At 69.0% G+C, this 56858-nt stretch carries 47 protein-coding genes and 6 pseudogenes (1 of these 53 running past the window's edge); 25 read left to right on the forward strand and 28 right to left on the reverse strand.

Going from position 1 to position 56858, the window contains the following annotated elements:
- Positions 1–331: 331 nt before the first annotated feature.
- Both IE97_RS0102595 and IE97_RS0102600 read left to right on the forward strand, forming a co-directional pair.
- Positions 332–2536: a Helicase associated domain protein gene (locus tag IE97_RS0102595; RefSeq protein ID WP_420706038.1), complete on the forward strand. Its 2205-nt coding sequence runs from the start codon at positions 332–334 to the stop codon at positions 2534–2536.
- 322 nt (positions 2537–2858) lie between these two features.
- A complete protein-coding gene (locus IE97_RS0102600) occupies positions 2859–3698 on the forward strand; it encodes a hypothetical protein (protein WP_030230107.1) in 840 nt (279 codons plus the stop codon).
- Positions 3699–3844: 146 nt separating this feature from the next.
- On the opposite strand, the gene IE97_RS0102605 is transcribed toward IE97_RS0102600, so the two are convergent.
- From IE97_RS0102605 to IE97_RS0102615, 3 genes are all read right to left on the reverse strand, one after another.
- Positions 3845–4159, reverse strand: a complete 315-nt coding sequence (locus tag IE97_RS0102605) for a hypothetical protein (RefSeq protein WP_234310524.1) — start codon at positions 4157–4159, stop codon at positions 3845–3847.
- A gap of 216 nt (positions 4160–4375) precedes the next feature.
- A complete protein-coding gene (locus tag IE97_RS0102610) occupies positions 4376–6097 on the reverse strand; it encodes a hypothetical protein (RefSeq protein ID WP_158708215.1) in 1722 nt (573 codons plus the stop codon).
- 169 nt (positions 6098–6266) lie between these two features.
- A complete protein-coding gene (locus IE97_RS0102615; RefSeq protein ID WP_051704812.1) occupies positions 6267–7544 on the reverse strand; it encodes a Zn-dependent hydrolase in 1278 nt (425 codons plus the stop codon).
- 261 nt (positions 7545–7805) lie between these two features.
- On the opposite strand from IE97_RS0102615, the gene IE97_RS0102620 reads away from it, so the two are divergent.
- Positions 7806–8072 (forward strand): hypothetical protein, encoded by a 267-nt coding sequence (locus IE97_RS0102620; RefSeq protein ID WP_158708216.1) that lies wholly within the window; start codon positions 7806–7808, stop codon positions 8070–8072.
- Between the two features lie 142 nt (positions 8073–8214).
- Positions 8215–9561: pseudogene (locus tag IE97_RS0102625) on the forward strand (Helicase associated domain protein); the annotation flags it as partial.
- Positions 9562–9788: 227 nt separating this feature from the next.
- Here the strand turns inward: IE97_RS0102625 and IE97_RS0102630 are convergent.
- The 3 genes from IE97_RS0102630 to IE97_RS0102640 form a co-directional block, all read right to left on the reverse strand.
- Positions 9789–10334 carry a hypothetical protein gene (locus IE97_RS0102630; RefSeq protein WP_030230125.1) on the reverse strand — a complete coding sequence of 182 codons (546 nt, stop codon included), beginning with the start codon at positions 10332–10334 and terminating at the stop codon, positions 9789–9791.
- Between the two features lie 36 nt (positions 10335–10370).
- Positions 10371–11636, reverse strand: coding sequence for a helix-turn-helix domain-containing protein (locus tag IE97_RS0102635; protein ID WP_030230129.1), 1266 nt, complete (start codon positions 11634–11636; stop codon positions 10371–10373).
- Between the two features lie 440 nt (positions 11637–12076).
- Entirely contained in the window at positions 12077–12967 is an 891-nt protein-coding gene (locus IE97_RS0102640; RefSeq protein ID WP_030230133.1) for a helix-turn-helix transcriptional regulator, read from the reverse strand.
- Between the two features lie 243 nt (positions 12968–13210).
- Between IE97_RS0102640 and IE97_RS0102645 the strand changes: the two genes are divergently transcribed.
- Together IE97_RS0102645 and IE97_RS0102650 are read left to right on the forward strand one after the other, a co-directional pair.
- Positions 13211–13975: an SDR family NAD(P)-dependent oxidoreductase gene (locus tag IE97_RS0102645; RefSeq protein WP_030230138.1), complete on the forward strand. Its 765-nt coding sequence runs from the start codon at positions 13211–13213 to the stop codon at positions 13973–13975.
- Between the two features lie 97 nt (positions 13976–14072).
- Entirely contained in the window at positions 14073–14918 is an 846-nt protein-coding gene (locus IE97_RS0102650; protein ID WP_030230142.1) for an SDR family oxidoreductase, read from the forward strand.
- Positions 14919–17164: 2246 nt separating this feature from the next.
- On the opposite strand, the gene IE97_RS0102660 is transcribed toward IE97_RS0102650, so the two are convergent.
- On the reverse strand, positions 17165–17401 hold the full coding sequence (locus IE97_RS0102660; protein ID WP_030230149.1) for a hypothetical protein: 237 nt from the start codon (positions 17399–17401) through the stop codon (positions 17165–17167).
- A gap of 1 nt (position 17402) precedes the next feature.
- Positions 17403–17990: a TetR/AcrR family transcriptional regulator gene (locus tag IE97_RS0102665; RefSeq protein ID WP_030230153.1), complete on the reverse strand. Its 588-nt coding sequence runs from the start codon at positions 17988–17990 to the stop codon at positions 17403–17405.
- A 248-nt stretch (positions 17991–18238) separates the two neighbouring features.
- Between IE97_RS0102665 and IE97_RS0102670 the strand changes: the two genes are divergently transcribed.
- Both IE97_RS0102670 and IE97_RS0102675 read left to right on the forward strand, forming a co-directional pair.
- On the forward strand, positions 18239–21460 hold the full coding sequence (locus IE97_RS0102670) for a bifunctional cytochrome P450/NADPH--P450 reductase (RefSeq protein ID WP_030230157.1): 3222 nt from the start codon (positions 18239–18241) through the stop codon (positions 21458–21460).
- 199 nt (positions 21461–21659) lie between these two features.
- On the forward strand, positions 21660–22856 hold the full coding sequence (locus IE97_RS0102675) for an MFS transporter (RefSeq protein WP_030230160.1): 1197 nt from the start codon (positions 21660–21662) through the stop codon (positions 22854–22856).
- Between the two features lie 345 nt (positions 22857–23201).
- Here IE97_RS0102675 and IE97_RS43545 read toward each other — a convergent pair.
- Positions 23202–24248 (reverse strand): annotated as a pseudogene (locus IE97_RS43545) (WD40 repeat domain-containing protein); the annotation flags it as partial.
- A gap of 553 nt (positions 24249–24801) precedes the next feature.
- Between IE97_RS43545 and IE97_RS41875 the strand changes: the two are divergent.
- Entirely contained in the window at positions 24802–25035 is a 234-nt protein-coding gene (locus IE97_RS41875; protein ID WP_030230170.1) for a hypothetical protein, read from the forward strand.
- An 81-nt stretch (positions 25036–25116) separates the two neighbouring features.
- Here IE97_RS41875 and IE97_RS42700 read toward each other — a convergent pair whose 3' ends face one another.
- The 3 genes from IE97_RS42700 to IE97_RS0102700 form a co-directional block, all read right to left on the reverse strand.
- Complete coding sequence (locus tag IE97_RS42700) at positions 25117–25542, reverse strand: type I-E CRISPR-associated protein Cas6/Cse3/CasE (RefSeq protein ID WP_420706040.1); 426 nt, start codon at positions 25540–25542, stop codon at positions 25117–25119.
- Positions 25542–25997, reverse strand: a complete 456-nt coding sequence (locus IE97_RS0102695) for a MarR family winged helix-turn-helix transcriptional regulator (RefSeq protein WP_030230177.1) — start codon at positions 25995–25997, stop codon at positions 25542–25544. Before IE97_RS0102695 ends, IE97_RS42700 begins: the two co-directional genes overlap by 1 nt.
- An 86-nt stretch (positions 25998–26083) precedes the next feature.
- Positions 26084–26449: a maleylpyruvate isomerase family mycothiol-dependent enzyme gene (locus IE97_RS0102700; protein WP_078603067.1), complete on the reverse strand. Its 366-nt coding sequence runs from the start codon at positions 26447–26449 to the stop codon at positions 26084–26086.
- A gap of 71 nt (positions 26450–26520) precedes the next feature.
- Between IE97_RS0102700 and IE97_RS0102705 the strand changes: the two genes are divergently transcribed.
- Together IE97_RS0102705 and IE97_RS38105 are read left to right on the forward strand one after the other, a co-directional pair.
- Positions 26521–27444, forward strand: coding sequence for a LysR family transcriptional regulator (locus tag IE97_RS0102705; protein ID WP_030230187.1), 924 nt, complete (start codon positions 26521–26523; stop codon positions 27442–27444).
- A 267-nt stretch (positions 27445–27711) separates the two neighbouring features.
- On the forward strand, positions 27712–28266 hold the full coding sequence (locus IE97_RS38105; RefSeq protein WP_234331773.1) for an IS5 family transposase: 555 nt from the start codon (positions 27712–27714) through the stop codon (positions 28264–28266).
- 52 nt (positions 28267–28318) lie between these two features.
- Here the strand turns inward: IE97_RS38105 and IE97_RS0102715 are convergent, their stop codons facing one another.
- Entirely contained in the window at positions 28319–28516 is a 198-nt protein-coding gene (locus IE97_RS0102715) for a hypothetical protein (protein WP_030230192.1), read from the reverse strand.
- A gap of 160 nt (positions 28517–28676) precedes the next feature.
- Positions 28677–29180, reverse strand: a complete 504-nt coding sequence (locus IE97_RS0102720) for a hypothetical protein (protein ID WP_030230194.1) — start codon at positions 29178–29180, stop codon at positions 28677–28679.
- A gap of 229 nt (positions 29181–29409) precedes the next feature.
- Here IE97_RS0102720 and IE97_RS0102725 point away from each other — a divergent pair, with 229 nt between their 5' ends.
- Entirely contained in the window at positions 29410–29946 is a 537-nt protein-coding gene (locus IE97_RS0102725) for a GNAT family N-acetyltransferase (protein ID WP_030230199.1), read from the forward strand.
- 211 nt (positions 29947–30157) lie between these two features.
- Here IE97_RS0102725 and IE97_RS0102730 read toward each other — a convergent pair whose 3' ends face one another.
- Positions 30158–30673, reverse strand: a complete 516-nt coding sequence (locus IE97_RS0102730) for a hypothetical protein (RefSeq protein WP_037834374.1) — start codon at positions 30671–30673, stop codon at positions 30158–30160.
- Positions 30674–31379: 706 nt separating this feature from the next.
- On the opposite strand from IE97_RS0102730, the pseudogene IE97_RS39740 reads away from it, so the two are divergent.
- The 5 genes and pseudogenes from IE97_RS39740 to IE97_RS0102745 form a co-directional block, all read left to right on the forward strand.
- A pseudogene (locus IE97_RS39740) lies at positions 31380–31571 on the forward strand (helicase associated domain-containing protein); the annotation flags it as partial.
- A 187-nt stretch (positions 31572–31758) separates the two neighbouring features.
- Positions 31759–31974 (forward strand): annotated as a pseudogene (locus IE97_RS43680) (GNAT family N-acetyltransferase); the annotation flags it as partial.
- A gap of 173 nt (positions 31975–32147) precedes the next feature.
- Positions 32148–32288, forward strand: coding sequence for a hypothetical protein (locus tag IE97_RS42705; protein ID WP_199920559.1), 141 nt, complete (start codon positions 32148–32150; stop codon positions 32286–32288).
- 270 nt (positions 32289–32558) lie between these two features.
- Positions 32559–33437 carry a hypothetical protein gene (locus tag IE97_RS42710; RefSeq protein WP_051704814.1) on the forward strand — a complete coding sequence of 293 codons (879 nt, stop codon included), beginning with the start codon at positions 32559–32561 and terminating at the stop codon, positions 33435–33437.
- Entirely contained in the window at positions 33434–34597 is a 1164-nt protein-coding gene (locus IE97_RS0102745; RefSeq protein WP_030230210.1) for a S8 family peptidase, read from the forward strand. The genes IE97_RS42710 and IE97_RS0102745 overlap by 4 nt, the downstream gene beginning before the upstream one ends.
- A gap of 438 nt (positions 34598–35035) precedes the next feature.
- On the opposite strand, the gene IE97_RS0102750 is transcribed toward IE97_RS0102745, so the two are convergent.
- From IE97_RS0102750 to IE97_RS41890, 6 genes are all read right to left on the reverse strand, one after another.
- Positions 35036–35458 carry a hypothetical protein gene (locus IE97_RS0102750; protein ID WP_051835422.1) on the reverse strand — a complete coding sequence of 141 codons (423 nt, stop codon included), beginning with the start codon at positions 35456–35458 and terminating at the stop codon, positions 35036–35038.
- Between the two features lie 606 nt (positions 35459–36064).
- Positions 36065–37342: a hypothetical protein gene (locus IE97_RS0102760; RefSeq protein WP_158708217.1), complete on the reverse strand. Its 1278-nt coding sequence runs from the start codon at positions 37340–37342 to the stop codon at positions 36065–36067.
- Positions 37339–38286, reverse strand: coding sequence for a hypothetical protein (locus tag IE97_RS0102765; RefSeq protein WP_030230219.1), 948 nt, complete (start codon positions 38284–38286; stop codon positions 37339–37341). Before IE97_RS0102765 ends, IE97_RS0102760 begins: the two co-directional genes overlap by 4 nt.
- A 3-nt stretch (positions 38287–38289) precedes the next feature.
- A complete protein-coding gene (locus tag IE97_RS0102770) occupies positions 38290–41196 on the reverse strand; it encodes a tetratricopeptide repeat protein (RefSeq protein WP_158708218.1) in 2907 nt (968 codons plus the stop codon).
- 847 nt (positions 41197–42043) lie between these two features.
- On the reverse strand, positions 42044–42355 hold the full coding sequence (locus IE97_RS41885; RefSeq protein WP_158708219.1) for a hypothetical protein: 312 nt from the start codon (positions 42353–42355) through the stop codon (positions 42044–42046).
- Positions 42356–42490: 135 nt separating this feature from the next.
- A complete protein-coding gene (locus tag IE97_RS41890) occupies positions 42491–42721 on the reverse strand; it encodes a hypothetical protein (RefSeq protein WP_158708220.1) in 231 nt (76 codons plus the stop codon).
- On the opposite strand from IE97_RS41890, the pseudogene IE97_RS42715 reads away from it, so the two are divergent.
- A pseudogene (locus tag IE97_RS42715) lies at positions 42650–42859 on the forward strand (hypothetical protein); the annotation flags it as partial. The gene IE97_RS41890 and the pseudogene IE97_RS42715 sit on opposite strands and share 72 nt — an antisense overlap.
- 308 nt (positions 42860–43167) lie before the next feature.
- On the opposite strand, the gene IE97_RS0102790 reads toward IE97_RS42715, so the two are convergent.
- Positions 43168–43767, reverse strand: coding sequence for a TetR family transcriptional regulator (locus IE97_RS0102790; RefSeq protein WP_030230229.1), 600 nt, complete (start codon positions 43765–43767; stop codon positions 43168–43170).
- Between the two features lie 169 nt (positions 43768–43936).
- Here IE97_RS0102790 and IE97_RS0102795 point away from each other — a divergent pair, with 169 nt between their 5' ends.
- The gene (locus IE97_RS0102795) at positions 43937–45382 is read left to right on the forward strand and encodes an FAD-dependent monooxygenase (RefSeq protein ID WP_037843915.1); all 1446 of its coding nucleotides are present in this window, start codon (positions 43937–43939) and stop codon (positions 45380–45382) included.
- Positions 45383–45442: 60 nt separating this feature from the next.
- Here IE97_RS0102795 and IE97_RS41895 read toward each other — a convergent pair whose 3' ends face one another.
- A complete protein-coding gene (locus IE97_RS41895) occupies positions 45443–45595 on the reverse strand; it encodes a hypothetical protein (RefSeq protein WP_158708221.1) in 153 nt (50 codons plus the stop codon).
- Positions 45596–45758: 163 nt separating this feature from the next.
- Here IE97_RS41895 and IE97_RS42720 point away from each other — a divergent pair.
- Positions 45759–45970: pseudogene (locus tag IE97_RS42720) on the forward strand (transposase); the annotation flags it as partial.
- Between the two features lie 92 nt (positions 45971–46062).
- Here the strand turns inward: IE97_RS42720 and IE97_RS42725 are convergent.
- The 3 genes from IE97_RS42725 to IE97_RS39160 all read right to left on the reverse strand — a co-directional run bounded on the left by IE97_RS42725 (position 46063) and on the right by IE97_RS39160 (position 48954).
- Complete coding sequence (locus IE97_RS42725; protein WP_030230234.1) at positions 46063–47505, reverse strand: hypothetical protein; 1443 nt, start codon at positions 47503–47505, stop codon at positions 46063–46065.
- The gene (locus tag IE97_RS43550) at positions 47502–47639 is read right to left on the reverse strand and encodes a hypothetical protein (RefSeq protein WP_324608003.1); all 138 of its coding nucleotides are present in this window, start codon (positions 47637–47639) and stop codon (positions 47502–47504) included. The genes IE97_RS42725 and IE97_RS43550 overlap by 4 nt, the downstream gene beginning before the upstream one ends.
- A gap of 337 nt (positions 47640–47976) precedes the next feature.
- A complete protein-coding gene (locus tag IE97_RS39160) occupies positions 47977–48954 on the reverse strand; it encodes a hypothetical protein (RefSeq protein ID WP_324608004.1) in 978 nt (325 codons plus the stop codon).
- A gap of 789 nt (positions 48955–49743) precedes the next feature.
- Between IE97_RS39160 and IE97_RS0102810 the strand changes: the two genes are divergently transcribed.
- From IE97_RS0102810 to IE97_RS39760, 4 genes are all read left to right on the forward strand, one after another.
- Positions 49744–50007: a hypothetical protein gene (locus IE97_RS0102810; RefSeq protein WP_420706042.1), complete on the forward strand. Its 264-nt coding sequence runs from the start codon at positions 49744–49746 to the stop codon at positions 50005–50007.
- A gap of 62 nt (positions 50008–50069) precedes the next feature.
- Entirely contained in the window at positions 50070–50624 is a 555-nt protein-coding gene (locus IE97_RS0102815; RefSeq protein WP_420706043.1) for an OmpA family protein, read from the forward strand.
- A 79-nt stretch (positions 50625–50703) separates the two neighbouring features.
- Positions 50704–51060, forward strand: a complete 357-nt coding sequence (locus IE97_RS0102820; RefSeq protein ID WP_030230249.1) for a hypothetical protein — start codon at positions 50704–50706, stop codon at positions 51058–51060.
- 149 nt (positions 51061–51209) lie between these two features.
- Positions 51210–53840, forward strand: a complete 2631-nt coding sequence (locus IE97_RS39760; RefSeq protein WP_051704816.1) for a cytochrome P450 — start codon at positions 51210–51212, stop codon at positions 53838–53840.
- Between the two features lie 218 nt (positions 53841–54058).
- Here IE97_RS39760 and IE97_RS0102830 read toward each other — a convergent pair whose 3' ends face one another.
- Together IE97_RS0102830 and IE97_RS38120 are read right to left on the reverse strand one after the other, a co-directional pair.
- Positions 54059–55438 carry a cytochrome P450 gene (locus tag IE97_RS0102830; RefSeq protein ID WP_051704817.1) on the reverse strand — a complete coding sequence of 460 codons (1380 nt, stop codon included), beginning with the start codon at positions 55436–55438 and terminating at the stop codon, positions 54059–54061.
- 204 nt (positions 55439–55642) lie between these two features.
- On the reverse strand, positions 55643–56083 hold the full coding sequence (locus IE97_RS38120) for a hypothetical protein (protein WP_234331774.1): 441 nt from the start codon (positions 56081–56083) through the stop codon (positions 55643–55645).
- 638 nt (positions 56084–56721) lie between these two features.
- On the opposite strand from IE97_RS38120, the gene IE97_RS0102840 reads away from it, so the two are divergent.
- Positions 56722–56858, forward strand: the start of a protein-coding gene (locus IE97_RS0102840; protein WP_030230259.1) for a hypothetical protein. It continues 556 nt past the right edge of the window; only the first 137 of its 693 coding nucleotides appear in the window; the start codon lies at positions 56722–56724; its stop codon lies beyond the right edge, outside the window.

Genomic DNA, 56858 nt, shown 5'->3' on the forward strand with positions numbered 1-56858 from the left:
TCCGGCTGCCCGGCCCGAGGGTAGAGCTGGGTGACCTCGCGCGCCATACCGATCAGGCCCCGGAAAGACTGCCTCGACATCGACGGGAAGGGGAGCCAGCGGCCGGGGCGGCTGGTGGCCTGAGCGGTGTCCTGCTGCGTGCGCCTGACAGCATGGCGTCTCCTGCTGCCGGTGGTCGTAGCGCCGCCGACCCCAGCCCCCGCCCCGACTCCCGTTGCACCCCGTTCAGCCCGTCGGCGATGGCCCGCCACATGCCGACGCTATCCGGGAGTTCGTATGCCCAGAGCCCGTCCTATGACGGCACTCCGAACATGACGAACACGTACGGCACGTGGACTACCAGATCGGCAACATGTCATACACGACGGCATTCGGTAAAACGGACGAGGCACACGGCACCGCCGGTGATCTTGGTCGACCGTGGGCGGCGATCCACGACAACGCCCGCATCCCTGCCGACTTCCGGCTGTACCTCACCGCGACCCCGCGCATCCTCGCCTCGCCCCGGCCTCAGAAGGGCGCTGACGGCCAGGAGCTGGTGCTCGCGTCGATGGGCCAGGGCTCCGCCACCTACGGCCCCTGGCTGGCCGAGCTCGGGCTGAGCGAGGCGATCGAGCGGGGCATCCTCGCCGGTTTCGAGATCGACGTGGTAGAGATCCGCGACCCCTCACCCGTCCTCGGGGAATCGGAAGAGGCGCAGCGGGGCCGGCGCCTGGCCCTGCTGCAGACCGCACTTTTGGAGCACGCGGCGGCGTACAACTTGCGTACGGTCATGACCTTCCACCAGAAGGTGGACGAAGCGATGGCGTTCGCGGAGAAGATCCCGGAGACAGCCGCGCACCTGTACGTCAACGACGCCTCCGACGAGGACCTGGCGGCTGCGGACAAGCTGCCGAAGTCCTCCATCGACGCGGAGTTCTACGGGCTGGAGGCCGGCCGCCACGTACCCCCGGACCGCGTCTGGTCAGCGTGGCTGTGCGGCGACCACCTCGTCTCCGAGCGACGCGAAGTACTGCGCCAGTTCGCCAACGGCATCGACGCCTCGGGCCGGCGGGTGAACCGGGCGTTCCTTGCGAGCTGTCGCGTGCTCGGGGAAGGCGTGGACATCACCGGCGAGCGGGGGGTGGAGGCCGTCTGCTTCGCCGACACCCGCGGCTCTCAGGTAGAGATCGTCCAGAACATCGGCCGGGCGCTCCGTCTCAACCGCGACGGCTCCACCAAGGTTGCCCGCATCATCGTGCCCGTCTTCCTCCAACCCGGCGAGAACCCGACCGACATGGTCGCCAGCGCCTCGTACCGCCCCCTCGTAGCCGTTTTGCAGGGCCTGCGCTCGCATGATGAACGACTCGTTGAACAGCTCGCCTCACGCGCCCTCACCCACGGGAAGCGCAAGGTACACATCCGGCGCGACGAGGAAGGCCGGATCGTCGGGGCCAGCGGCGAGGAAGGCGAGGACCAGGAGCACGACGACGGCGCCGATGCCGCTGCCGAGTCGGCCCTGCTCCACTTCTCCAGCCCGCGCGACGCCACCACGATCGCCGCGTTCCTGCGCACCCGGGTCTACCGGCCAGAGTCCCTGGTGTGGCTGGAGGGCTACCAGGCCCTGCTGCGGTGGCGGAAGGACAACGAGATCACCGGCCTCTACGCCGTTCCCTACGACACCGAGGTCGAAGTCGGCGTCACGAAGTCGTTTCCCCTTGGGAGGTGGGTGCACCAGCAGCGGAAGGCGCTGCGGGCGGGTGAGCTGGAGCCGCGCCGCAAGGAGCTGCTGGACGCCCCGGAGGCCGGGATGGTCTGGGAGCCCGGTGAGGAGGCGTGGGAGTCCAAGCTCGCCGCGCTCCGGTCCTACCGGCGGGCCACGGGGCACCTCGCGCCGCGTCAGGACGCGGTGTGGGACGACCCGGCCGGCGGCGGCCCCGTGCCCGTCGGGCAGCACATGGCCAACCTCCGCCGCAAAGGCGCGAAGAACGGCCTGGGCAAAGACCCGAAGCGCGCCAAGCAGCGTGCGGCGCAGCTCACCGCGATCGACCCCGACTGGAACTGCCCCTGGCCACTGGACTGGCAACGCCACTACCGCATCCTCGCCGACCTCGTCGACGCCGACGGCCACCTACCCGACATCGCACCCGGCGTGCTCAAGGACGGCGACGACATCGGACGCTGGCTCCAACAGCAGCGCAAGCCGGTCACCTGGACGCAACTGTCCACCGACCAGCAGGAACGGCTGTCCACGCTGGGCATCAAGCCGCTTGAGGCGCCGTCTCCCGCCCCGGCCGCCAAGGGTGCGACAAAGGGCCCCAGCAAGGCACAGCAGGCCTTCCAGCGCGGCCTGGCGGCCCTCACACAGTGGGTGGAACGGGAAGGCTCCCACCGGCCTGTACCGCGCGGCCACGCCGAGGAGATCACGGTCGACGGCGAGACAGAGCCGGTCGTCGTGAAGCTGGGTGTATGGGTCTCGAACACCAAGAGCCGCCGCGACAAGCTCACCCAGGACCAGCTCGACGCGCTGCGAGAACTCGGCATCGACTGGGCATGACACGCCATCTGGCCAGTCGTTGGGCTGCAAGGTCAGCGGAGGGTGAGGCCCCGGGACGTGGTGTCCTGGGGCCTCCTGCCGTCGATCGGGGAAGGTAGCGAACTTGCTGTTCAGATCTGTCCATTCGGGCCATACGCGTTGGGAGGGTCTCCCCATGAACATCGTTGAGAACGTCGCGTCCGGCCTTGTCGTCGCACTGGCTGCCTGGGGCGCCCGGTGGGCCCGGCTCGAATGGCGCCGACGTCGAATCGCCCGCGCTGGACGACGTAACCCCGCTGCCCGCTGATAGGACGAGTCCACACGAGAGAAGAGCAAGAGCCGCATGGGAGTAATCGAACGGCCGGACCTGCCACCCGGTGCTCGCCGAGACCTCAACCAGGAGCTGCACACCCTGCATCGCCGGGCCGGCCTGCCCAGTGTCCGGGAACTGGCCAAGGCGGTCGCCATGAGCCCCACTGGCGTCCACAACGCGTTCCGCCTGGCCAAGGTGCCCGAACAGCGTCTGACGATGGCCATCGTCGACCGTCTGACGGTATGGGTCCGCGACTGGGGCGTGGGCATCAGCCAAGAGACCGGCATCGAGAAGACCCTCCGTCGGTTCGAACGGCTATGGCACCAGGCCAAGTACGAAGAGGAAGCACTCGTCGACCAGGGTGAGCCACCTTGCATGTCCGACACCACCCGAAGGCTCCTGTTCGCGCTCAGCCCGGAGTGCTCGATGTCCCACCCAACACGGCAGCTCCCACAGCTCCACGACATCGTCGCCCTGGAAGACCCCGCCGTGACGAAGACCCCGGCGTTCCTCCGTAAGACCGGCTTGCAGCCGGACTTCCCCAACCCTTGGCATCTGATCCATCTGTGCCGCGGCTGCCAGCGCCGCCGCGAAGCCGGTGAGCTCACCGAACCCGAACTGCGTGCGGCCCGCTTCGCTCTGGACCGGCGCCCAGGCGCTGCCCGGCACTACGCCGCGTACCTGGACCAGATGCTTCTGGGCGCCGAGGGCGTCGTCGACATGAACGTCGCCGGGCGGGCCCTCGCAATCATCAAGGCCGATCCGGAGATGGCAGCCAACCCGTACGCCCTCAACCACGGGGAAATTGTGGTCGACCGCACCTACGGTTCCCTGCAGTGGGGACACCACCCGTGCGAAGACGATCACTAGCACAGGCACCCTTCCGGGAGGCTCGTCCCGGAAGGCCGCTGCTCTGCGCCGGCACCGCACTGGTGCTCAGGAGGATGCGCTGATCATCCTATAGAGAGTCTCGAACCGGTCCGACGTCTCATCGTCGACCTGCCCGACTAGCACTATTAGAGGCGTGCCAGGACTCGCTGCAAATCGTCTCGGTCGAATGCGTGGCCGGAGGCGACCAGAGTTCGGGTGTAGGAGTCCAGAGCAGAGATGAGATCTTCCGAGAATCCCGCTACTGCGGGTAGATCCCAGGCACCGGTGAGCAGGTCATCGAGGCGGCTAGGGTCAGCCGGCAGGTGGATGTAGATTTCCCACGGCGGGACGCCTTTAAGTCTGGCCCGCTCGGAGCGTGGGAACATCCGGTTTCCCGCTCGCTCCAAGGCCCGCAGCACTGCCAGTTCCGGTGCCGCCATCATGTCCAGTGATGTCGCCATCGCAGTCGGGTCCATTCGTTCGAGTAATACCTGAGCAGTGCTCACCTCAGAGCACTGCCGACCTGCTTGATCCCGAGTTGACGCTAGGCATTGAGCCGGGGCGGACGAGCGAGTTGTGCCGGATTTTGACTCGATTGAGTCCAGACAAGTTGGACAACCGCCCTGCGACTGAGGTCGGACTGCGGGAGCTGGAGGCAGGAACCACATCTCCAGCCCTCAGCGGCGCGCGGCCGCCGGACGGATATGGCCGGAGGAGGACAGAAACGCTTCGTACAGCATGACGGTTTCCAGCGCCTTCGCAGGCGAGGGGGCGGACGCGGCCAGCATGCCCCAGCGACCGGGCACGGCGCTGATGACCTCGCTATAGCACCCCGGTGCCAGGGGAGGTTTCGGCAGGGTGCGCAGCAGTGCCAGGTCGCTGGAGGGTTCGGGGCGTACCACCTTGGTCGCTGCGTGCTGGCCATGTCCTTGTGCGTGGGCGGTGTCGAGAAAGAGTCGCAGGTATTCGGCGCCGTGGGAGGAGAGGTTCGGATCCTGCAGCGCGATGATCTCGCGGTCACCGAAAGCGCCGCCCAGGCGGCCGATGGCGAAGTCGATCCCGGCCGTCACCATTTTCAGTCCTTGCTGAGAGAAGGCGGCCCGCAGTTCCTCCACCATGGTGAGCATGGCGGGGTACGCGCGAACCGACAGTCCCGCCTCGGCCCAGCTATCCGCGCTCATGAGCAAGTTGCCCTGCCAGGATGTGCCGCCGGTCAGCTGGAGGGTCACGCCCGGAGCGACGTGTCCGTTGCGTACGTGTGCGGATGGGGCCAGGGGGAGCGTCCAGCGCCCGATGGGGGCCTGGTCGTAGTGCATGAACGCTTCGAGTACCCAGGGTTCTTGCGTGTGCCGCAACTGCTCGGCGATGCGGGCTACCTCTTCGGGGCGGCCGATGTTGATGGCCGGGGAGATCCTGGCCCCCGCGCCGCCTTCGGACGGCTTCAGGCAGCCCTGGGCGAAGCCGTAGCGTGTGTTCAGCAGCCGTGCCGCTTCAATGAACCGCTGGATCACTACCGTCTCGTCCGCTGTGTCGGGATACACGGAGTAGCCCGGCACCACGGGGAACTGGACTCCCAGACGTGCGGCCATCGGGGACAGCGCTGTTTCTTCGGCGAGAAGATCAGCCGGGTCCTGGAAGGTGGCGGACACCGTCAACGCGTCGTTGACCGAGGGGTGCAGGGGGGCCTTGGTGTTCCAGAAGTCGGCCACCTCGGGGCTGTTGGCGTCGACGAGCAGTCTCTCGACACCCGCCTGCCGCTTGAGGTAGAGCAGGAGTGTCTGCACGTCGCGGTCGAGCGCGTAGAGCCGGATGAGAACATCAGGGTTGCGCCGCACGACGTCGGTCAGCTGCTGCCAGGCGGGAGCCCGGCCACCAGTCTGGTGGGCCAGGACCAGGAGCGCCTGCGAGAGGTAGTAGTACTCGATGCCGGGGACTGTGATGGTCTCGGCCCCCGCCAGCGTCGCCGCTACCTGCCAGGGGCGGGAACGGCCGACCACCACGTCTGCGGGCGAGGCAAGGCTGACCGACCGGGTCTCCACATACGTCGTCACGTCGTCTGCCGGCTGCCCCGACCGCGCGTCGGCGAGGTCGGCCTGAAGGCTGCGCAGGACCGGGGTGGCGGAGTGCAGAATCAGCGCCCGCACGGCCGTCCCGTCGCCGACATACGGCTCCAGCTCCCTGGCGGCGGCCGCTGCGATGTCATCCGGCTCCAGCCCGAGCAGGTCCCGCGCGATAGCGGCAGACTGCTGGTGCGTCAGTTCGAGCGGTCCGGTGTAAAAGCCCTGCCACCGAAACCCGGCCTCGTCCGGCGTTTTGACCACCCATTCCCCCAGAGCGCCGCTGGAACTTCTGTCAGCCGGGGGCACGTGTTCATACGTCAGTTGCTGCATGTCGGTCACTCGATTCACCTTAAGTGCGGGTCGTTGCAATGACGCCAAAAGCGCGACCGCGTACACCAAATGAGTAACTGCGCTGCCGGAGGCATTTCTTGCGGCCGGGCGTGGGCTGGTTCTGCGGGGCAGGACGCGGTGCGGGCAACGCGGACAGACCCGGCCGCGGGTAGCGCGATCACACCCGCAGTACGGTCCGCAGCAGCACTTCCGCACCGGCGACAAGGTCCTCGGGAGCGGTTCGCTCCGAGGGGACATGGCTGACACCGTCGATGCTCGGTACGAAGATCATGCCTACAGGCGTGATCGCCGCCATGATCTGCGCGTCATGTCCCGCTCCGCTCGCCAGCGTCTCGTGGGCGAGCCCGAGCTCGGCCGCGGATGCCTCGATGGCGTGGCGCAGCCTCGGGTCCGTCGGCACAGGATCAGTGCGCACGGCCGCCTCGACCGAGATCTGGACGTCCCCCCGACGTGCCAGAAGAGCCAGCTTTCTTCGCAGAGCTTCCTCGGCTTCGGCGAGCCGGCCGTAGTCGCTGTCCCGCAGATCGACGTCGAGGCGCACCACATCCGGCACGGTATTGGGCGAGTTCGGCCGGACGTCCATCCACCCCACCGTGGCCACGCGGCATAACTGCTCCGCCCCGGCCAGGGCCTTAACGGCAAGAACCGCCTGAGCCGCGACAACGAGCGGGTCTTGTCGTCCCCCCATGGGGGTGGTGCCGGCGTGTCCGGCTCTGCCCTGCATCTGCACGCGCAGCAGGGTCCGTCCCGTGATCGAGTCGACGACGCCGATGCGCCTGCCCCGCCGCTCCAATACCGGCCCCTGTTCCACATGCAGTTCCAGATAAGCGGTGCAAGAGCCGGGGGGCCACACCGCCGTAGCAAGCCGCGCCATGTCTCCGCCCGCCAGTTCCAAGGCTTGCCGCAGCGGCTTTCCGCTGCTGTCCTGCGGCTCACTCGGCAGAGCGTCCAGTTGTCCGGTGAGCACCATCGATCCCCAGAAAGGCTGAGGGAAGAGGGCGCCTTCCTCGTTGGCGAAAGCGATGGCGATGATCTCGCAGCCGGTTGCGACTCCTCCTTCGTGCAGGGTCTGCAGCACCTCTAACGCGGCGATCACGCCGTACGCGCCGTCCAGCCGGCCGCCCTGGGCAACGGTGTCGAGATGCGATCCGACAAGGACCGCAGGACGCTCGACACCGCGGTGGCCGCTCGGGCGCCGGATCAGCAGGTTGCCGCCCGCGTCGATGCGCGTCCTCAGCCCGGCGGCCGTGGCTTCCTGAACCACATAGGCCCTCGCCTGCCGATCCTCCGGGCTGAAGCCCATACGCGTCACGCCACCATCCCGGCTGCCGCCGATCGCGGCCAGGTCGTCGAGTCGGCCGAGCAGACGAGAGCCGTTGACCCGAAGATCACCAGCAGCGCCCGGGGCGAGGGCCAGACCGGGATGGTCACTCATCTCACACCTCCAGTAACTGCGGGCGACGCTTCGCAGCGTACCCACCCCTGCCTGCCGGTCAACGCCATTGCGCCACCAAGCGCAGAGCCTGCCAAGCCGGGGCGAAGACCTCATGTGACCTGCGGCTTCACCCTGTGTACTTCTCCTTTCGTCCCCTGGTGGCGAACGGCATCTGGCGCCTGATCGCCCGGCCAGACAGCACCCACAGCGCAGCCTGGACATGTCAAGGCTCCGACGCCGCCACGAGGTGTGGTGGACCACGTGAGCTGGATCCTGGAAGCCAAGCGCTCGCTCGACCAGGTACTCATCCTGCGCGGCTGGACCGCCGAGTACTGCCTGCGGCGCGTCGCCGACCGGCACAAGGCCCTCGGCTACGGCTCCCTGGGCGCCCGCAAGGACAAGGTCAGCCGCTGGACCAGCCCCGCAACCCACAGACTCCGATCGTCCGCCAGATTGGCTTGGACGTTGTTCAGCGGTCCCACCGAGACGTTCTCGACTGACCCCGCGAGACGGCACTGTCAACTTTGACGCGGCGTCAGATGACCACAAAGGCGATTTGCAATCTTCACCTCTGATTCCGCGAATGAAGCGCCGGATCGGCCTGCCGGAGGCAGGATCTGGATGGGGCTTCCCTTCTTGATCATCTGACGTTCAGTCAAAGTTGACAGTGCCCGTGCAGAACATCGGTCGCGCGCTGAGGCTCAACAAGGACGGCTCCACCAAGGTGGCCAGGATCATCGTGCCGGTGTTCCTCGAGCCCGGCGAGGACCCGCAGGACATGGTCGCCTCCGCCTCGTTCCGCCCCCTTGTAGCGGTCCTCCAAGGACTCCGCAGTCATGATGAACGACTCGTCGAGCAGCTCGCCTCCCGTGCTCTCTCCAGCGGGAAGCGCAAGGTCCACGTCCGGCGTGACGAGGACGGGCGGATCGTCGGGGTTGGCGGCGAGGGTGACGGCGAGGACCAGGAGGACGACACGCAGGCCGCTGCCGAGGCGGCGCTACTGCACTTCTCCAGCCCGCGCGACGCCGCGACCATCGCGGCGTTCCTGCGTACCCGGGTCTACCGGCCGGAGTCGCTGGTGTGGCTGGAGGGCTATCAAGCCCTGCTGCGCTGGCGGAAGGAGAACGAGATCACCGGCCTCTACGCCGTGCCCTACGACGTCGAGGTGGAAGTGGGGGTCACGAAGGATTTTCCGCTTGGGCGCTGGGTCCACCAGCAGCGGAAGGCGCTGCGGGCAGGTGAACTGGAGGAGCGGCGCAAGACCCTGTTGGACGCGCCGGAGGCCGGGATGGTGTGGGAGCCGGGCGAGGAGGCGTGGGAGAACAAGCTCGCCGCGCTCCGGTCCTACCGGCGGGCCATGGGGCACCTCGCTCCGCGTCAGGACGCGGTGTGGGGCGAGGGCGAGGCGATGGTGCCGGTCGGGCAGCATCTCGCGAATCTGCGCCGGAAGGGCGGCCTGGGCAAGGACCCGGAGCGGGCGGCGGAGCGCGCGAAGCAGCTGGCCGCGATCGACCCGGACTGGGACTGCCCGTGGCCGCTGGACTGGCAACGCCACTACCGCGTCCTCGCGGACCTGGTCGACGCCGACGGCAGCCTGCCCGACATCGCACCCGGCGTGCTGATGGACGGCGACGACATCGGCAAGTGGCTCCAGCGGCACAAGAATCCGGGCACCTGGGCGCAGCTGTCGAGCGAGCAGCAGGAGCGGCTGTCCACGCTGGGCGTCAAGCCGCTTGAGGCGCCGTCTCCCGCCCCGGCCGCCAAGGGTGCGACGAAGGGCCCGAGCAAGGCGCAGCAGGCCTTCCAGCGGGGCCTGGCGGCCCTCACGCAGTGGGTGGAGCGGGAGGGCCAGCGGCCGGTGCCGAGGGGTCACAGCGAAGAGATCGCGGTCGACGGCGAGGCGGAGCCGGTGGCTGTGAAACTGGGTGTGTGGGTCTCGAACACCAAATCGAGGCGCGACAAGCTCGCCCAGGACCAGCTGGCCGCGCTGCGGGAACTGGGCGTGGAGTGGGCGTGACGCTCCCGTCGGCGGGTCGTTGAACCGCTCGGACATCCCAGAGCACAGAGAGACCCCGGGCCGCAGATGCCCGGGGTCTCGTACTGTCCCGCCGCAAAGGCGAGGGCCGCTCTCGCGGCACGGGTCAGCGCCGTTCGACGGGCTGTCCCGGGGTGGCCGCCCTGTTGCGTGCGGGCTTGCCTTCGTTCCTCTTCTCCGTGCCCACAAGAGCCGGGTTGGCGAGGGAGTCAGTGAGGCTGGGCGGAGGCGGGGGCGGAGGAGGAGGTGGGGGTGGGTTCCCCTGGTTCTGTGTGTCTGTCATGGCCGCCAGTGTGCAGCACGAGACTGACAGTGGAGAGGACGATCCCGGCGGCGACAGCGGCCAGGGCGACCGTCCATCGCTTCGTCTTCCGCTGATGCAGGCGGGCGTTCTTCTCGAACATCCCCACCCGAGTTCCGGCCAGAGCCCCCAGCGTCGCGCCCTTCTCTGAGCGTGCGTAGGTGTCCAGGACTTCCCGCGGCTTGATGTCCTCGTACTCGGCGAGGTTGAAGACCGAGATGCCGAAGCCGACGGCCACCGCGTACGCCGCGAACACCGCAGTGCCGGTGAATGGTTCGAAGCTCCGGGAGGCCAGGAACTGGGCGGCTGTGGCCGCGAAGCCCACCAGGAAGATAGCCTTCGTGTCCACCTTCGCGCCCGACTCCGCCTGCCGCGCCAGACGCGCCGCCAGTTCGCTGTTGATCAGCTCCAGGGTCTCTTTCTGGTCCTCGACCTCCTGCGGCGTCATCGTCATGTCCTGAGCGTATGAAACGCCGAGCGTCCTCTTCGGCTACAGCCCGAACTGGCTCATCAGGTCCGTACACAGTTCGTCAGCGCTGCTGCGTCCTTCGTCATCCGCCGCCGCAGGGGAAAGCACGGTGTGCGCGGGTTGGGGATGGTAAGGCCTGCGGGCGTACGGCGGCTCCGTCTCCGCCCCGTCTCCCCAGGTCGAGGTGAGCGGCATCATGGCCCTGGGTTTGTCCGGGGAGATGATCAGCGCAGTCAGTTGCAGGGTGCTGTCCAGGCGCAACTTTCGCTGGTGCTCCTGCGCGGTGGCGATGAAGTCGTAGCAGCATGCCGTCACCAAGCGCTCGGATACCCGGAGGACGTCGTCTTGTCCTGGGAGCTCCGCCCCCGCATCACGGATGAAGGACAGGTTGGCGGCCATCACCACGGTGCCGTCGTAGTGCAGCTCGGTGATGATCTCCCGGTTCATGGGTGACTGGAGGTTGTTGCACACCCAGCGGCGCAGACCGGGGCGCGGGTTGAGCCGGATGTCCGGCCCCATCCCGACCAGGGGGCCTGGCACCAGCTCTCTCGCGTGCAGAACGCGGGCTCGCGTCTTGGCGGCCTCCAGGACCTCCCGTGCGTCATCCCGGCTCATCGTGTAAGCACCGCGAGGCAGGGGCCGCTGGGGCCGGGAGACCGCGATGAACCATGCCGAGGGCGTGTAGGCGTGCGCGGTGATGGTCTGGGTCGTGAGGTCGATGTGGCGTTGGATTTCTTCCTCTGCCCGGCCGACGCGGGCGAAGCGGTCGCGGTAGGCGCGCTCGATCTGGTGCTCTGCCATCCAGGCGGTGTGGTCGTTGTCCCGGTAGGGGACGACGGCCGCCTGCTGTTCCTTGTCGCGTGCTGCGCCGCCGTAGACGAAGTGGGGTGCCATCTCGCTGGCCGGCACATCGACGACCAGGACGGTCTTCGTCCCGTCGGTCAGCTCGAATATGTCCAGGTCCGGCAGGTAGGGCTGGACGTGGTTTCGGATCCACTGGGCGTACTGCTGTCGGTTGACCTGCTCGGGGTCGATGCCCGTCAGGGCGGTCGTCTTGTCCTGGACGCCGAAGATGATCAGCCCGCCACGGGTGTTGGCCATGGCGGCGACGTCCTTGGCGAACTCGTTCCACCGGCCGTCCCGGGGCGGCTGGGGAAGCATCTCCTTCCAGTCCAGGTCGTCGGACTCCTCCAGGTTGTCCGCCGCGGCCTGGCGGACCATGTCGAAGGTGAGAGGTCCGGGCGGGCATCCGAGGTGTTCGTGGAGTCTTGTCCATGTGCGTGCCATGCGCGGCAGCGTAGAGGGCGTATCGAGCCCTGTCAGAGACGCTTCCCTCTTGCGATGGCGGGCGGTGATTAACACTCCAGGAAACCGATGGCTCACCGTGAACAGGAGAGCCCCCGTACTCACTCGGAACATCGGGCGTCGCTGCTGTCTGGCGGCCTCCCGGACTCGGTAAGGGGCGAGAACCGTTTCCGCCGACGTCGGAGGGCGTTGTGGCTTTGTTCACGAGAACGAGCAGCAGATGTTCACTACTTCGGGAGGCAGGAAGGCTGGTGACTGTTCGAATCCTCCTGCTGGTGCGAGAGCGTCGAGGTGAGTTCGCTGACTACGGCCTCGGGGAACATCGGTCCAGCGGCGGTTATCAATGAGAACGATCATGCGGAACCTCGCCGGGCCGACGTCCCGCTGGGGTTCGGTGCCGTTGCGTGGCGGGAGCTCTCGGGTCAGCCAGCCGGGTTGTGTGTCTCTTCGGGAGCCTGCGGCCGGGAGGCGGAGGTGCCGGTCCAGCTGGCGAGGAGGGCCAGGGCTTCGGCGGAGGGGGAGGCGGGTTCGGGGGTGTAGATGGTGAGGGTCTGTTCGGGGTCGCCTTCGACGGCCAGGACCAGGTAGTCGAGGGTGAGGTCGCCGACGAGCGGGTGGTGGAGGCGTTTGGTGCCGGTGGTGTGGGCTTGGACGTCGTGGTCGGCCCACATGCGGCGGAAGGTGTCGCTGTGGAGGGACAGTTCCCCGATCAGCTCGGTGAGCTGCGGGTCGTCGGGGTGGCGTCCGGCGTACAGGCGCAGCATGGCCAGGCAGTCGCCGGCGACCCGCTCCCAGTCTGCGTACAGCGCGCGGGCGGCCTCGTCGAGGAAGACGTAGCGGGCGAAGTTGCGTTCGCGGCGGGGTCGGGCTTCGAAGTCGGTGTAGAGGGCGTGGGCGGGCCGGTTGGCGGCCAGGACGTCCGTGCGCCGCCCTTGGACCACCGCGGGGACGCTGAGGGAGTCCAGGGTGCGGTAGAGGACCGGGTGGACCCGTTGGGGGGCGAGGGGGCGCTTGCGGCGGGCCCGGGTGGCGGCGGTGGGCTGGGCGAGGTCGAAGAGATGGGCGCGTTCGGCCTCGTCCAGGTGCAGGGCGCGGGCGACGGCCTCCAGGACGGTTTCGGAGACGCCCTGGGTGCGGCCCCGTTCCAGGCGGACGTAGTAGTCGACGCTGACTCCGGCGAGCTGGGCGACTTCCTCGCGGCGCAGCCCCGGCACGCGGCGGGGGCCGCCGTGCGGGGCGAGGCCGGCCTGTTCGGGGGTGATCCGGGCCCGGCGGGTGCGCAGGAACTCGCGGATCTCGCTGCTGCGGTCCATGGGTCCACGGTACGGCGGTACCTGGCAGGTCAGCGTGCTGAAGGGGGTACTGGCAGACCCCTGGAAGAGCGGTGCCCTTTACGGCGGCCCACGGAGCGTTCGTGGGTGGTTGCCTGGATAGCGGGCCCGGTGCACGGCACTGATCATTCGAGAAGTACGCGCCGTGACGGCTGTCGGAGATCGTCGCTGCCGCTGCCCGCCGTGTGCCCTTACGCCGTACGTCTGGAGAAGAGGACACCCCCCATGGGTTCGAAACTGACCGGCACCGTCGCTCTCGTCACCGGCGCGAGCAGCGGTATCGGTGCTGCCACCGCCCGTCGGCTCGCCGAGCACGGGGCCTCGGTGGCGCTTGTGGCCCGCCGCAAGGACCGCCTGGGAGTTCTTGCCGCTGAGATCGAGCTGGCCGGTGGCACCGCTGCGGTGGTGGCGGCGGACATCACCGACCGCCTCCAGGCCGAGGACGCCGTACAGCAGGTCGTCGACCGGTTCGGACGGCTGGACACCCTGGTCAACAATGCCGGCCTGATGCTTCTGGGGCCCGTCGTCGACGCGGATGCCGAGGAGTGGGACCGCATGATCGCCGTCAACGTCCAGGGTCTGCTCTACACCACCCGCGCCGCCCTGCCGCACCTGCTGAAGGCCGCCGAACAGGACCCGCGCCAGGTCGCCGACATCGTCAACATCGGCTCGTACGCGGGCCGGGTGGCGAGCCGGGGCTTCGGTGTCTACAACGTCACCAAGTTCGGGGTGCACGCCTTCACCGAGTCCCTGCGCCAGGAAGTCACCGAGCGCCACGTGCGCGTCGGTGTTCTGGAGCCGGGCGCCGTGGAGAGCGAACTGGGCACGCACAACAAGCCCAAAGTCCGCGGTGAACTGATCGACCCCTACTTCGAGGGGACCGAGGTCCTGGCCGCCGAGGACATCGCCGACGGCGTCGCCTACATGGTCACCCGTCCCCGCCACGCCGCCGTCGGCGAGCTGTGGATCATGCCCACCGAACAGGCGTGAGCACCTCCACCACCGACCCGCCACAGCCTGGCCAACGCAACCCGCCAACTTCCCCAACCCGCCGGGTGCCGCACGGGGCACCTGAGAAGGATCCCTCATGAGCAAGGTCATTTTCGTCACCGGTGCCGGACGCGGTCTCGGCACGGACATCGTCCGCCAGGCCCTCGCGGCCGGCCACCAGGTCGTCGCCACCGGCCGTCGCCCCGAGGAGGTAGAGAAGACCCTGGGCGGCCCGCGGGACAACCTGCTGGTCACCAAGCTGGACGTCACCAGCCTGGACGACGCGCACGCGGCCGCTCAGGCTGCGGTTGACCGCTTCGGCCGCATCGACGTCCTGATCAACAACGCCGGGAACTTCTTCGCCGGCTACTTCGAAGAGGTCTCCCCGGAGCACATGCGGCAGCAGATCGAGACCAACCTCTTCGGCCCGATGAACGTTACCCGCGCCGTCCTGCCCGTCATGCGCAGCCAGCGCGACGGCCACGTCATCACGATCTCCTCGCTCGCCGGTCAGGTCGGCACGGAGTTCACCTCCGCCTACGCCGCGTCCAAGTTCGCCGTCGAAGGCTGGATGGAAGCCCTGCACCACGACATCGCCCCGTACAACATCCGCACCACCATCGTCGAGCCCGGCTACTTCCGCACCGAGCTGCTCGTGGACGCCTCCACCACCTGGCCCGAGCCGACCATCGACGACTACGCCGAGCGCACCACCGCCACGGTCGCAGCCTGGAAGAGCATCAACGGCCAGCAGCCCGGCGACCCCGCCAAGCTCGCCCACGCCCTGCTGACCCTTGCCGGCCAGGACCAGCCGCCGCTGCGCTTCGTCGCCGGCGCCGACGCCATCGAGGGCGTCACCGCCAAGGCCCAGGAACTCCTCGCCCAGGCCGAAGCCTCCCGCGAACTGGGCGGCAACCTCGCACACGACGACACCAACGCCTGACACCACCCCACGCACCGGGCAGGACAACCAACCCGCCCGGTGCGCGAAGAAGACGCGGTCACAGTCAGCTGACCCGTCCCCGGGCGCGGTCGCCAGTGGTCCCCGGCGCGCTGGTACGGGTCGCCTCTCCCTGGGTGGCGGCCCGTACTGCTGCGCTCGTGTTCCGCGGGTCCAGAGGGTCGGCCCTCCGCTGCGCCATTCGTTCAGTAGGCCCTCGCCCAGATCGATGTCATCGGGGTTCAGGCTGGCCCTGTGCAGATACACCAGGTGATCACCGGAGCCGAAGGCACGGCCGAGAATCGCGCCGTCGACATGGACCCGGCGTCCGCCCTCGGCTCGGGTGGCTGGGCTCGTTCGAATCTCGACGGCCTCCAGGTGCCTCCCAATCTCGTGAACAATCGCTGCTCAACGTCGTGAACAAAGCCACTGCAGTAAGGGCTGAGCGCCGCCCGGCGCTGAACGGCACGTCAGCATCTGCCAGGTGTCCCCTGTGGCGTGCAATGTCTGTGCGGTCATCACAGGCACCTCCTTGGGCCGGGCCCGGGCGTATGCCTGGGTTCGGGCCCTCTCTCGACCGCTTCCAGAGCAGCTTGCAGCGAGATCACGAATCCGGTGCCGGGGATGTAAGCCTGCGGTCCCTTGTCGGCCGAGGCTGCCTCGGTCAGGAGGCGCCTCGCGAGTGCCGGCGACCGCAGTAGCTGCAGGATGCCTCTTCCCTCCGAGTCTCCGAGGGAAGCATAGTCGACAAATGTGGAACACGTAGGACAGGCGGGAACGTGCCCTTCGATCCGACGCCATGTTTCCCAACGCGTGTCGTCCTCCTCCAGCCTGCGCGCCCCACCTCCCCGCCGACGCGGGGGTGTTCCGTAGCCCGCGCCGTGGCCAGTACGCGGTCCTCCCCGCCGACGCGGGGGTGTTCCGATCAGCTGTGTGGGGCGGATCGTCGGCTGGTCGCCCTCCTTGCGGTCGCGGGGGTGTTCCGCCACAGTCGTACGGGCAGCCGCGGCTGCCGACGTCCCCCTCGCCTACGCGGGGGTGATCCGTCCCGGCAGGTGCGCTGCAGGGTCGCGCCGTCGTCCTCCCGCCGACACTGGGGTGTGCCGCCCTTCAACGGCGGCACGATTCTGGACGACGTGTCCTCCCAGCGTCGCGGGGGTGCTCCGATGATCACCATTGACAGTATCCGGGTGCGCGCGTCCTCCCCGCCGTCGCGGTGGGGGGTTCGGTGAGGTCGGGGGCGCCCAGAACAGGGAGGGCGGTCCTCCCCGCCGTCTCGGGGTGTTCCGCACGAGGAGATTCGCGCGATGCTCGGTGCCCGGGTCCTCCCCGCCGTCGCGGGGGTGTTCCGGAATTCAGCATCCGGGCCGTGGACGGCTCCGAGTCCTCCCCGCCGTCGCGGGGGTGTTCCGTCGTGTTCATCGTCGGTCCGCTCCTCGTCCTGGGCCTCCCTGCCGACGCGGGGGTGTTCCGCAGCCCCCACAGGCCGAGCACAACCTCAGGCAGTCCTCCCCGTCGACGCGAGGGTGTTCCGTCTCCGTCGAGGGTCCTCGAAAGCCTGGGCCAGTCCTCCCTGCCGACGCGGGGGTGTTCCGAGGTCGAGGACGGCGGGCCATGCCCACGCTCGGTCCTCCCCGCCGACGCGGGGGTGTTCCGAAAGGGCCTCCTCCCGCCCGAAGGCGAGAGGAGTCCTCCCCGCCGAGGCGGGGGTGTTCCGGTTTCGAGCTCGCGCTCGAGCCACGCGGCTCGGTCATCCCTGCCGACGTGGGGGTGTTCCGCCGATGAGGACGCCGAAGTGGTCGAGGACTCCGTCCTCCCCGCCCAAGGGGATGTTCCGAGCGGTGAGCCCGGCACCGGACGCAAGATCCGGACCTTGCCAGCCGACGCGGGGGACGGGCGGTCGCGAGTTCAGCGGGCAGGCCTGCGGAGCCTGTGGCCCGATATGCTGGAGGCGGAGTTCCTCTTCGTGAGGGTCTTTGGTTGGCCGGTGCCCTTGCCACCCGCTCTGCGGATTGGGCACCGGTCCGCTCCCATTTGAGGCCTCGCCCTCGCCGAGCGCCCGCAGCCAGCGTCTGTCAGCACGGCTCGGCCAGCACCAGGTGCGCGCAACCGGCAAACCATGCTAAGCCTCGTCCGCGCGGTGGGAAGCCAGACCGAGTAGTCGGGCAGATGGGGATGAGGGGCCGGCCCTGTTGGGGGTCGGCCCTCCTGCTGGCCGTCAACTCCCATGGGATCTTGTGCCGACGTGTTCAGCGTTTCGCGGTGTCCAGCTGCTCGGGGATGGTCTGCCTGTGCTCACGGTCGGCTCCTCTGGTGTCCGGGGAGGTGTACGGGCCGGGCGTGGAGCGGCTGGGGCGGCTGTCCCAGATGGAGGGGCGGTCTTCCGCGGCAAGGAGGTAGTTGATGTGGCGGGCGAACTCGTGTCCGGGTAGGGGGAGCTCGTCCGGCGGGGTGTCGGCATGTGGCCGGTTCAGCCACGGAGTCACCTCAGGCCATGGCCACGACGGCCGAGACCAAAGCCTGTAGGCAGACCCTTTCGGCCTCCTCGTCCGGCAGCGAGAGGTGCTGCATCGTCAGTCCGTCGAAGCCCGCGAGGAAGAACCTCGCGATCGTCTCGGCGGGCTGGGCCAGTTGGTGGCCGGTGCGTTCGGCGGCGTCGCTGATCAGTTTTGCCGTCACTGCCGAGATCCCGCTGTAGTGGCTGTGCAGTGCCTCCCTCAGACGAGGCGTGCGCAAGGCGAACATGGTCAGCTCGGTGAGGAGCTGATGTGACGCGGGCTGCTGCAGCACGGTGTCCCAAAGGGCCTCGGCGAGCGTGACGATGGTCTCCTCGAAGCTCGCGTCCGTGGGTGCGGTCTGCTCCACCTGGGCGACCAGGTCCTCGGTGAGCTGCTCCATGACGGCACGGTAGAGGTCTTCCTTCGTGCCGAACGTGTAGTGCACGGTCGCCTGTGCCACACCCAGCTCCGCGGCGATGGCGCGGGTGCTGCCGGCGGCGACACCTTCCCTGGTCATCAGGTCGATGGCCGCCTTGATCAGTTGTGGGCGGCGCTCCGCCGCGGAAACGTGAGCCATTCCTGCATCCTATGCGACTCAGTCTAGTGAACAGGTCACTCGACAATATCGCTGCTGCGGCAGGGGTGTCTTGGGTGCGAGGTGCAGAGGCGTTTGCCCGACTCTTGTCCCCGCCGGACGTCTTCAGGCCTCCGATCGTTCCGTCAATCGACTATGTCGACCAACACAATCGAGCGACCTTGTCGGATGACAAGGTCGCTCGTATGGTTCTGGCCAGCGACAGCCTGCGCCGAACGAAAGGCAAGCCCGTGACCCACGAGACCCCGCGCGGAACCGAGCCGATCCCCCAGCGTCCCGCCCTGCCTTTGGTCGGCCACGCCTTTGACATCCCCGGTGGCGCCGACGGCCTGCTCCACGTGATGAAGGAGGCCAAGGAGCTGGGGCCGCTGTTCAAGCTCCGCATCTTCGGCACCGAGATCAACTTCGCCTCCGGCCTCGACCTCGTCACCGAGCTGGCGGACGAGAGCCGGTTCCGCAAGAACGTGCACCCCGACCTCGTCATCCTCCGGGAGATCGGCGGCGACGGACTCTTCACCGCGTTCAACGACGAGCCCAACTGGCGCAAGGCGCACGACGTCCTGATGCCCGCGTTCTCCCTCGGCGCCATGCGCGGCTACCACTCGACGATGCTCAAGGTCGCCCGTGAACTGATCGGCAAGTGGGACCGGTCCGCCGGCACGGAGACCGTGGACGTCGCCGACGACATGACACGGCTGACCTTCGACACGATCGGTCTGTGCGGCTTCGGCTACGACTTCGAGTCCTTCAGCCGCGAGGAGCCCCACCCCTTCGTCACCGCCCTGTCCAGGGCGCTCGGCTTCGCCCAGGCCAAGGGGGCGTCCATCCCCGGCACCGAGCTGTTCAAGTGGAGGCAGGCCGAGCAGTTCCGCGCCGACGTGACCCTGATGAAGGACCTGGTCGACGACGTGATCCGAGAGCGCCGGGCCTCCGGTGACCAGAGCACCGACGACCTGCTCGGGCGGATGCTGCACACCCAAGACGCCGTCACGGGCGAGCGCCTGGACGACGTCAACATCCGCTACCAGGCGATCACGTTCCTCATCGCCGGCCACGAGACCACCAGCGGTGCCCTGTCCTTCGCCCTGTACTACCTGACCAAGCACCCTGAGGTGCTCGCACGCGCTCAGGCCGAGGTCGACGCGCTGTGGGGCGACTCGGACGCGCCCGAGCCGGCATACGGGGACATCGGCAAGCTGACGTACATCCGCCAGGTGCTCAACGAAGGCCTGCGCCTGTGGCCGACGGCCCCCGCGTACGCCGTGGAGCCGCTTGAGGACACCGTCATCGGCGGGAAGTACGCCGTGCGCAAGGGCGAGTCGATCCAGGTGCTCATCCCGCAGCTGCACCGGGACCCCGCCTGGGGCGAGAACGTCGAGCTGTTCGACCCCGACCGGTTCCTGCCCGAGCGGGAGGAGGAGCGGCCGGTTCACCTGTTCAAGCCGTTCGGCAGCGGCGAACGCGCCTGCATCGGCCGCCAGTTCGCGCTGCACGAGGCGACTTTGGTCCTCGCGCTGGTGATCCACCGCTACCGCCTGATCGACCACACCAACTACCAGCTGAAGATCAAGCAGTCGCTCACTCTCAAGCCCGACGAGTTCACCTTGAACCTGGCCCGGCGCACCAGCGGGGAGCGACGCCTGCCCACTTCCGCGGCCGTCGCCGCGAGCAGCGCTCCCGCCGACCGGGACCGGCCCGCCGTCCGGCGTGCCACCGGAACCGCGCTGACCCTCCTGCACGGCTCCAACCTGGGCACCTGCGCGGGCATCGCGCACGACTTGGCGGCGGAGGGCGACGAGCGCGGCTTCGCCCCGTCCGTCGCCTCCCTCAACGACGCCGTGGACAAACTCACCACCGATGCCGGCCCGGTGGTGATCGTGGCCGCTTCCTACAACGGCAGGCCCACCGACGACGCCACGGATTTCGTCGCATGGCTGGAGGGTCTGGAGCCCGGCGCCCTCGACGGCCTCCAGTACGCCGTACTCGGCGTCGGCGACCGCAACTGGGCCGCCACCTACCAGCGCGTCCCCACTCTCATCGACGAGCGGCTCACCGCCGCGGGCGCCACCTCACTCCTTGAGCGCGGCGCCGCGGACGCCGCCGGCGACTTCGCCAGCACCGTGGACCGCTGGACCGGCGACCTGTGGACCACCCTGCTGGAGCGGTACGGAGCCGTCGGAGAAGCACAGGAGGCCGAGCCGGCCGCCGACCAGGAGAGCGGACTGTACGAGCTGGAGGACGCGACCGACTCGGTCATCGGCGGGCTCGCGGCACGGCACGGCGTGCAGCCGATGGAGGTGCTCGACGCGTACGAACTCGTCGACGTGAACCACGAGTTGGGCCGCTCCAAGCGATTTCTGAGGCTGCGGCTGCCAGACGGCGTCACCTACCGCACCGGCGACCACCTGGCCGTCCTCCCCAGCAACCCGGACACCCTCGTCCAGCGGGTGGCCGACCGCTTCGGCCTCGACCTGGACCGTACGGTCCGGCTGCGCGCCCGTCGCCGTAGCCGCAACGCCCTGCCCGTCGACCGGCCGCTGACCGTGCGCCGCCTGCTGACCGACTTCGTGGAACTGCAGGATGCCGCCACCCAGGAACAGGTCGCCGTGCTCGCCGAGCACACCGCCTGCCCGCCCGAGAAGCGGCCCTTGGCCGAACTCGCGGCGGCGGATGTGGAGACCTTCGGGGAGCAGGTGACCGCCGCCGGACGCAGCGTCCTGGACCTGCTGGAGCGCTACCGCGCCTGCGAACTGCCCTTCGAACGCTTCCTGGAGCTGCTGCCCGTCCTGCGCCCGCGCCACTACTCCATCTCCTCGTCCACCGAAGCGGCACCCGGCGAGGTGGACCTGATGGTGTCGCTGCTCGCGGCGCCCCACCGTGGCGGCGAGGGCACGTTCCACGGCATCGCCTCACACTATCTCCAGACCGTGAAGGCGGGCGACAGCGTGCAGGCCAGGGTGCTGCCCTGCAGTGAGGCCTTCCGCCTGCCGCAGGACGAGTCGGTGCCGGTGATCCTGGTCAGCGCGGGCACCGGTCTGGCGCCCTTCCGCGGCGCGGTCCTCGACCGTCACCACACCCGGTCGACCGGAACGCTGCTGTGCTACTTCGGCTGCGACCACCCCGACGTCGACTACCTCCACCGTACGGAGTTCGAGGCGGCCGAGGCAGCCGGTGCTGTCAGCATGCGGCCCACCTTCTCCTGCGCTCCTGAGGACGGGGCGCGCTTCGTCCAGGACCGCATCGCGAAGGAGAGTGACGAGGTCTGGGCGGTACTGGAGGCCGGCGGACGCGTCTACATCTGCGGAGACGGCCGTCGCATGGCGCCGGCGGTGCGGGAGGCGTTCATGGCGATCTACCGCAAGTTCACGGGCGCGGGCGACGACGAGGCCACCGCCTGGCTTGCCGCCCTGATCGAGTCGGGCCACTACGTGGAAGACGTCTGGGCCGGCTGACTGCCCGCATCGCGGTGGCCGACACCCACCGCACCGAACCCCCGATCGACGGGCACCACCGACGTCCGACACGTCCGTGGCCCGTGCCCCCGAAACGCGGCTCCTGCCCCCTGACTCGTGAGGCTCTCATGCTTGTTGCACACTCGGCGCACCGCCGAGGAACGCCGGTAGGCCCCAACTTCGCCCTGAGGAGCGGCCGGTGAGCGCGCGAAGCGGCTCCGCTCTGACCTTCGGCGTGGCGGTGGCGCTCATCGCCGGAATCACCCTAGGCAACGGCGGGGCGAACGTGATGCCCGTGTTCGTCGACGACTTCGCGTCACGCTTCGGGTTGTCGGACTCCGGCGCCGGGCTCGTGGCCGCGACCCAGCTGATGGCAACGGCGGTGGTGACGCTGCTGTTGGCCAAGCGGGCAGCGCGGCCGGGGCGGGTGCTGATGACCCGTTTCGGGCTGGCGCTCGCGGGAGCCGGCTTCCTGGGAGCGACAGCGGCCACCGGCCCGGTGACTCTGATCCTGGCCAACCTGGTCTTTGGCGCGGGGCTCGGCGCGATCTACGCGGCAGCCACCGCGGCGCTCGCCGCCACCGACGACGCCGACAGGGCGTCCGCCGTCACCATCTCCGGCACGGTCGGGGTGACAGCACTGCTGATCATGGGCGTCCCCGCGGCCAACCACGACCTCGGCGAGGGCACCGGCTTCCTGCTCATGGCGTTGTGCTGCCTCCTGGCGTGGCCACTGATACGCCGGCTTCCGGACCTTCCCTCGACTCCGGACGCCGGGTCCGCCGGTTCGGGAGAGGCGACATCGGCCAGGCCGTCGGTGGTTCTGCTCCTGGGGACCGCGCTGCTGTGGGCCGTCACTCAGGGCGCGTGGTCGTACGCCTCGGTCCTGGGACGCCAGCACACCGGGATGTCCCACTCAGCCGTGTCGGCCGTCCTCGCGATCTCCAGCGTCGTGGCGCTCGTCGGCGCGGCGGTGGGCCCCGTTGCGGCACGGCGCTTCGGGCGCATGCGGTCCATGGCCGTCTTCGTCACGGCGCAGGCCCTCGCGATGGCGGGCCTGGTCCTCACCCACAACCCCGCGCTTTTCACGGTCGCGGCGGTCCTCTGGCAGACCTGCCAACTGGCCGTCCTGGTGCAGATGCTGGCCGCCGCGGCGCTCATCGACCCAACCGGACGCCTGGTCGCCTCCCTCAGCGGCGCGGGCGCCCTGGGCACCGGCATCGGACCGCTGGCCGTCGGGGCCGTCCTGGACGCCGCCGGGGCGGACGTCCTCGGCCTCGTCCTGGCGCTGGGAACCTTCGTCGCCTCGCTGCCCCTGCTCAGGATGACGGTGGCCGGCACGGAAGCCTCGGCGGAGCGCGGGCTCGCGCCCTCTTCCGCCGCCGAGGCCGGGTGAGCACTCCAGTCGGGCTGCACGGCGTCGAGCGTTTGTCAGGTGACATCGCCGAGGCGTGGCTGAAGCCGAGACAGAGACGCCGTAGTACTGGCCGCAGACCCTCTGATACGGCACATCGCCGACGTACGTCCGCCACTGTGCGCGCGTCAAGCCGGCGCCTTCCGCGCGGGAGCAGACGTCGTCGACCGCACGCCCCGGCTCGCTGATGTAGCGCTGCAGCGGGACATGTGCGCCGGCCGCGTACACGGTGGTGCCGTCCGGGCTGAAGGACAGGGATTCGATCGCGTCGCCGGCCGTGGTGAGCGGGGTTCCCAGGGGCTGCCGGCTCTCCGTGTCCCACAGCTGAAGCGTGCCCGCGTCGCCGCCGACGGCCAGAGTGCGGCCGTCGGGGCTGTGCGCGATTTGTTCCGGGTTCTCGCCTGGGTGGGCCGGGAAGACGTTGCGCAGGATGCCGGCGCGCTGTCGCACCCGTCCGTCCCACAGGGCGACCCTGCCCTTGGCGTCGCCCGCGGCCAGCCGCGAGCCGTCGGCGCTGAAGGAGAGGGCGCCGACCTCGTCGCCGAGGACGAGGTTTCGGTCGTTCACTGGGCCCGAGGGCAGGGCAGCCCAGCGGCTGTCCCCGACCAGCAGGCGTCCGTCGGGGCGGACGGCCAGCGCCAGGCCGGACAGTTCGTTGAGCACTCGGGTGCGGCGGGCGCGTGCGGTGTCCCAGGCCTCGGTGTCGGTGTTCAGGTCGCCGGAGGACGAGACCCGGCCGGTGTAAACGGTACGGCCGGACGGGCCGACGGCCATGGCCACCACGGGGCCCGTCGCGGCGGTCGCCAGGTTCGGCTCGGCTCGGGCGCGCTCGTGCCGTACGTCCCAGACCGTCAGCCGTTGGGGCGACGCTTCCCCACCTGGTGCCAAGACCCCGTAGGCGAACGTCGTGCCGTGGGCGTCGAGCGCCATCAACGGCACGGTCTCCTGCGGGGCGACAGGCACACGGGGGTCGCGGGATACCGGTTGGGCCGGCGTCGGCAGGGTGCGAAGGACGCGGCCGTCGCGGGTGGAGCGGAGCTGAACGATGTAACGGGTACCGGAGACCTGGGCGGTGGCGAGAGTGTGACCGTCGGGACTCAGCAGGACCTTGTCGAACGGACGCTCCTGCCAGGCGGAGGTGACGGCCGCGCCCAGGTCGAGGGAGTGGACCGTGCCGCCTTCCAGGTAGCGCAGGATCGGTCGCGAGGGGTCCCACTCCAGGCCGTACGGCTGCTGGTTGTTCAATTCGTGCCGGAACACCGGGGCGTCGGGGGCCGACAGCCGCCAGACCCGCGCCAACGGCACACCCCCGGCCGGCACACCAGCAACCGATCCCGCCTCGGCCCCACCCGCCGAAACCCCCGAAGCCGTCATGGGCCTCAGCCCACCCGACCCCGCCAGCCCCTCACACAGGAACAGCGAGAGCTATGACAGCCAGCAACCAACCTGCTAGCCACACCACAACATCCGCTTGGTCACCCCATGACAGCGACCACAGCCCCGTCCTGCACCCGCTAACAGGACATCCACTCGCGATTACGCTGACACCCACCCGCTGCCACCCCACCGCCCACTCACAGCTTCCTTGACCATGTGGTGGAAGACGAGCGTGCGCCGGAAGCTCTCCTCGGCCGATGCCTTCACCAGGGCGGTCTGCAGGCGGCGAACAGGGCCGATCCTCCTGCCGTATGCCGACGCTGGCCCCGACACCGGGCCGCGCTCGCAGCTACGGGATTTCTGAGTGCGTTGTGACGACGCTACTGCACGATCAACACCGGACACGGTGGCAACGGGCGACAACCCCAAGCCGGCGAACTTTGCTTCGGCCTGGACATCAAGCTGGACCCGGAGACCATCGACGACTGAGTACCACCCGGTGGGCCCGCCTCGCGTGAGGTGGGCCCACCACCGATGGGAGAATGAACATATGGTCACCGCCACGGTATTCACGCCCCTGTTTATGGTGGCGCTGCTGGTGTTAGCGCTGATCGTGGGCGGGTTCATGCGCTCGCTGAAGGGCGGATTCCTGATCGCCGCCCTTCTCGGGATCCCGCTGCTGATCAACCACCTCACCTTCAGCTGGCTGCTGGCCGGACAGGTGGTGCTCATGTTCGCTGTGCCGCTGTTTCTCGGAGAGCGCAACCAGAACAAGCGGCCCTGAGAAATGATCTTCATAGCGATCTGGCTCGTGATGCGGTCCTCGAGCCGGTGGAGGTCCTGCGGTCCGGTGCGCCACCAGGGTTCAGCCATGGTTCGCCTCGGTGGTGTGGAGCGGGGCGAGGGTGAGCAGGCCCTGTCCGTAGCCCTTGGCGGGGCCGATGCCGCCGAGGAGGGAGGCGCGCAGTGTGTCGGGGTCGGTGACGCGGAGGCGTCCTTCGAAGGTCGCTGTGGAAAGGATGACGCGGGGGCCGTCGGGTCGTTTGCGGAAGCGGAGGATGTCGTGGCTGACGATGGTCACCACGGGCCCGGCGGACAGGTCGTCGCCCTCGGTCTGCAGGCCGGGGACGAGGGGCGTGGCGGTGGCGTCGGGGATGCTGAAGCCGTGACGTTCGCACCGCTGGCCGATGTTCCTGCCCCCGGATGGGGGCAGGAACATCGGCATCACGAGAGCGAGGACCTTAAACAACCGCAGGATCTGCTCGTTCCAACAGGTGGGGCGGTCGATCATCACCCCGGGGGCATGTCTCCACCCGCGTTGCGCATCATGCGTTGCAGTACCTTCAGGGTGATCAGGTATTCCTCGTCCGGGATACCCGTGTGCACCTGTGTCCGGCTGGCGCGCTGAGTCTCGGCGGCGCGCTGGTGCAGCGCCCTGCCTTCGTCGGTGATCTGGAGTCGGCCGGTCCTATCCAGCACGAGCAGCTTCCGCTCCACCAGAAGGTCGATGTCGGGAGCAAGGCCGGCGCCAACGTCCAGGTTGGCCTGCTGGGCACTGATCACCTCGTCCCGCGTGGCCCCGGTTTCGCTGTGCAGCACCTGGTGCAGCACCCACCACTGAGGCTGTGTGATTCCGATGGCCGCGAGCCGCCCCCTGACGTACGCCGTAAGCGTCTTGTTCGCGGCCCACGTCCAGTACCCGATCGGCTGGTTCACCAGCTCTTCGTCGTCGTGCGAGTACTTCATCACGCCACCTTCTCTCTGCAGGTTCGCCCACCGCGCCGTCCGGGCGGCCACGCCACGTGGACAGCCACTGGGGCTCACCTTGGGCATCAGCAACTGTCGAATCTCGACTGCGGTTCAGCTCGTGGGACCGCGTCGGCATCGGTCGTCTGCGCGCACCGCTGGGAGCCTGCGCCCGTAGGCAAGCAGCAGGAGCTCCGGACAGCGGCGTCGCGGCGCGCGACGCGGTCGGTCATCCGGTGCAGGTTGCCTCCCGACCGAGCCAGCTCCAGCGCCGTCCTGCCGAACGAGTACCTGAATCCCATGCTCATGTGTGCGGCGACCTCTCGCACCCGCCACCCGCTGCACAAGGTCGGCGCATCCCACTGGTGATCGGTCAGTCCGTCCAGCACGTCCGCCAGTTCGCGCCTCTCGGCCGCGATCTCGGCACGAACGTCCACCGCTGCGCTCTTCATGATCACCAGCATCTCGGACGCTGGGCCAGCAGTCCAAGAGACAGTAATGCTCGCAACTAGCATCTCCGCTTATGGAGCTCCGCCAGCTGCAGTACTTCCTCACCGTCGTCGAAGAAGCCAACTTCACCCGCGCCGCGGCCCGCCTGCATGTTGCGCAACCGGGGGTGAGTGCCCAGATCCGGCAGATGGAGAGGGAACTTGGGCAACCCCTGCTGGACCGGTCCGGTCGAAGGGTGACCACCACCGAAGCGGGCGAGGCTGTCCTTCCCTATGCGCGGGCAGCACTTGCGGCCATCGAGGGGATGCGGCAGACGGTGGACGAGTTCACCGGTCTGGTACGAGGACATGTCACCATCGGCGTCGTCTCAGGGGCCGCCACCGACGAGTACGACCTGGCCGCCTTGCTCGCCGACTTCCACGACGAGCACCCGCAGGTGGAGATTTCCCTCACCGAGGACACTTCAGCACGCATGCTCACCGCCCTGCGTCGCGGTGAACTCGACCTCGCCATCGTCGGCGTCACCGACGACGATCCCCTGCCGGGCACCAGCCTCCAAATCGTGATCGACACTCCACTGGTCGCCGCCATGACCCCGCAGGATCCACTGCTCCTCCCCGTCGGCCGCACAGCACTCCCACTGGCCGCGCTCGCCGACCGCCCACTCATCAGCCTTCCACGCGGCACCGGCATACGAGGCGCACTCGAACGCGCCTGCCGACAGGCCGGTTTCCAGCCACGCATCGCCTTCGAGGCCGCCGCGCCGAGCCTGCTGACACGCTTCGCCGCCCGCGGCCTCGGAGTTGCCATCCTCCCGGAGATCCCGTCCGAAGCCGCAGCCGCTCTCGGCCTCCGCACTCTCCCCCTGACCTCCCCCCGCCTCCGCGGCCGGATTGCTCTCGCATGGCCGACGGACGGTCCCACCACTCCGGCAGCCAAGGCCCTCCTCATCCGCATGCAAAAGGCCCTCCCACCGGCCAAACCCTCACAGCACTAACTGGCAGTTCGCTATCCGGTCGTGCGCTCGGTCTGGTTCGAACGGGTCCTGGATCGGGTGACATGTTGGGTGGTGGGGCATAGAGGAAGGGCCTCTTGGTAGCTCGCGGTTGTCGAGTCCAGCGAGAAACAAGAGGCCCTGTTGTCGAAGTGTCGCGTGGTCGTGGTTGCCGGGTCCAGTCCGTCCACTCCTGGGTGTGACTGTCTCGCCCATCGGTTCGGGAACGCGGCCGACCGGCCGGAGCGCCGACCCCGGTACGGCTCGGACATGAGCGATGCGGAGTGGGCACTGGTGCGGGATCTGCTGCCGGTGCCGGGATGGCTGGCGGGCCGGGGTGGCCGTCCGGAGGGCTACTGCCACCGGCAGATGATCGACGCGGTGCGCTACCTCGTCGACAACGGCATCAAGTGGCGGGCGATGCCGTCCGACTTCCCGCCCTGGCCGCGGGTGTATTCCTTCTTCGCCCGCTGGCGGGAGGCGGGGCTGGTGGCCGAGCTGCACGACCGGCTGCGCGAGGCCGTCCGCCAGGCTGAGGGCCGCCGCCCGGAGCCGAGCGCGGCGGTCGTGGACTCGCAGTCGGTGAAGGCGGACACCACCGTCACCCTCGCTTCACAGGGATACGACGCCGGGAAGAAGATCAACGGGCGCAAACGACATCTGCTCACCGACACCCTCGGACTGCTTCTGGCCGTGCTGGTCACACCGGCATCCGCGACCGACCGGGACGCTGCCCGCATCCTGCTGCCCGCAGCAAAGAAGCACCTCCGGCGGCTGACGCGGGTCTGGGCCGACGGCGGTTACACCGGTCACCTCACCGACTGACCACCCAGCACCTCGGACACGTCCTCGACATCGTCCGCCGCAACGTGGCGTGCTAGCCCTCGGGCCGTCCACCCCGCCCCTGGAACCAGGCCGGCACCGGCAACAACGGCCGGACGGCCGCCCACTCCGTGTCCGTCATGTCCGACGAATACCAGCGCACCCGGTCCGGATGGTCGGCCGCGTTGCCGTACACATGCGCGAGGCAATCGCACGGCACGGCGGGCGAGTGGAAGTCAACGTGCTCGGGCACGTACAACAAAGACAACAGGGCCTCCGGGAACCACTCGGAATGGGATCACACCCCCGAGCTACCAGGAGGCCCTGCTTTCACGCGCGGAAACCGCCGCAGTCACCCGATCGAGACCCCCGTTCGATCGATAGCCTTCAAGATCGGTACGGGCAACAACCACTTACGTGTCGGGATGCTCCGGCAGGGCGAGCCAGTCCGACCAGGAGATCTCGCGGCCGAGGAAGCGCGGCTGCTCGAACGGCCAGTCGGCGGCGATCCACTGCGGCACCAGCGCGTCGAGGGCCTGCTCGACCTTGCTGCCCACCAGCTCGTCCACCACCCACCAGGAGATCTCGCCGTCCGCGCCGACCCTCTCCGGTGGGTCGATGTAGACACAGCCGAGCAGAGCTGTCTCCGCCGCGTCGAACAGCGCGTAGTTGAAGGACTGGTGCGCGGCGATCTCCTTCTCGTGCCGCAACAGGTCGGCCTGGTCGGCCTCGAAGGTCATGGTGGCTGCGGGCCAGCCCCAGGCCGGGCCGAAGATGGTCCACAGCCGCTCGCGCGAACCCATCACAGCCGGATAGTCGAGCAGGGTGTCACCCTCCCGGATCGGCCGCAGGTGATGACCACCGCCCGGCAGCGGTACCCGGACGGGGTGGACGAAGTCATCGGGAAGCCAGCTCATGGCGCCCGACCGTAGCAGCGCGCGACCGTCCGCTCCCCTGGATACTCCCCGTACATCGTCAGGCCCTGCTCTCATGCCGGGCAGGGCCCGCGATCACCCGATCGAGACTCCCGTTCGATCGACAGACTCCATGATCGGTATGGCAACGGCTTCTCACACCAGTCCTACTCCCGGTGAGCGGCTGATCGATCACTTGGCCCGACCTCGAAAGAGAGATCATCATGTGGGGATGTCTGACAACCAATCCTCTGTAGCACCGGCTGTAGTGCGGCTTCCTCAGTACACGAAGACGGACCAGCACGAGATCCTCGGTGACGGCGATGATCCCTTCGGTGTTGCCGCGGCCGGTTTGACCTGGCTGCCCAAAAAAGAGCACTTCGGTATCAGACACGGCGACCGGCTTGTGGCACACGCCGGCCTCCTCCGGCTGCCAGTTGCGATCGGTGATGTCGAGACAGAGGTGGTAGGCGTCGGTGGAGTGGCCGTCGCACCCGACATGCAGGGCCAGGGGTTGGCCCGGCGCGTGGTCACAGCGGCACTTGACCACGCTCGCACGATGGGGCCTCAGCACGCGCTCCTGTTCTGCCGACCTCCCCTCGTGCCGCTGTACCAGCGCCTCGGATGGCACGCCCTCGACAAGGAGGTGCTTGTCGAACAACCCGAAAACCGCCTGGTGACCATGCCACTGCGGACCATGGTGACACCCCTGCGCGACAACGCATGCTGGCCTTCAAAGCCAGTGCGTCTGTTCTCCCTCCCGATGTGACGGGCCCCTTCCGCGAGGGCCGTCCAGCGGGGCAACAAAAGCCCCATCCCGGTGACAGCGGTGTCAGTTCTCGCTGACATTTTCCGGCTCTGTGATCAACAAGTGGTGCTCGAACTCGACGACAAACGGTGTCAGCTCTCGGTCACGAAGCCAGACGGTCTTCTCGGAAGATCGAGGTGTCGTAGGAATTTGATCAGGCGGGCTTGGCCCCCTAGCTGTCTGCCTCACGGCGCATCAGGTCCGGGCGGCAGTCAGCGACACCAAAGGCCCGTTGGAGCCCTTCCGCCAGGGCACGGTCGATGCGGTAGAGCCGCGCCTGTTCGTCCCGCTGAAGCAGTTGACCCGCGCCAGCCGGGCCGACGCGGCGTTGCACCGCCTTGACGCTCGTCAGAGATCCGCCGATCTTCGTCCGCGGTATCGGGGCTGTCGGGTGCTCGGCGAAATGCTGCTGGATGTCCTCGTACGACGCAGTGCCGCCCATCTCCACGATGCGACGCAGAACCGCCCGCGCCCCGGGCATCAGGGACCCGATCATCTGAAACAGCAGTCGGTCCGTCCAGCCTTCCCCGAGGTCGTCATCCCCCAGGTCTTCCAGGCCGGGGCGGGGCTCGGCCGCCGGTGCGTCGCGCCAGCCGGCCGGAACACTGGGACGCAGTCCGTAGGCTGCCTGCACAGCGGCGATCGCCTGCTCGTAGCTGTCGGTCTCAGTGTCGATGATCAGCCGCACGCCCCGCCCCTTCGTGGATGCCATGGCCATCCTGCCCCACCAGCCCGGCCTCCCCGCTCCGGCCCTCGCCGCACTCACTGCCGCCCGGACTGACGCCGACCAACCCCACTCCCCCGACACGCCCCAGGACCCAGCCGACTTGAAGGCCACTGCCGAGAGCTACCTGTACGAAGGTCCTCGCCGACTCGGCCACCGGCTTCTCGCCCCAGCACCCGTTGCACCCTCCCGCAGCCCTGCGGGTCCGGGCGCGGTTCTGCCGGACGGCTGGGCACCGCACTCAAGCCCCGCATCCTCGAGTGACCACCGGTGATCGCTACCGGACGTATCGGTGGGCATGGGGCACGCACTTCTAGCTACTGCTGGCAGTCCGGGCGGCCGCGACGATCTGACTTACCGCTCGTCAGGGTGATGATGCTCCCGGTTCCCGGGCGCGCCGCCACGAGGGATCGCTACGAAGAGGCACCACCTGTTCGTGCTCTTCGTCAAGGAGCCGCCGTGCGCCCTGCCCTCACCGTCCTGGCCGCCGTCCTTCTCGCCTTACTGCCCACCGCGATCGCTCCTACCGCGCAGGCCGCGCCAGCTGCCGAAACCCTGCCGCTGGCCGAAGCGGTGCGGTGGCCCGGCTGCCCGTCGCTGCTGAGGACCGCACCGGTTATGGCCGCGAGCAGTCCTTCGGCGGCCCCGCCAGTCCTTCGAACGTGAGGGGCACCTGCGCGTACCCCGGAAGCACGTCGAACGGATCGTCGTCGGCGGCGACGGGAGGGGCGGCAGCGGCAAGGACCAGGAGGAGCGAGAGCTCCGGCTCGGTGCATGGATCGGCAACCAGCGCAGCCGGGCCGCGACGCTGTCGGAGGACCGGCGCGAGCAGCTCTCCCGCATCGGCATGCGCTGGGCATAACCCGATCACGCCATAAGAACCGACGTCTAAGGCAGGATAGGGGCCATGGATCTACCGTCCGACGTGCCGCGCATGCGTGCGGGTGACGCGCTGATATTGCGGCCCTGGCGGCTCGACGACCTCCATCTGGTGCGGGAGGCTGCGGATGACACATACATTCCGTTGATCACCACCGTCCCCGCCCTGTACTCACACGACGAGGGAGTGGCGTTCGTCGAGCGGCAGTGGGAACGGACACGCGAGCGGAAGCGGGTATCCGTTCGTGATAGCCCGGGCCGAGGACGATCGGCCGCTGGGCACGGTCGGGCTGTGGGTGAGCGAGGCCCCGCAGGGGCGGGCCACCTTGGGCTATTGGGTGGTGAAGTCCGCGCGGGGTCTGGGGGCGGCCTCGGCGGCCCTGCAAGCGGTCAGGACAGCACAGCTAGGGCCGAGGCGTTGGCGCCTGCTTCCTCCACCGCGGTGGGCGCGCCGGACGCGGCGCCGCGTCCGGCGCGTGCCGCCCGGGCGCCGCAGACCTCGCGCCGCCCGGGCTTGTAGAAAGCCGCCCCCGCCGGCACTCCGGTATCCGGGGCTGCGTTGCCCCTCGCCCTCCACCTCTCCGGCGACTCCCGCCACGGCCCCCTGCCCGCACCGACGGCGGCGGACGGCGCGGACCTCGACCTCAACGCCGCCTTCAACACCAGCCGGGTATGCCACGGCTTCGGAGACACCGGGTAGCGGTACGACGGCACCGGCCGCGACGGCCACATGTGGTCCGGGCAGCAGTGCTGCTGCCAGCACGAGCACTGCGGGTGCGGTGCCTGCGGCGGATTTCCCTTGCGACGAGGTCGCCTATGTCGTTTACGCCACCGTCCTGCTGCGCCAGGGGTCCGCGCACCCAGTGTTCTTGACACCAGAGTTGACGGCTACTTTATGTACGCAAGCCGAGAGGGTGCGGCCGCACCGCCAGAATGAGGCCCCCCACCCTGGGAAGAGGGAAGTAAGCCGATGTCCTATCCGCCGGCTCCGAACGGCGCGAATCCGTACAACCAGCAGCCGATGCCCGCAGCACCCTCACAGGCACCGGGCTATCCGTCGTCCGGCCCGGCCCCGTGGATCCCGCCGCAGGGCGGTACGCCGTCCAGCGGCCGAGGCCGCAAGGTCTTCGGCGTGCTGATGGGCGCCTTCGGTGCGCTGCTCCTCCTTGGCGGCGGCATGTTCACGGTGCACACGTACGGCAAGACTTCGCAGAAGCTGCCCAACGACGCCTACGGCCTCACTATGTGGAGGGACGAGCCGGTCGACAAGTTCTTCCCCGATTTCTTGGGAGGCCGCGGCGGCGACTTCGGCGACCCATACGACCCCGCCGAGGCGCTGTGGTTCCGGCAAGGGATCTCTCAGGACACCGACTGCGACAAGGGGCTGGACGGCAAGACCCTTGCGGCGGCGAAGGAGCAGGGCTGCAAGGCCGTGCTGCGAGCGACATACATCGACGCCACGGCGAACATGGTCGCGACCGTCGCCGTTGTGGTGTTGCCCGACGGCCCGGCGGACAACGGGCCCAAGGACAAGGTCGGCGAGGTGTACAGCGACTACCGCCTCCTGGAGCCCGCAGTCGTCCAGTACCCGGTGCCCGGCACCCTGGCGAGCAAGCCCTGGAAGCGCAGCGGCGCCTACTTGTGGGCCGTCCACGGAAAGCAGATTCCGTACGCGGTCGGGGCCGCGATCGGCTCGGTGGACGGCCACCACGCGGGCGAACTGCCAGGCGAATTCGGCCAGATCAGCGGCAACGAAACCGACCGCGAGGCCTGGCACGCCAACGCCCAGGACCTCGTGGAGCTCTACACCGCCCACCTGGCCCACCTGCAGATGGGAGGCCTGCGATGACGTGCCGGCCCCTGCACACCGCCGCGATCACCGCTGTGGCGCTCAGCGCGCTCCTCGGCGCCACCGTCTCGTCGGCGGGAAGCGCCACCGCAGCCGAATCCACTCCCAGGAGTTGGGAGTCCGCTGCCTTGGACCTGCCCGCGGCACACAAGATCACCCGGGGAAAGGGGGTGACCGTCGCGGTGCTGGACAGCGGCATCGAGCAGAACCACCCAGCACTTCGGGGCAAAGTCGACAAGATAGGCCCCGATTTCTATGACCAGGACGGCCTCAAGCCCGGCGATAAGGGCTACGGCTCCCACGGCACGGCCATGGTCTCGGATGTCCTCAAGGTGGCGCCCGAGGCACGGATCATTACGGCCCGGGTCCTCGACGACAGGGAACATGATGAAAAGCCGGAACAGCAGGAAGACGTCAGAAGTCCGCTGTCGCAGGGCGTGGACTGGGCGGTGAAGAACGGTGCCGACGTGATCTCCATGTCGCTGAGCGGCGGCCGGTTCAACGAATTCGACGAGTTCGATGTCGCGGCGATGGCTCGCGCAACCCAGAAGGGCGTGGTCCTCCTGGCCGGCTCGGGCAACAGTGCGAAAGAATTCAACGACGGCAACTTCCCGGCAGGCTACGCCAATGTGATCTCAGTGGCGGCGACCGACCAGAACGGCGAGAGGGCCGAGTTTTCAACGGTCCGGACGCACAACACCATCGCGGCCCCCGGGGTCGCCATCATCAGCGCGGACAAGAACACCAACGGCTTCCGACCGATCCAGGGAACCTCCCCAGCCACCGCCCTCGCCTCCGGCGTCGCCGCACTCGTCATGGCCAAGAACCCCGACCTGACTCCGGCCCAACTCCGCGAGATCCTGATCCGCACCGCGGATCACCCCAAGGGCGGCCACAATCCACTCGTTGGCGCCGGCCAGATCAACGCCGCCGCCGCGGTCCGCGCGGCATCCAGCCCCAAGAACATCGACACGTCCGCGCAGGCCTACAAGGGCAAACTCACCACGTTCGGGAAGCCGAGCGGCACCTCCAAGTTCAGCCACCCGCCCATCAACCAGGGCTACTTGACCATCGGCTTGGGAACAGCGGGCGCCGGGGTGCTCCTGATCGCCGGTGGCGTACTGCTGGCACTTCGCAAGCGGCGACAGCCGGGCTTCTGATTCGCCTGGCGACACTTCTGCCGTGAGGGCCGGTCCGGGCTTCTCCGGACCGGCCCATGGCGTGCGCCTGGCGGGTCCCGCACATACAGGTGAGACTCACAGGGGCCACCGTCGCCGCAGGTACCTTCTTCGCTGGGTGGGACCTACTCGGCGTCCGGGAACTCAAGCCTGAGCGTCGGATCGACTCCAAGGCGCTCTTCGGCCTGGTGAAACCCTCCTTCGGTGTGGTGGTCGGGGCCGGCGCTCTGCGGTACGCCTCGGGGGGCGAACAGCCGACGCCAGGACGGCCCCGCGCCGGAACCCGGCCCTCCGTGCAGGTGGGTACGCGGTGCCGATGCTGCGGGTCAGCCCGGCGTCCCGCAACCAATTCGGGGCCGGCCCGGCGGCTCACGGGGGCAGACAGGTGCGGGCCGGTGCAACGGTTTTCGGGGTGGTTGCTCATGAGGGCTCCGGTGCGGCCGGAGGCCGGGCGCGGCGGCTGTCGGGCGCGCGGCCGATGCTACGGGCGACGACGTCGATCTCACGACCGGTGTAGGCGGTGCGTACGCCAGAGATCGACATGCCACTGGCCTCGGCGAGGGCATCGAGTCCGTACGGGCGGCGGCCATGGAACTCCCGGCCGTAGGCGAGGAGATGGCGGATCTCGCGGTCGGCGGCCTCGCGGGCGGCGCGAGCGTTGCCGAGAGCGATCAGCAGGGGGTCTTCCTGCAGGTCGTCGCGCTGGGCCTCGAGGGCGAACGCGTAGTCCTCGCGGGCCTGTTCGGCCTGGTCGAGGGCATCGGGGTAAAGGTCCTCCGGTGTGACGTCACCGGGGTGCGGCAGGGGGACACGGATGGCTGCGAGGTCCCCGATCAAATCCATGATTACGACAATCGCAAAAAATTGCTGCGAGCGCAATGCAGCTCTTCCGGACCGGCGCTCTCGCGTACGGCCTGGCATATGCCCGGATCAGCGGTGCGGTCGTCGGCCACACTGCTGAAGTGCTGAGCGGATTCCGCATGGTCGCGCAGGACTGAGACCATGACGGCTATGGCGTCCCCCCTTCAAGGGCAGCAGCCAGGGCCTGATCGGCGAAGCCCTGGGTGCCGATATAGAGGCCGGTTCGGCCGACCTTGGTGGTCTGGCCCCGCGGTCGGCGCACGATGCCCCAGTCGGCCAGGGCCCAGCAGGCCGACTGGCTCAGCGGCGAGCAAGCTACCCCCGCGGTCGCGGGGGTGGTCCGGTCAACGCCTTGGGCAGAGCGAGTATGGAGTCCTTGCCGCCGTGCAGCAGAGGCAGCCGCCGCCGTAGTTCGTGCTCTACGAAGCACACCGGGGGCGGTCGCCGGGCAGCGGACGGCCGCCACGAGACGGGGCACGGCGTGCACCGGGACCCGAGCGGTCGACTTCAGGGCCGGCTCGTTGCGTCGGCGGTACGAGAGTCACGGCCGGAGCCGGGCTGGCCGTACGGCGAAGGGCGTTGGCGGGTTCAGCGGGTGGCGAGCAGGTCCCTCATGGCGGTCGCCTGAGGAAGTACACCGATCGCCGATGCCTCCGCGCCGTAGGCCGACAACAGCCTGTCGACCGCGGCGGCGGCCTCATCGAGTTCTCGTCCGGACAGCAAGCGGGCCTGGGCGAAGTGCAGCAGCGCCATGGCGACGTCGGGTCGTGCACCCACGTCGTCGGCGGCGAGGCGCTCAGCCGTCGTCCGCGCCTGAGCGGTGGCGTCGAGCAGCTCGCTCTGCCGTGTCGGTCCTTCGTCGAACAGCACGAACACCAGGTTGTTGAGCGACCGCAGCAGCGTCGTACCGTGGTCGTGGAAGGCCTCCGCCGCCAGGCCCCGACGAATGGAGACCGCCTCGGCCAGGCTCGTTCGGGCCGTGGCGAGGTCGCGCTGCCGCAGGCTGAGGAACCCGAGGTTGTTCAGCGCCGCCGCCAGCCCGGGCAGCTGCGTCCCCGGGTCGGCCTTCACGAGCTCCCGGCGGATCGCGACGGCCTCCACCACGGCGGCCCGTCCGGCTGCCTGGTCGTCCTCGAAGCGCAGACCGCCGAGACTGTTCAACGCCCGTGCCAATGCAGGCAGTTCAGTGGAGTCCTGCTCGGACAGACCGCGCAGCACCTCGGTGTACTCCGTGAGCAGCGACATCGCCTCGGTCCGCTTCCCCTCGTGCACGGCAAGAGCGATGTACGGATCCAGGATCGTCGACCGCATCCGTGCACAGGCGGTCACCACCTCGAGGTCGGGGGCCGGGAGGGTGGCCGCTTCCCTAAGACCCCGCAGGGCCTCGTCGAAGCCATGGAGCCCCAGCGCCATTCGGCTGCGTTCGTACAGGCACCGCGCGACTGTGGTGTCCCCGTCCGGTCCGGTGAGCTGACGAGCCTGCTCAAGCGCTTCGTCGAGTTGGGCCACCGCCGCCTGAGCGTCACCTTCCTCCTCCAGCCGGAACGCCAGGTCCACGAGCGATCGGACGAGTGCCGGGCGGTACTGCTGCGGATGCACGGACGCCAGCATCCGGTACAGATCGGTTCGCTGGTGCGGATCCTCCGCCAACTTCCAGACCAGCGAGGCACCTGGCCGTAGCTCGAACTCGAAGGCGAACAAAGGCCCTGTGTCGGTCTCGTCGGGCGGTGGGGCCGGCGCTTGCCGCACGGCCGTCACGGCGGCGGCCGCTCGGGCCCGGAACCGCTCGCGCTCGTATCCGGCCAGATAGGCCCGGGCCTCCGGGTTGTCGGCGGCGGCGGTCCGCCACATCTCGTGGAGACTCATTCGTCCTCGAAGGTGATGCCCGGCGTCCGTTGCCGGACAACCGGGGTCATCCTGCTCAGTGCGGTGTGGCGCAGCACGGCGACGCTGTCGCCGAGGCTGGCGACGAGGGCGTCCCGTGTGTTCGAGGGAGTGTCGAGAAGACCGAGCAGCAGCAGCGGGCCGCTGACCGTGGCGGCGCCGTGCGCCCAGGCGTACGTCTGTGCCTGCCGCATCTCGGCCCGCTCGACCCATTCGAAGGGGCGGAACGGCTCGACGGGAGTGTCCTGGAAGCGCCGCAACGACCTGGTCAGTCTGGGCGTGACGCCCGGTCTGGCCGCCTCGAAGCAGCTGGTCACCGAGTGGTCGGGCAGGTGAAGCAGGGCAAGGAGCACATCGGGGGTGAGCAGCATGCGATCGCGTTCTCGGCATGCCTCGTACGCAGCCCGCAGGGCCTCACGCAGCTGGCCGTCCGGCCCGATGGTGCGCGCCAGCATGCGCATGCTGCGGCGTAGGTCGACGAGGTGCGCGGCGGCGACTGCGGGGAACAGAGGGTTGCCGTTGCCGTCCACGGCCGTGTCCAGCGCTTCCTCGGCGACGACGTGCAGCAGCCGGTCGACGAGCTTGTCGAACGGAAGCGGGAAGGTGTCCGAGTCCAGGCCCTGGTGCGTGGCGATCTCCCGCCATCGGTGGGCACGCGCGCCGTGGTCAACCTCCTCGGGTGCCAGCAGCGGCAGGTCCCCGTCGGCGGCGGCGCTCACCATCTGTTCCAGCAGGCTCACCGCGTGCACCAGATCGAAGTCCGTGATCCCCTCGTCCGCCGAGACCTCCTCGACCGCACGCTCGATGGCGCGCCGGTAGACGCCGTCGAGCGCACGTCGCCGGTCGGAGCCCAGGGTGGCTCGGACGGCGAACCTCGACAGGGCGGAGCCCGCGGTGACGACGGTGCGCACCATCATCGGATCCATCGATCAGATACCTCCTCCGAGCCCGAGTCCTTGCAGGAGCGCCGCGCGGGCCGCCTCCGACTCACCGAGGTCGGCATGGCACTGGGCGAGCAAGCCGAAAGCGCGCGGCTGTACGGGGTCCAGGGCCAAGGACCGCCGGACCGCCTCGATCGCGCCGGCGGGATCACCAGCCTCTCGTTGCGCCCCGGCCCACGCCAGCCACGACGCGGCGTCCTCGGGCCACCGTTCCACGCACAAACGAGCCGCCTCGGCCGCCTCGTCCAGCCGTCCCATGGCGATGCACTGCCAGGCGAGCGACCACCTCAGGACCCGATCGTGCGGGTCGGCCGCCGCCTTGGCCCGCAGGTCGGCAAGAAGATCCTCATGACGGCCGGTGAACGTCATGTCCATGAGACTCCCGCCGCGAGGGTCGTAGTGAGCCGAGGCGGAGGCCGTCAGTCCGGTGGTGGCGCGCAGCGTGAACTCCAGTTCCTCGAGGTCCGGGGTGCCCCCGCCGACGTAGGTCAGGACGCCCGCGTCAGCGGTCTTGCCGAAAGCCAGGATCCGTCGGTTCCCGAACGTGGGGAACCGCGTCGAGCGGACTTCGGCCAGCAGCGACTGCGGAGCCGGGGTATCCATGTCGACCGGCTCGAACCCGAGGCGCGCGGCCAGGACCGTCATCGGCTCGGCGAGCCGGTCGTCGGGCACCTCAGCCAGGAACAGCTGGGCCACCCCGGACACCTCGACGACGGTACGGCCGAGCCGCTCGGCGGCGGTGCGGACGAACCCGTCGAACTCCGGCGTGTGTAATGGCCGTGTCGGCGCGCTCACGGCACAGCTACGGCAGCGCAGCGCCACGCCGGGGCTGCGGTCGGTCAGCACGAGTACGCCGCAGGCGGGGCAGCGGTGGTAGAACGGCGGGGTCTCCCGACGCCGGCAGGACGGCCCCACCGTCCCCATGACGGCGCTGAGCCGAGTCAGTGAGTGGGCCAGGCGGTCGAGGTAGTCGGGATGCTCCGGCGGCCCGAAGAAGTCGAAGGAGTAGAAGCCGCGGTCCACATGGACACGTACGCCGAGAAACAGCCGACCGTCGCGGGCAGCCGCGTAGCCCTCGGCGATGCCGGGATCACTGAGGGGATCGGGCTCGCCCGGTCTCCCCTCGGTCACCTCGAAGCCGGGCGGAAGGACGTCGCGCAGGGGGCGGTAGCTGTCGCTCAGTTCGGCGGCCAGGGCCGGGGGATGCCCCGTGGGCGGACTGCCGCCCCGCGGAGGCCCTGCCGTTGCCGCGAGGACTGCGGCGAGCCGGTGCGCTTCCGCTGTGATGGCCTCGGCGGCCTCCGGCCAGGCCTCGCGCACCCGAGTCGCGAAGGCAGCAGCGTCCTCGGCATTGTCGCCGTCGGCCAGCAGACAGGCCCAGAGGCGAGCCGCCCACTCCGGACTGGTTTGCCCCTGTCGGCCCAGTTGCTCCAGCACGGCCCAGGCGACGGCGGTCGAGCCCAGATGGTCCATGCAGACCGCCGCCAGTCGCATGGCGGGGACCATCTCGTGCGGCGCCAGCTGAACGGCGTGCCGGTAGACGGTCTCCGCCGTAGCGTAGTCGCCGGTTCCCTCGTAGGCCTGACCGAGGTTGGCCCAGATCTCATAACTGCGCGGCATCAACTGGGAGGCCTGAAGGAGCAACGGGAGCGCGTCGTCGTGGTCTCCGCGCTCCATGTACACCGTGGCGAGGTTCATCAGTACGGCCGCTCGCCCGGCCTCCTCGTTCTGCTCGGCCACCGTGCGGCGCAGCAGGTCGATCGCCTCGTCGTAACGGCCGAGACGTTTGAGCGACAGCCCCTTGCCGTTCTGGCACGAGAGCCGGACGGCGGGGCGGGCTGCCCCTTGAAGGGCGCGGTCGAAGTCGGCGATGGCCTCGTCGTCCCGCCCTGTCAGGGACAACGCGTGTCCCCGGCACGCGAGGACGGCCGGTGTCACCAGATGCGTCGGTAGCGCGTCGGCCTCCTCGATCGTCAGGGCGTACTCCTGGAGCCCGAACAGGCTCTGCAGACGGGACTCGCTCAGACTCGGTGCTGCAGCGTCGAGTTGGAGCTGGACGCATGCGGTGACGTCCATGATCCGTGTGGTGAGACCGGGGGCGTGGCGCCCGGCCGTCCTGAGGATGTCGAGATAGATCTGCGCGAACGAGGCCGGGCGCCCGGCGGGTTCGTCCGCGAGGCAGGTTCGGGCGAGAGAGGCGAGAGCGGCGGGGCCGGGACCGGGACCGGGCTCCGCCGTGGGACCTCCCTCCTGCCAGAGCCGGCCGGTGAGCAACTCCCAGAACAGAACGCCGAACGCGTAGATATCCGACGCCACCCCGGCTGCGGCCGGGTCGGCCCGCAACTCCGGCGAGCGATAGGCGGGGGTGCCGGCCATGACGTGGGCCTCGTCGGCCGCGCGGGCCAGCCCGAAGTCGGAGATGAAGACGACATCACCGGCGAGCAGCACGTTCTCCGGCTTGAGATCGCCGTGGACGAGCCCGGCGACCCGCTCTCCGGCCAACTGCATGCCGAGCGCGACCTGTGCCGCCAGGAACGCTGCCTGCCAAGGGTCCCGGCACCGCTGGGCGATGACGTCGCGCAGGGAGCTCACACCGCCCAGCACGGCCGGCATCAGCACGAAGGGGCGGTCCTCGACCTGCTGGAACCCCAGCACGGGCATGATGTGCGCGACCCCGGCAAGCCGGGACCACAGGCGCACCTCGCGCAGGTAGGCGACGCGCACCTCCGGCGAGAAGAAGAAGCGGCGCTGGAACGTCTTGCACGCGATGGCTGCGCCGTCCGCCTCGCCCGCCTCCCGGCTACGGCATATCAGCACCTCGCCCATTCCGCCGCGGCGGACCTCCAGAATGTCGAGGTCTCCCAGCCGCCCTGACGGGCCTTCGAAGCTGGACACTGCATCAGCGCTGGCGAAGAGGCCCCCCAGCAAATCGGCCGGCGTCTGCATACGTCCAGCCTACTGGTGAGACCGTGACCGTGTTCCCTGTTCCCGCCACCCGGCTTCCAGCCGAGCGCAGCCGCGCTCCGACCCGGCCGGGACGCAGGAAGAGGCGTGCCGGGCAAGCAGGTGGCGCGTGGCGTGTGAGGCAGCGGCGATTACAGGCAGGAGGTCGCTGGGACGCCGCCGCCTGACTCGCTGTACGTACTCGTGATCCGTGACCAGCCGGTCGTAGAGAAATGCCGCCATGAATCAAGCGTGGCTGACCGGGTGGAGCGCTGTTCCCGGAATTTTGCTCCCCCTTGCGGCTTGTCGAGGAAGGGCAATCACGTACTCACCTCGGTGATGGCGTCCGCGATCAGGACGGGCGGGTCCGCAGCAGCTGTGCCGCCTGGGCCGCCTGCTGGCAGTGCGGGAGTACGCCAGCAGGCGGCCGGTGCCCCGAAGGCGCAGGCTGAAGCGGTGGAGTGGCCCGTGGACGTCGCCCTCGCGCGGCCTGTGACGCAGCTGCCGACAGGCCGGTCGTGGGCTTACGAGATCAAGTTATGGACAGGGCTTGAATCTGTCCGTTGTCCACCGGCGCAGCGAGCACACGATGGGGCAACGATCCGCCAATCTGGCGTTGTTGAGGCGAGATGGAGACAGCAGCGGCACTGGCATCAGTGGTGTGTGCTGAGGATCTGCGGGTGGTGCGGGGTGGGTGGGGGGTTCTGGAGTGCTGCGAGGTGCCTACGGGATCGGTGACTGGGGTGCTGAGGCCGAGTGATTGTGGGAAGACCACGCTCCTGCGTGCTGTGGCAGGTGTTCAGTGCTGGCGTCGCCGCCTGCCGCGCGAGCGTCTGAGCTTATTGCGCAGGCCCGCTCCCCGAGGGTCCTCGAGTTGTACGAGCAGATCGACCGCCTTGACACGGGAGTCCCTGTGCACGGCCGGGGAGGCCGCGATGGCCGCGAGCATGTCGGCACCGCGTGCGTCGCCGTGCCGCGCGAGCAACCCCGCCGCTTCGACCCGTGCAAAGTCGGGCACCAGCGCATCCTCGCCCGCCAGAGCGTCCCCGTCCGCGAGGAGACGGGCCAGGATGTCCGGGCCGCGCGGGTCGCCCAGCTGGGTGAGTTCCATGGCAGCGTGCAGGCGCGACAGGAAGGTGAAAGGGTTCTCGCCACCTGCACGGGTCTGCTGGTGGATGGCTTCAAAGCCTCGTGGATCTCCTAGTCGGACCAGCCTTTGCCCGCTTCGAGAACCTCGTAGAAGTCCTCACTGGTGACCATGTCCGCCAGTGTGAAGGATCTGGGCCACAGGCAGCATGTGGGCGCTGCCTTCGTGGTTCGAGGTCGTAAGCGTCCCGATGACCGCGCCGGTCTTCAGATTGATCACCGCGCTTCCGCTGAAGCCGCCGACCACCTTGGTGCCCACTTCGTGCTCACTGGCGCTTCGCGGGCCAGGCTGGGAGACCGGATTAGCGATCTGCAGGCGATGGTCGCTCATCACCCGCTCGTTGCAGCCCTCTCCCGCGAGGTTCAGCTGGGAGCGGCCGTCCTGGAGGACATCGAGGAGCAGGGTCCGTCCGGGTCGGTGTGGGTGCCGTTGACTGGGGGCGAGCCTCGCCCGTGGACCGACTTGTGATGAGGTTCCCGCTCCGGCTGGGTGATCGCCCACCGGCTGGCCCGCTGCTCACCCCGCGGTCATGGCTGGGGGAGATCTTCGACAGCTTCACCCTGCCTGGCGGTGCCGGCGTGCACTTCCGGCAACCGCCGACACCTCCCAGATAGCCGGTCTGGGAGCGCGCGGCCTGGACGGTTGACGGGTACGGCGAGCCGGGCTCGCGCCGACGGGCGAGGAAGGGCCGGTGACAGGGCTCAGCCGGAGGTGCCGGGCGAGGACTTCGCGCGGCCGGCCCCGAGGCTGCGCCGGATACGAGTGCTCGGCAAGCCTCAGGGACTCGGCGCGGTCAGGTACCGCTGGATCGTCGGTGCCAGCCATACCACGATCTCCGCCCGCGCCAGCCCCACCGCCGGCGGCATCCGCAGCACGTACCGCGTGAGCGCCAGCCCCAGCAGCTGCGACGCCATGAGTGCCGCCCGTGCCGGGACCTGATCGGGGTCGGGGCACACCTGCCGGGCGACCGGCAGCAGCTGGTCCCGCAGGATGCCCTGCATGCGCTCCGCCCCGGCCTGGTTGGTCGCGCCGACCCGCAGCAGAGCGGTGAGGACCTCGTTGTTCTCCCACATGTCGAGGAAGTGCTCGACGAGGATCCGCCCCGCGTCCTGCTGGCGGTCCGCCCCGCTCACGTCGGGCAGCCGCAGGTCGATGGCGACGGCCGCCGCGAAGAGGCCCTCCTTGTTGCGGTAGTACCTCATCACCATCGACGGATCGATGTTCGCGTCCTTGGCGATGGCGCGGATGGTGGCTCGCTCGTAGCCGTCGGTCGCGAAGCGCTCGCGGGCCGCCGCGAGGATCGCGCCGCGAGTGGCGTCGGAGCGGCGGGGGGCACCGGAGCCGGGAACCGTGGAGGTGCTGTCGCTGCCGTTCATGCCAACAAGCGTAGGCCAACAAACGTAGGTCAACAAGTGTTCGCCAACGGTTGTTTGCCAACGATTGTTGACATACTCCTTAGCGCCTCGCTATCTTCGTCAACGAGTGTTGGCCAACATTTGTTGGCAATAGGTGATGGCAAGCAAGCGTTGGCAACAGGAGGCCACCATGAACGGCACCGCCCCCCATCGCACCGTGATCGTCGTCGGCTCCGGCCCCACCGGCCTCCTCCTCGCCGGTGACCTCGCCACAGCCGGCGTCACCGTGACCCTCGTCGAGAAGCGGCCGCGCAAGATCAGCAACCTCTCCCGCGCCTTCGGGGTGCACGCCCGCACCCTGGAGCAGCTCGACGCCCGCGGCCTCGCCGACGAACTCCTCACCACCGGGGACACCATCACCGGCCTGCGGCTCTTCCGCCGCCTCTCCCTCGATCTGAGCACGCTGCCCTCGCGTTTCCCGTTCCTGCTCATCACCCCGCAGTACGAGGTCGAGCGGCTCCTGGAGCGGCGGGCCCGGGAGGCTGGGGTCGAGTTCGCGTACGAGAGCGAGGTCGTGGGGCTGCGGCAGGACGACGAGGGGGTCGACATCGACGTGCGCGGCGCGGACGGAGCGGTCGTCACCCGCCGGGCGGCCTATGTCGTCGGCGCCGACGGTCACCGGAGTGCCGTGCGGCAGGCGATCGGCCTGGACTTCCCCGGTGTCTCCGTCATCAAGTCGCTGATTCTGGCCGATGTCCGGCTGGCCGAGAAGCCCGAGGGCGTCCTCACCGTCAACGGCCGCGGCGACGCTTTCGCGATGATCGCCTCCTTCGGCGACGGCTGGTACCGGGTCATGGGCTGGAACCGCCGCAACGAGGTCTCCGACGACGCCCCGCTCGACCTCGACGAGGTCAAGGAGATCACCCGCCGTGCCCTGGGCGCCGACTACGGCATGCACGACGCCCGCTGGCTCTCCCGTTTCCACAGTGACGAGCGCCAGGCACCGCACTACCGGGTCGGGCGGGTCTTCCTCGCCGGGGACGCCGCGCACATCCACTCCCCGGCCGGCGGGCAGGGCATGAACACCGGCCTCCAGGACGCCGCCAACCTGAGCTGGAAGCTCGCGGCGGCCGTCCAGGGCCGGGCGCCCGAAGGGCTCCTCGACAGCTACGAGGCCGAGCGCCACCCGGTCGGCAGGGCGGTGCTGCGCAGCAGTGGCGGACTGGTCCGGCTGGCCCGCGCGCGGAATCCGCTGCTGCGTGCCGCCCGCGCCCTTGTCTCCGCGTTCGTCGACATGGCCCCGCCCGTCCAGCGCAAGGCCCTGGGCCAGATCACCGGGATCGGCTACGCCTACCCCGCCCCCCGCGGCGCCCACCGCCTCACCGGCACCCGCGTCCCCGACGTCGCCCTGAAGGACGGCCGGCTCTACGAGGCGCTGCGCGGCGGCCGGTTCGTCGTGATCACGCCCGGGACGTACGAAGGCCCCGGTGTCCGTGAGGGGTGGCTGACCGTGGAGCGCTGGGCGGGCGACTGCCGGACGACCGTCCTGGTACGGCCCGACGGATACGTGGCCTGGGCGGCGGAGGGTGCGGACGCGGCGGGGATCGAGGAGGCGGTGGCCCGGTATCTGGGCTAGGCCCTCTCGGCTGGATCATCCCGGCGTCGCGGGGTCAAGACGGTCGAGAGGCGCCGCACCTCACGGCCGGGCGAGGCCCTGGACGACCTCGGCCGCTCCGCCGAGGTCGACGCCCGCCTCGCCGTCCGTGGCCGGGTTCGCCGGGCGACTGTGCAGGAGAGGGGAGTCGTGAGCCAGCCCTGGCCGCCACGTGGAGCCACGAACCGCTGCCAAAGCCAGGCCGTACTCGGTCGGGTGACGACGCCGAATCGGTGGAACGCGGCCTCCTGGGTTCAAAGTGCGGGATTTGGCGTTCTGTCGGTCCTGTCGTCGCTCGATGGTGTGACGTTGGGGCATCTCTGCTGGTCAAGGGTTCGGGGTTCGCTTGGGTTGTAGCATGAGCATGCTCAAGCCGTACCCGAGTGATCTCACCGATGAGCAGTGGGACCTCGTCGAACCCGTGATCACGGCATGGAAGGCCCGGTATCCGTCGGTCAGCGGGCATCAGGGGAAGTACGCGATGCGGGAGATCGTGAACGCGATCTCTACCAGAACCGCACGGGTTGTCAGTGGGAGTTCCTGCCCCATGACATGCCCCCGCCCGGAGCGCGCCCCCCGTATCCGATAAGCATCTGGACTCCCCTTTCCTGTTCCTGTCATCACCCGGGGCAGTTGTTCGGATGGGTTCCTGACCGGCCCATTCAGGCAGGTCGGGCGAGCGGGGCGAGCAGGCCGTCGCCGGGCCAAAGATCCTGTTCGGTCACGAGTCTGGCGAGGAACGCGTCGACCTCGGCCAGCACGGCGGCGCGCTCAGGGGGCCCGTAATCGATGAAGCCATCGGCTGTGGCGTCGTAGAGGCGCACGTGGCTGTGCGGACCGGTGCAGACGAGGGCGCGCGCGATCTCGGACAGGCCGAGGCTGAGGGCATCGCAGTCTCCGGAGCGGACGAGCTGCAGCAGGTCGGTGGTGACACGTTCCCAGTCGCCGACCGTCGGCCAGTCGTCACCTCCGCCCAGTTCGTGGGTGAGCGTGGCCAGCGGGATGATCTCGCTCGGCTGCCGTCCTTGGGTGAGGAGGTCGTGGATGCGGGTGCCGTCGGGCTGGCGCACCTGCGGGTGGAGCAGGGAGTCGGCGGCGACGACGGTGGTGTTGATCTCCTGGGTGCCGGGGCCGGGGTAGTACGGCTCGTGAGCGAAGAGAAGGTAGACGCCCGGGGTGCGAACGGCCGGGCTGGGCTGGGGCTGAGGCATGAGGACTGTTCCCTTCAGCGGTGGCGCGCTTGGCATGGAATGAGGTGTCGTCCGGCGGAAGACCGGCGGGTACGAGCCCAGTGGCCGCCCGGGCTCGCGGGGCTGATCTGCATCGACAGCGTCCTCGCGTGCGGTGCGCTCGATGATCTGCGTGACCTGGTCGACGAGTTGGAGCATCAGCCGTTCACGGGTGATGAGGTTCTCGGAGGCCGAGCGGGTGTCGTGGGTCCGGAGCGGGCCAGCGGCGTCCCACAGCAGGTTGTGGCCGACCTCGGCGAAGCGACGCAGTTCGTAGCGGTCGCTGCCCGCGGCGGCCTGGACGAGCGAGGTGTGCAGGGTGGCAAGGCGCTGCAGGTAGCGGCAGGCGTTGACACCTTCGACCTTGCGAACGTGCTCGTCGGCCCGGGCGTCCATCCGGCCGGGTAGGTGCTCGGCGAGGAGTGGAGCGAGCAGCATCGTCGGCAGGGCGACGTCGATGGGGACGCCGTGGCGTGTGGCGAGCAGCCCGGCGGTCACGGTGATGAGCGCGACGGCAGCAGCGGAGAAGCGAAGGGAGCCGGGAACGGTGTAGAGAGCGATGCGCTGGGCGGGTCGCCTGGTCAGCCATCGCAGCGCCAGGAGCTGGGTGCGGGTCGCGGATGGGGTGAGCACCCCGATCTGATGGGGGACCTCGGGCAGCGTGCCGTCTGCGAGGACGGTCCAGGCGAGCCAGCCCCACGAGGTGCGTTCGTGTACGAGCACGGGCTGGCATGCGGCCGAGCACGTGCTGTCGCGGACGTGGCCGGTGCGCAGGGCGCGGCTGCTTTCCTTTTCCCACCGGCCCGGGTCGCGGATGAAGGGGCGTTGGTGGTGCGCGGCCGCGGTCTGCGGCGGTGTGTGGAGCGTCTGTGTCACGGGCGGCTTCCTTCCAGGTGGTCGATGAACGTGGAGGCGCACGTGGTGCAGCGGCCGTCGCCGTCGGGGTGGGCGCGGCGGGGGTCGGCCCCGGGCAGGTGCGGCATGGCGGCCAGCCGAGGCAGGCCGGGCACAGGTCCTCGCCGGGGGCGGTTCCGGGCACGCCGCAGCCGGCGCATTCGACGAGGGCCCCGTAGGTCAGGGCCTCGCTCACCGTGCGCGCGGCAGAGGAGGTGGTTGAGCGTGGGAGCGGGTCCTCCCACGCAGGCGTGTCGTGGTGGCTGGCCACGGTGGCGGGGGGTGGGTAGGCCTGGGCGGCGCGGAGCCGGGCGGCGATGATCGCGCCGACGGTGGTGCGGACCGGGCTTGGCAGAGGGCGGTCGCTGATGACGTGCTGAAGCTGCTCGCGCGTCCAGCCGGCGTCCAGCATCGCGGTGACGGTGCGCCCCTGCTCGGCGAGGACCTGGTCAGTCAGCAGCAGCTCGGGGTGCTGTGCACCGATCGCCAGCAGCAGGCGGACGCCTGGTTCGAGGTCCGCGGGAGCCGGTGCCGTCCGATGTGCTGGCGGCGCTTCGCCGCGCGGTCGCGCTGCGCGGGCGCGGGGAGGGAGGGGTCTGGTGTTCTGCTGAGTGGTCTTCTTTCTGTTGGTGTTCTTAGTGGGCCGATCAGCCAACGTAGGGTCATCCACTGGCGGAAGACCCGATTCTGGTTGCGACCTGCTGTTTTGCAGGGCGGGCAGGTCGGTGATGAAGTACGCAGCTGCGCCGAGGGTTCCGTCCTCGCCACGCTCGCGTTCCCGGACGAGAAGCCGTGCTTCTCCAGCTCCTTCAGCCCGCTCTTGACGGCTGACTCACCGTCGCGGCCCCGGCGGGCGATGTCGGTAACGGTCATCCGCCAGCCCTCCCGATGCGTGGAGAGCAGTCCGAACAGTCCCTTGGCCTTGTATGACAACTCGGTGGTATGGAACAGGACGTTGGCGATCTGGGTGAACTGATCGGCGGCCATCACACCCTGACGGATCCCCGCCCCGAACCCGTCGGCGTGCCCGGCATCCGGGGCCGCGATCACCGGGTCGGCTTCGATCAGCGCGATGTCCAGGGTGGCCGGGCGGCCGGTGATGCAGTAAAAGATCTCGCCCAGGGTGGGGTCCGGGCGGCGTAGGCGCTCACGGATCAGGTAACCGTGCGCCTCCAGCTCCTTCAGCCCGGTACGTACCGCTTCCCGTCCGTCCGGACCTAGGCGGACGAGGTCGGCGATCGCCACCTGCCAGCCGTTGGCGTGCGTACTGATGTACCCGAAGATCCCCTTGGCTTTGAACGACAACTGGGAATCACGGAACAGCACGTTGGCAACCTGGGTGAACTGATCGGCCGCCATCACGCCCCGACGGATCCCCGCCCCGAAGCGGCTCACCGCGGTGCCCCGGCGCCGGCCGCGCACGGTGGCCACGACGGCGCACCCGGCTCGCCGAGGTGTGGCGGCCGGTGGTCCCGGGCGTGGAAGCGTGCATGTGTTCCATGCCGTCAGCTCACTCGCCGACCCCGACCAGACTGACGGCCACCAGCCCCGACCATCGGTCACGATCCGGCAACGCAGCCGTCTAGCTGCCGTGGTCGGGCTCATGGTCGGGGCGACCACGTGCCTTCAGCTGGGGCCTGTGCGGGGGTGCGCCGCCTGATTACGCATCGCCGGTCGGGCGGTTGCGCAACGGGGCTGCACAACCGGTCGAGGGTCGTGCGCAGTCGGGTGGTGCTGAGCGGTTGCGCAGTCCGCCCGAGGCTTCCTGATCTTTTCGTGCGCAGGTTCGGGTGCCGCACTGCGCAGGCTTTGCCGCGGCCCTGGGCGGCGACTGTCTGCGCGCTGGTGCGGGGGTCCGGTGGCCGTGCGGCAGGAAGGCGTCACTGCAGCCATCGGCGCCGCGGGCTTGTGGCGGCCAGGACGCGCCGGTTCCCCTCGCGGCTGACCCATGGTCGGGCCTGTGGTCGGGCCGACCATGACCCGCCCATGGACTTCGTGTCCCCATCGTGACCGTGGTCGGGGGCTCGTGGTCGGTGGTCGGGTCGGGGCCCGCGGGTTTTCTCAGGGGCAGAAGCATTCGTTCTGACCTGGGAGTTTGACCATGTCTCCTGGCAAGCAAGGCCTTGGAACGCGAGGCTGCTGCTCCGATGGCGGCGGGCGCCCGGCTGGAGGCGATGCGGCGCCGAGTGCGTCTGTCGCGCCTGGCGGTCTGGACCCTCATTGCGGCCGGCCCGATCGCTCGACGTCCTCAGGACCGGCCCATCGCTGGCCGGGGCGACCGTCGTGGACTTCGCGCGGGGCAAGCGCTACTACGTGCTGCGCGACACGGACGGCCGCCCGCTCACCACCACCGGCCTCTCCACGCTCAGGGCCGGGGAGAGCGTGCACGTCTTCATGCAGTTCCCGGCTCCTCCGGCGAGCACGACCACGGTCGGCTTCCAGCTGCCACTGTTCGACACCGCAAACATCAAGGTCTCCGGGTGAGGTGCGCGACCATGCGCCGAATCCGATCCTGGTTCACTGTCTCGTTCCTCGCCCTCACCACCGTGGCGGCTGCCCCGTCCGGCGCCGGCGACGTGCAGCAGGCGTCCGCCAGTGCCCACGGGAGCGGCTCTGGCCTCGCCCTGCGTAGCGGCGCAACCCTCGCACCTCCGAAGATTCTCGATTTCGGCTCGGATCCTGTCGGCATCACACGGATGGTCGGGGACCAAGACGGCGCCGAGCGCCGCACGGACACGAACGCCGACGTAACGTACGAACTCCAGGCCGAGGTGCTGTTCGCCAAGGACAGTGCGCGGCTGAGTGATTCGGCGAGGTCCCGCATCGCCGTGATCGCCTCGGAGATTGAGCAGCGCTCGGCGACGCGAGTTCGTGTCTCAGGCTTCACCGACGACCTGGGATCTTCCGCTCACGGCGACGTCCTCTCCAAGCAGCGCGCCGCCGCCGTGCGGACCGTCCTGGCAGACGAACTTCACTCGGAAACGGTCACCTTCGAGACACGCGGGTTCGGGGAGCGGCACCCGGTCGCCTCCAACGCCACGGAGGACGGCCGCAAGAAGAACCGGCGGGTGGAGATCTCGTTCGCGCAAACAGGTGGCTGACACCGACCGTGCGAAGCCGCCCCGTTCCTGGGTGGTCGAAAGAGCAAGTACACACAGCACAAGTCGACATTGGTGCGGAATGGGGGACAAGCCGAGCGCGGACGAGGTGGCCATGCTCGACCGGTTCGAGCACTACATTTCGCTCACCATCGACGGCCGCCGTGTCGGCCCCACCCGGGTCGGGGGCCCGCACCTGGACCAGGTGTTCGCCGAGTACACCCGCCCCGGCAAGGTCGCCGCCCTGGAGCGCGCCGCCCGCATCACCGCTGGGGCGGTGCCGCGCGCCGAACTCATCGCCACCGCTGCCGCTCCGCAGGACCGTGTCGGCCGCTTCCTCGCCCAGCGCGCTCCTGCCGCCGCCGCTAGCGAGCCCACGCCGTTTGCTGCCAAGGCAACAGCACTACATGCATTTCGTTCACAATCGTTGACACTTTGACAGTTGTTGCAGCAGGATCGGCTGGGATGATCGCGCATACGGTGCTCCGCCGCGCGCGAGAACGCACGCTCGCTGACAAGTTTGATTCGCACACGGCCGCTGCAGGCCGCGCTGCCCGTTTGCTTCCCACTCGAACAGGAAACGGTGCGATGGCCTACGCCCACTCCGGGGACCCGTCCAGGGGCCCGCTCTTACAGCAACAGCGGACCTGCCCCATCCGCCTTGACCGGCTGGCACTCTCCAACGAGCTCATGCGCATCGGCCCGGAGAGTCTCTCCCCCAGGCTGCGGGAGCAGTACGGCGCGGTCGTCCCCATCAAACTCGATCCAGAAGGCACCGGAACCGGCACGCCGGCCTGGCTGGTCATCGGATACGAGCAGGTGCTGCAGGTCTGCAACGACCACCAGTTCTTCAGCCGAGACTCCCGGTTCTGGCGGGAGTCTCGCGAGGAGCGCGTGCCGGCGAGCTGGTGGCTGTGGCCGCAGATCAAGCACCGGGACATCACCCGGTTCGCGGACCCGCCCTATCACCAGCCTCGGCGGGACGCTCTGATTCGGGCACTCAGGCACGTCGATCAAGTCCAGACGCGGCTCACGGCCACAGCGTACGCTGATCAACTCATCGACCGCTTCTGCCAGTTGGGAAAGGTCGAGATGATTGAGGAGTATGCTCGGCCGCTTCCTTTGCTGGTGCTGGCCAGGCTGTTCGGCCTGCGCGGGCCCGACAAGCAGGCTCGCCTGCTGGACGCGATCCACCGGATGCTGGCAGGCGGGAAGCAGGCGCAACGCGCCGACGAGGAGGTCTCCACCATCCTGCAGGACCTGGTGGAAGACCGCCGCCTGACCCCGCAGGACGACCTGACGTCCTGGCTTATCTCGGCCGCTCCAGGACTGGACGACGAGACGGTGCGCTCGGAGCTGTGGATGATGCTCAGCGCCGGCGCCGGCGGCACGACCAACTGGATCGCGAACGTCCTGCACCAGCTGGCCACGGACGGCCGGCTGCGCCGCGGCCTGGCTGCAGGAAGCATCACTCAGGATGCCGTACTGCGCCAGACCTCGTGGAACGCTCCGCCCGCGGAGAACGTGATGGGGGCCTTTCCCCTGCAGGACACCGTGCTGGACGGCCGACGCATCAAGGCCGGGGACATGCTCGTGCTCGGTCTGGGCGGCGCCAACCATGACCCCGCCCTAGGTCGGGCCCGTAGTAGCTACATGCTCCGTAACGACGCCCACGCTGCCCTCAGTGCCGGGGCGCACCGCTGCCCCGGCACCGAACCAGCTCCTGGACGAACTCATCACCTCGGTCGCCATCGAACGGTTGTGGGTCCGATGCCCGCGCATGGCGCTGGACACGAGCCAGGACCTGTCCTGGGGGCCCTCATTCGTCGTTCGGGCTCTGACCCGCGCCCTGTACGTCACCTTCACCGCATCCGAGCCCGTACACCGGGCTCATGTCCCACCTGCCTTCGGAGGCCCTGCATGGCAGTCACTCAATCCCAGTTCGCCAACGGCATCCCCGCCCCGCATGAGCTGCAACTCGACACACCGCTCTACCGGCTCGACCCCCTGGGAAGGGACTTCCCCGGAGAGGGCGCAGCCCTCCACCGGCTCGGACGGCCGATCGTCCCGGTGGCGCTCCCTGATCCGGTGGTGGCTTGGGCAGTAACCCGGCGAGACGTCGCCGACCAGTTGCTCACCCATCCGGACATGCGCAAGAACCCCCAGTACTGGAAGGCCTACCGCGACGGCCTCATACCGGATACCTGGCCGCTTCTGCAGATCCTCACGGCGCCGACGATGCTCGTCGTGGACGACGTCGACCACACCCGGCTGCGCCAACCGATCCAGCGGGCCTTTACCCCACGGCGTGTGGAGGCCCTACGCCCGCGGATTGAGGAGATCGCCGACGAACTGCTCGACGGGATCGCCAGCACCGATTCAGGCACGGTGGTGGACCTTCGCGAGACGTACGCATTCCAGCTGCCGGTGACAGTGATCTGCGAGTTGTACGGCGTCGACGACGAGGCCATGCGCCGCCAGCTTGCCGTGGACACCCGCCTGCTGCTGAACAGCACGACACCGTCCGAGGAACGCCTCGGTGCGCAGGCGTCCATCTTCGGCACCATGGCGCAGTTGATCGACCTCAAGCGGGCACAGCCCGGTGACGATCTGACCACGGCACTGATCGCCGAGTTCGACCGCGGCGGGATGACCGGGGACGAGCTGGCCGGGACGTTGTTTCTGATGTTGATCGCGGGCCATGAAACCACTCAGAATCTCTTGTCCAACGCCGGTCAGCGCCTGCTTCAGCACCCCGAGCAACTGGCCCGGGTGCTGAACACGGGGCCCGGTCATGATCCCTGGCCGGGGGTGGTCGAGGAGGCTCTGCGTCTCGATGCGCCAGCCGCGACCACCATGTTCCTCTATGCGGCCGTTGACGTGACGATCGAGGGCGTGACCATCCGCGAAGGCCAGCCAGTCATGATCTACACCGCCGCCATCGGCCGCGATGACCATGTCTTTCCCCACCCTCACGTCTTCATCGCGGACCGCGCCAACGCCCACCAGCACCGGGCTTTTGGTCACGGCGTCCACCACTGTCTGGGCGCGCCGCTGGCCCGCCTCGAGGCCCGGCTCGCTCTGAAGGCGCTCTTTGAACGCTTCACCGTTACTGCGGCCGAGCCGCTGGATGCGGTGGAACGGGTGCCGTCCTTGTCGAGCAACGCTCCCGCACGCCTGCCTGTCTACGTCACCGCGCGCGAGCAGCGCCCAGCGTAGAAGCTGTCGGTCTGGGCCCGGCACACCGCGTGGGGGATGTTGGGCCCAGCCGTGTCCGGCCATTTCGGCTGCATTGCGGCCCGACCGCCGATGACGCCTCGATCTGCTCCCTGGCCCCTCGCGAGTCGATCGGTCACCATAGCGACCGCACCCTCCACAGCCGACCTCGCCCACGCATCGCGCATGCGCGCCACCCCAACCCAGGACTAATCAGGCACTCAGCGGGTGGCGTGCGACGTCAACTGGGTGAGCATCCGGGGTGGGAACAAGTAGTGCGCGCTGCGTGAGGTGTCCCCCAGGGCCGTGTCGGACGCTGCTGGGTGCGCGGGCGCCAGGGTGCTGGCGGTGAAGGTGACGCGCAGGCTGGTCAGTTGCCTCACGATGATGGATCCGCCGTGCTGCACGGACGCGTCGTCCTGGAGGCGGAGACTGCGGCAGCGGGCCAACAGGCGCTCAACTGCTGTTTGCCCGACCACACGGGCGAGTCGCTGGGCAGCCATGGGGCACTCGTGCGGACCCGCGCCAAACGCGAAGTGTGCCTCGTTGGTGAGGGTGTGCTTGATGTCGTCGGTGTGGACGAGTGGGTCGGCGTTGGCGCCGGCCAGGCCCAGGATCAGCAGCGCGCCACGCGGAATGCCGCATTTGCCCAGCCGTACGTCCTCCAAAGGGAAGCGGCCCAGCACGTTGTGGACCGCGGGATTGCTCCAGTGGGTGTCGTTCATGATCTCGGAGACAGTGGTTCTGCCCGCGAGGTACAGCGAGTGGAGCGTCTCGTCGGAGACGAGGCGTTCCACGGAGTTGGCGATCCAGCCGGTGGTTCCCCCGGCCCCGGCCATCACCGTCAGCCAGGCCAGGGCGCGCGCCTCGGCGTCGGTCAGTGGCGGTCGCGGCTCGACTGGACCGTGGATCAGCCAGGAGACAAGGTCCCGTTCCGGTCTGGCGCGTCGTTGAGTCACGAGACGGCCAAGGATGTCCATGATCTCGTCGTTGGCGTGATGGGCGTCTTGCCCGCCTTCCAGGAGACGGAAGATTGCGGGCAGAAGCTGTTCTCCCGTCTCATGCGGGAGCCCCAGCAGGCGGAGCATGACCAGTAGTGGAAGGGGTGCGGCGTAGTCGGCGATGACGTCGGCACGCCCGCTCGGGGCGAATCGGTCAATCAGCCGGCCGGCCACCCACTCGGTGTAGCGGCGGGCCGCAGAGGCCTCGAACTGGCTGAGCCCGGAGGTCAGGATGCCCCGCAGCCGCCGGTGCTCGGCCCCTGTCAGGAACCGAGTAGAGCCCTGCTGATAGATGACCTGCGGCAGCAGCGGCCAGTCCGCCGCCACCCTGCCTTCCCTGAGGTCGGTCCACTCACGGGAGTCGGGAGTGAAGAGCCTCTCGTCGGCGCAGACCTCCTGGAGTGTGCGGTGTCCGATCACGAGGTAGGCCGGAACGCCACCGTCCAACTCGACGGGTACTACTGGCCCGTGCTCCTTGCGCCACTGCTCGTACAGGCTGGCCGGCGTGCCGTCCATGGCCTCGCTGGTCAGCCGTACGCGGTCGGGGTGGGCCGGGCAGCCGGGCGTTGGGGGTACCGCGCCGTGGTCGGGATGGGTCATCGCACCGTTTCCTGGTCAGAGGCACCACGGCGGCGGCCGGATGTGCCTGGAAAGGTCAGGACAGGCTTTGTGCCTGGCCTGAGTAGAGATCCTGGTGCACCACAGCAGAGCCGGTCAACGAGCGCGAAGTACGGTCAGCCGTTGGGGAGTTGGCGGCGCCCCGCCCAGTTCCTAGTGCGGGACACTGGTCGTCGCTGCGTGGCGTTACGCGTTGGGGAAGGTCCAGACGTAGGGATCGCCGTCATCCTCGGACCAGTGGACCTCTACGTTCTTCGCGGTCGCTGAGATGACGTACGTCTCGCAGAAAACGTGGCTCTCGCCCGGCTTCCAACTCTCCACGTCGTGCGGGTCCTCACAACCCTGCTCGTCCTCGGTGGCGCCGATCAGGACGGAGCCGTGCTGTCCATCGGCGAAGATCGTGGTGCCGTCGCCCACGTCGGAGCCGTCGGTGAGGGCCGGCCCGCTCTTGTGTGTGTACTTCACGTGCGCGACGGCCAGGATCTTGCCCTTGGCGTCCTCGGCATTGGCCACGGCCTTCTGCGCCTCCGCCTCGGTGCTGATGTCGACCTTTTGCGCCACGATCTCGTAGGTGACCTCGCCCGGGTCCTCCTCGACCTTTCCTGTGGCGCTCTCGCCCGTCTTCATTCCGCCCCCGGAGGCGGCCTGGCTCGGCGACGGAGGTCTCCGCTCCGCCGCCGCATGCGGTGAGTGCCAGGGCGAGGGCAGCGACAGGCGCGGCAAGGCGCAGTGCGGTGACGTGGTGGGGCACGACAGGCTCCTGCTCGTATGGGTGGAATGCTGCCCTGGCCTGACTGGGCAAGGGTGTCGGTGGTGTCCGGCGGCGGCCGGTTGGAGCGACCGACAAGCGGTCGCCAGGCGGGTGGCGTGTGCGCGTTGCCCAAGGGGCTGGGTCGGCGCGCGTGATCACCGCCTTGCCAGATCTTGACCCAGCAAAAGCCAAAGTGTCAACGATCGTGAACGTATCGACATAGGGTTCCTGGTGATGGAGTTCCCAGTGCGACGTGGGTGGCACACCGCGCTCGCTGAGCCGGGCGAAAGGTACAGGCCACCTTTGAGAGCACTCCCTCTCATGGGAAACGGGCGCTGCTAATCTCCGCCCGTAGACCATTCATGCACGGCCAGCTACGAGGGGATCAAGGAGCGTGGACCGGCTGACAAGGAGCAGCGCGGCTCCGGCAGCGGACCGCCGGGAGAATCACTGCAGTCGCGTCGTTGGCGCATCCGTGCCTTCCGTCGCCCAGCCCGCGGCCTGCTGATCTGCCATGGACGTGCCCTTCGCGGTCCCTGCCGGGACGGCCGCGGCTGCCCAGCCTCCGCTCAGCGGGCACAGTGTCGCGTATGCAACGCGGCTGTGGTGGGCCCGCCGGCGTGCGGTCCGCATCGCCAAGAGGCTCGGCCT

The organism is Streptomyces sp. NRRL S-455 (genome assembly GCF_000717875.1).
Lineage (GTDB): Bacteria > Actinomycetota > Actinomycetes > Streptomycetales > Streptomycetaceae > Streptomyces.

Excerpts from the sequence above, each read along its gene's own strand:
- IE97_RS0102615 (WP_051704812.1), bottom strand. The coding sequence starts at position 7,544 with ATGAGTGACCATCCCGGTCTGGCCCTCGCCCCGGGCGCTGCTGGTGAT.
- IE97_RS0102650 (WP_030230142.1), top strand. The coding sequence starts at position 14,073 with ATGAGCAAGGTCATTTTCGTCACCGGTGCCGGACGCGGTCTCGGCACG.
- IE97_RS41885 (WP_158708219.1), bottom strand. The coding sequence starts at position 42,355 with ATGGAACTCACCCAGCTGGGCGACCCGCGCGGCCCGGACATCCTGGCC.
- IE97_RS0102635 (WP_030230129.1), bottom strand. The coding sequence starts at position 11,636 with ATGGCACGCACATGGACAAGACTCCACGAACACCTCGGATGCCCGCCC.
- IE97_RS41890 (WP_158708220.1), bottom strand. The coding sequence starts at position 42,721 with ATGAGCGACCATCGCCTGCAGATCGCTAATCCGGTCTCCCAGCCTGGC.
- IE97_RS42710 (WP_051704814.1), top strand. The coding sequence starts at position 32,559 with ATGTCCTATCCGCCGGCTCCGAACGGCGCGAATCCGTACAACCAGCAG.
- IE97_RS0102725 (WP_030230199.1), top strand. The coding sequence starts at position 29,410 with ATGTCTGACAACCAATCCTCTGTAGCACCGGCTGTAGTGCGGCTTCCT.
- IE97_RS0102645 (WP_030230138.1), top strand. The coding sequence starts at position 13,211 with ATGGGTTCGAAACTGACCGGCACCGTCGCTCTCGTCACCGGCGCGAGC.
- IE97_RS38120 (WP_234331774.1), bottom strand. The coding sequence starts at position 56,083 with ATGAAGACGGGCGAGAGCGCCACAGGAAAGGTCGAGGAGGACCCGGGC.
- IE97_RS0102795 (WP_037843915.1), top strand. The coding sequence starts at position 43,937 with ATGAACGGCACCGCCCCCCATCGCACCGTGATCGTCGTCGGCTCCGGC.
- IE97_RS41875 (WP_030230170.1), top strand. The coding sequence starts at position 24,802 with ATGGTCACCGCCACGGTATTCACGCCCCTGTTTATGGTGGCGCTGCTG.
- IE97_RS0102745 (WP_030230210.1), top strand. The coding sequence starts at position 33,434 with ATGACGTGCCGGCCCCTGCACACCGCCGCGATCACCGCTGTGGCGCTC.
- IE97_RS0102790 (WP_030230229.1), bottom strand. The coding sequence starts at position 43,767 with ATGAACGGCAGCGACAGCACCTCCACGGTTCCCGGCTCCGGTGCCCCC.
- IE97_RS0102765 (WP_030230219.1), bottom strand. The coding sequence starts at position 38,286 with ATGGATCCGATGATGGTGCGCACCGTCGTCACCGCGGGCTCCGCCCTG.
- IE97_RS0102605 (WP_234310524.1), bottom strand. The coding sequence starts at position 4,159 with ATGGCGACATCACTGGACATGATGGCGGCACCGGAACTGGCAGTGCTG.
- IE97_RS0102820 (WP_030230249.1), top strand. The coding sequence starts at position 50,704 with ATGGGGGACAAGCCGAGCGCGGACGAGGTGGCCATGCTCGACCGGTTC.
- IE97_RS0102700 (WP_078603067.1), bottom strand. The coding sequence starts at position 26,449 with ATGAAGAGCGCAGCGGTGGACGTTCGTGCCGAGATCGCGGCCGAGAGG.
- IE97_RS0102750 (WP_051835422.1), bottom strand. The coding sequence starts at position 35,458 with ATGGATTTGATCGGGGACCTCGCAGCCATCCGTGTCCCCCTGCCGCAC.
- IE97_RS0102695 (WP_030230177.1), bottom strand. The coding sequence starts at position 25,997 with ATGAAGTACTCGCACGACGACGAAGAGCTGGTGAACCAGCCGATCGGG.
- IE97_RS0102760 (WP_158708217.1), bottom strand. The coding sequence starts at position 37,342 with ATGAGTCTCCACGAGATGTGGCGGACCGCCGCCGCCGACAACCCGGAG.
- IE97_RS0102665 (WP_030230153.1), bottom strand. The coding sequence starts at position 17,990 with ATGGCTCACGTTTCCGCGGCGGAGCGCCGCCCACAACTGATCAAGGCG.
- IE97_RS0102630 (WP_030230125.1), bottom strand. The coding sequence starts at position 10,334 with ATGACGATGACGCCGCAGGAGGTCGAGGACCAGAAAGAGACCCTGGAG.
- IE97_RS0102720 (WP_030230194.1), bottom strand. The coding sequence starts at position 29,180 with ATGAGCTGGCTTCCCGATGACTTCGTCCACCCCGTCCGGGTACCGCTG.
- IE97_RS0102705 (WP_030230187.1), top strand. The coding sequence starts at position 26,521 with ATGGAGCTCCGCCAGCTGCAGTACTTCCTCACCGTCGTCGAAGAAGCC.
- IE97_RS42700 (WP_420706040.1), bottom strand. The coding sequence starts at position 25,542 with ATGATCGACCGCCCCACCTGTTGGAACGAGCAGATCCTGCGGTTGTTT.
- IE97_RS0102640 (WP_030230133.1), bottom strand. The coding sequence starts at position 12,967 with ATGGACCGCAGCAGCGAGATCCGCGAGTTCCTGCGCACCCGCCGGGCC.
- IE97_RS38105 (WP_234331773.1), top strand. The coding sequence starts at position 27,712 with ATGAGCGATGCGGAGTGGGCACTGGTGCGGGATCTGCTGCCGGTGCCG.
- IE97_RS39760 (WP_051704816.1), top strand. The coding sequence starts at position 51,210 with ATGGCCTACGCCCACTCCGGGGACCCGTCCAGGGGCCCGCTCTTACAG.
- IE97_RS0102600 (WP_030230107.1), top strand. The coding sequence starts at position 2,859 with ATGGGAGTAATCGAACGGCCGGACCTGCCACCCGGTGCTCGCCGAGAC.
- IE97_RS0102830 (WP_051704817.1), bottom strand. The coding sequence starts at position 55,438 with ATGACCCATCCCGACCACGGCGCGGTACCCCCAACGCCCGGCTGCCCG.